49 protein-coding genes and 2 pseudogenes (2 of these 51 running past the window's edge) are annotated in these 57671 nt (G+C 38.5%); 16 read left to right on the top strand and 35 right to left on the bottom strand.

Features of this window, described 5'->3' with window-relative positions; translation table 11 throughout:
* The 5 genes from trpA to NMK36_RS24200 all read right to left on the bottom strand — a co-directional run.
* On the bottom strand, positions 1 to 737 hold the 5' portion of the coding sequence (gene trpA / locus NMK36_RS24220) for a tryptophan synthase subunit alpha (protein ID WP_254174823.1). The gene continues 67 nt to the left of window position 1, outside the view; the window shows 737 of its 804 coding nt (coding positions 1–737); the start codon lies at positions 735 to 737; the stop codon falls past the left edge of the window.
* Positions 738 to 810: 73 nt separating this feature from the next.
* A complete protein-coding gene (locus NMK36_RS24215) occupies positions 811 to 1116 on the bottom strand; it encodes a DUF3007 family protein (protein ID WP_072718106.1) in 306 nt (101 codons plus the stop codon).
* The gene (gene ndhL, locus NMK36_RS24210) at positions 1116 to 1334 is read right to left on the bottom strand and encodes an NAD(P)H-quinone oxidoreductase subunit L (RefSeq protein ID WP_156093109.1); all 219 of its coding nucleotides are present in this window, start codon (positions 1332 to 1334) and stop codon (positions 1116 to 1118) included. The genes NMK36_RS24215 and ndhL overlap by 1 nt, the downstream gene beginning before the upstream one ends.
* 231 nt (positions 1335 to 1565) lie before the next feature.
* Complete coding sequence (locus tag NMK36_RS24205) at positions 1566 to 2891, bottom strand: IS4 family transposase (protein ID WP_254173354.1); 1326 nt, start codon at positions 2889 to 2891, stop codon at positions 1566 to 1568.
* Between the two features lie 263 nt (positions 2892 to 3154).
* Positions 3155 to 3769, bottom strand: coding sequence for a YbjN domain-containing protein (locus NMK36_RS24200; RefSeq protein ID WP_254174822.1), 615 nt, complete (start codon positions 3767 to 3769; stop codon positions 3155 to 3157).
* A 257-nt stretch (positions 3770 to 4026) separates the two neighbouring features.
* Between NMK36_RS24200 and NMK36_RS24195 the strand changes: the two genes are divergently transcribed.
* Positions 4027 to 5409 (top strand): NB-ARC domain-containing protein, encoded by a 1383-nt coding sequence (locus NMK36_RS24195; protein WP_254174821.1) that lies wholly within the window; start codon positions 4027 to 4029, stop codon positions 5407 to 5409.
* A 280-nt stretch (positions 5410 to 5689) separates the two neighbouring features.
* Here the strand turns inward: NMK36_RS24195 and NMK36_RS24190 are convergent, their stop codons facing one another.
* Positions 5690 to 6751, bottom strand: coding sequence for an Mrp/NBP35 family ATP-binding protein (locus NMK36_RS24190; protein ID WP_254174820.1), 1062 nt, complete (start codon positions 6749 to 6751; stop codon positions 5690 to 5692).
* Positions 6752 to 7052: 301 nt separating this feature from the next.
* On the opposite strand from NMK36_RS24190, the gene hemF reads away from it, so the two are divergent.
* Both hemF and NMK36_RS24180 read left to right on the top strand, forming a co-directional pair.
* The gene (gene hemF / locus NMK36_RS24185; RefSeq protein ID WP_139294988.1) at positions 7053 to 8096 is read left to right on the top strand and encodes an oxygen-dependent coproporphyrinogen oxidase; all 1044 of its coding nucleotides are present in this window, start codon (positions 7053 to 7055) and stop codon (positions 8094 to 8096) included.
* Positions 8097 to 8155: 59 nt separating this feature from the next.
* Positions 8156 to 8515: pseudogene (locus tag NMK36_RS24180) on the top strand (STAS domain-containing protein); the annotation flags it as partial.
* Between the two features lie 246 nt (positions 8516 to 8761).
* Here NMK36_RS24180 and NMK36_RS24175 read toward each other — a convergent pair.
* Positions 8762 to 9388, bottom strand: a complete 627-nt coding sequence (locus NMK36_RS24175; RefSeq protein ID WP_072718110.1) for a chromophore lyase CpcT/CpeT — start codon at positions 9386 to 9388, stop codon at positions 8762 to 8764.
* A 94-nt stretch (positions 9389 to 9482) separates the two neighbouring features.
* Here NMK36_RS24175 and psb29 point away from each other — a divergent pair, with 94 nt between their 5' ends.
* A complete protein-coding gene (gene psb29, locus NMK36_RS24170; protein ID WP_072718111.1) occupies positions 9483 to 10169 on the top strand; it encodes a photosystem II biogenesis protein Psp29 in 687 nt (228 codons plus the stop codon).
* A gap of 109 nt (positions 10170 to 10278) precedes the next feature.
* On the opposite strand, the gene NMK36_RS24165 is transcribed toward psb29, so the two are convergent.
* Both NMK36_RS24165 and NMK36_RS24160 read right to left on the bottom strand, forming a co-directional pair.
* On the bottom strand, positions 10279 to 10869 hold the full coding sequence (locus NMK36_RS24165) for a late competence development ComFB family protein (protein ID WP_072718112.1): 591 nt from the start codon (positions 10867 to 10869) through the stop codon (positions 10279 to 10281).
* Positions 10870 to 11095: 226 nt separating this feature from the next.
* Complete coding sequence (locus tag NMK36_RS24160) at positions 11096 to 11965, bottom strand: M23 family metallopeptidase (protein ID WP_072718113.1); 870 nt, start codon at positions 11963 to 11965, stop codon at positions 11096 to 11098.
* A 129-nt stretch (positions 11966 to 12094) separates the two neighbouring features.
* Between NMK36_RS24160 and NMK36_RS24155 the strand changes: the two genes are divergently transcribed.
* Positions 12095 to 14404: a cation:proton antiporter domain-containing protein gene (locus NMK36_RS24155; protein WP_254174819.1), complete on the top strand. Its 2310-nt coding sequence runs from the start codon at positions 12095 to 12097 to the stop codon at positions 14402 to 14404.
* A 31-nt stretch (positions 14405 to 14435) separates the two neighbouring features.
* On the opposite strand, the gene NMK36_RS24150 is transcribed toward NMK36_RS24155, so the two are convergent.
* The 5 genes from NMK36_RS24150 to NMK36_RS24130 all read right to left on the bottom strand — a co-directional run bounded on the left by NMK36_RS24150 (position 14436) and on the right by NMK36_RS24130 (position 19231).
* A complete protein-coding gene (locus tag NMK36_RS24150) occupies positions 14436 to 14864 on the bottom strand; it encodes a hypothetical protein (protein WP_190519169.1) in 429 nt (142 codons plus the stop codon).
* A gap of 202 nt (positions 14865 to 15066) precedes the next feature.
* Positions 15067 to 16182: an ABC transporter ATP-binding protein gene (locus NMK36_RS24145; RefSeq protein WP_254174818.1), complete on the bottom strand. Its 1116-nt coding sequence runs from the start codon at positions 16180 to 16182 to the stop codon at positions 15067 to 15069.
* An 84-nt stretch (positions 16183 to 16266) separates the two neighbouring features.
* Entirely contained in the window at positions 16267 to 17346 is a 1080-nt protein-coding gene (locus NMK36_RS24140; protein WP_254174817.1) for an ABC transporter substrate-binding protein, read from the bottom strand.
* 119 nt (positions 17347 to 17465) lie between these two features.
* Positions 17466 to 18338, bottom strand: a complete 873-nt coding sequence (locus NMK36_RS24135) for an ABC transporter permease (RefSeq protein ID WP_254174816.1) — start codon at positions 18336 to 18338, stop codon at positions 17466 to 17468.
* A gap of 8 nt (positions 18339 to 18346) precedes the next feature.
* Positions 18347 to 19231 (bottom strand): ABC transporter permease, encoded by an 885-nt coding sequence (locus NMK36_RS24130; protein WP_254174815.1) that lies wholly within the window; start codon positions 19229 to 19231, stop codon positions 18347 to 18349.
* Between the two features lie 142 nt (positions 19232 to 19373).
* Here NMK36_RS24130 and NMK36_RS24125 point away from each other — a divergent pair, with 142 nt between their 5' ends.
* Positions 19374 to 20042: a sigma-70 family RNA polymerase sigma factor gene (locus tag NMK36_RS24125; RefSeq protein ID WP_190519159.1), complete on the top strand. Its 669-nt coding sequence runs from the start codon at positions 19374 to 19376 to the stop codon at positions 20040 to 20042.
* 26 nt (positions 20043 to 20068) lie between these two features.
* On the opposite strand, the gene NMK36_RS24120 is transcribed toward NMK36_RS24125, so the two are convergent.
* On the bottom strand, positions 20069 to 20590 hold the full coding sequence (locus NMK36_RS24120; RefSeq protein WP_254174814.1) for a hypothetical protein: 522 nt from the start codon (positions 20588 to 20590) through the stop codon (positions 20069 to 20071).
* A gap of 320 nt (positions 20591 to 20910) precedes the next feature.
* On the opposite strand from NMK36_RS24120, the gene NMK36_RS24115 reads away from it, so the two are divergent.
* Complete coding sequence (locus tag NMK36_RS24115) at positions 20911 to 21156, top strand: hypothetical protein (protein WP_254174813.1); 246 nt, start codon at positions 20911 to 20913, stop codon at positions 21154 to 21156.
* Positions 21157 to 21256: 100 nt separating this feature from the next.
* On the opposite strand, the gene NMK36_RS24110 is transcribed toward NMK36_RS24115, so the two are convergent.
* Positions 21257 to 21826, bottom strand: a complete 570-nt coding sequence (locus NMK36_RS24110) for a hypothetical protein (protein ID WP_254174812.1) — start codon at positions 21824 to 21826, stop codon at positions 21257 to 21259.
* 113 nt (positions 21827 to 21939) lie between these two features.
* Between NMK36_RS24110 and NMK36_RS24105 the strand changes: the two genes are divergently transcribed.
* The 3 genes from NMK36_RS24105 to NMK36_RS29040 all read left to right on the top strand — a co-directional run bounded on the left by NMK36_RS24105 (position 21940) and on the right by NMK36_RS29040 (position 23552).
* A complete protein-coding gene (locus NMK36_RS24105) occupies positions 21940 to 22530 on the top strand; it encodes a rhomboid family intramembrane serine protease (protein ID WP_254174811.1) in 591 nt (196 codons plus the stop codon).
* 113 nt (positions 22531 to 22643) lie between these two features.
* A complete protein-coding gene (locus tag NMK36_RS24100; protein WP_072718701.1) occupies positions 22644 to 23411 on the top strand; it encodes a DUF1350 family protein in 768 nt (255 codons plus the stop codon).
* 36 nt (positions 23412 to 23447) lie between these two features.
* Positions 23448 to 23552, top strand: coding sequence for a hypothetical protein (locus NMK36_RS29040; protein WP_367400317.1), 105 nt, complete (start codon positions 23448 to 23450; stop codon positions 23550 to 23552).
* Between the two features lie 92 nt (positions 23553 to 23644).
* Here NMK36_RS29040 and NMK36_RS24095 read toward each other — a convergent pair whose 3' ends face one another.
* The 4 genes from NMK36_RS24095 to NMK36_RS24080 all read right to left on the bottom strand — a co-directional run bounded on the left by NMK36_RS24095 (position 23645) and on the right by NMK36_RS24080 (position 32432).
* Entirely contained in the window at positions 23645 to 25330 is a 1686-nt protein-coding gene (locus NMK36_RS24095; RefSeq protein ID WP_254174810.1) for an alpha/beta hydrolase, read from the bottom strand.
* Between the two features lie 59 nt (positions 25331 to 25389).
* Positions 25390 to 27042 carry an alpha/beta hydrolase gene (locus NMK36_RS24090; RefSeq protein WP_072718125.1) on the bottom strand — a complete coding sequence of 551 codons (1653 nt, stop codon included), beginning with the start codon at positions 27040 to 27042 and terminating at the stop codon, positions 25390 to 25392.
* Between the two features lie 52 nt (positions 27043 to 27094).
* Positions 27095 to 28840 carry an alpha/beta hydrolase gene (locus tag NMK36_RS24085; protein WP_254174809.1) on the bottom strand — a complete coding sequence of 582 codons (1746 nt, stop codon included), beginning with the start codon at positions 28838 to 28840 and terminating at the stop codon, positions 27095 to 27097.
* A gap of 268 nt (positions 28841 to 29108) precedes the next feature.
* Positions 29109 to 32432, bottom strand: coding sequence for an ATP-binding response regulator (locus NMK36_RS24080; protein ID WP_072718126.1), 3324 nt, complete (start codon positions 32430 to 32432; stop codon positions 29109 to 29111).
* A 548-nt stretch (positions 32433 to 32980) separates the two neighbouring features.
* Here NMK36_RS24080 and NMK36_RS24075 point away from each other — a divergent pair.
* Both NMK36_RS24075 and NMK36_RS24070 read left to right on the top strand, forming a co-directional pair.
* Positions 32981 to 34657 carry an ABC transporter substrate-binding protein gene (locus NMK36_RS24075; RefSeq protein WP_072718127.1) on the top strand — a complete coding sequence of 559 codons (1677 nt, stop codon included), beginning with the start codon at positions 32981 to 32983 and terminating at the stop codon, positions 34655 to 34657.
* 68 nt (positions 34658 to 34725) lie between these two features.
* The gene (locus tag NMK36_RS24070) at positions 34726 to 35094 is read left to right on the top strand and encodes an META domain-containing protein (RefSeq protein WP_186440302.1); all 369 of its coding nucleotides are present in this window, start codon (positions 34726 to 34728) and stop codon (positions 35092 to 35094) included.
* Positions 35095 to 35160: 66 nt separating this feature from the next.
* Here the strand turns inward: NMK36_RS24070 and NMK36_RS24065 are convergent, their stop codons facing one another.
* From NMK36_RS24065 to NMK36_RS24050, 4 genes are all read right to left on the bottom strand, one after another.
* Positions 35161 to 35919 (bottom strand): Rho termination factor N-terminal domain-containing protein, encoded by a 759-nt coding sequence (locus NMK36_RS24065; RefSeq protein WP_254174808.1) that lies wholly within the window; start codon positions 35917 to 35919, stop codon positions 35161 to 35163.
* 5 nt (positions 35920 to 35924) lie between these two features.
* Entirely contained in the window at positions 35925 to 37427 is a 1503-nt protein-coding gene (locus NMK36_RS24060; RefSeq protein ID WP_072718130.1) for an AAA family ATPase, read from the bottom strand.
* 236 nt (positions 37428 to 37663) lie between these two features.
* Positions 37664 to 38710, bottom strand: coding sequence for a fatty acid desaturase (locus NMK36_RS24055; RefSeq protein ID WP_072718131.1), 1047 nt, complete (start codon positions 38708 to 38710; stop codon positions 37664 to 37666).
* A 324-nt stretch (positions 38711 to 39034) separates the two neighbouring features.
* Complete coding sequence (locus NMK36_RS24050) at positions 39035 to 39274, bottom strand: hypothetical protein (RefSeq protein WP_139294990.1); 240 nt, start codon at positions 39272 to 39274, stop codon at positions 39035 to 39037.
* 279 nt (positions 39275 to 39553) lie between these two features.
* Here NMK36_RS24050 and thrC point away from each other — a divergent pair, with 279 nt between their 5' ends.
* Positions 39554 to 40645, top strand: a complete 1092-nt coding sequence (gene thrC, locus NMK36_RS24045) for a threonine synthase (protein ID WP_254174807.1) — start codon at positions 39554 to 39556, stop codon at positions 40643 to 40645.
* Between the two features lie 52 nt (positions 40646 to 40697).
* Here the strand turns inward: thrC and NMK36_RS24040 are convergent, their stop codons facing one another.
* The 7 genes from NMK36_RS24040 to NMK36_RS24010 all read right to left on the bottom strand — a co-directional run bounded on the left by NMK36_RS24040 (position 40698) and on the right by NMK36_RS24010 (position 51175).
* Positions 40698 to 41627 (bottom strand): DUF3037 domain-containing protein, encoded by a 930-nt coding sequence (locus tag NMK36_RS24040; protein ID WP_072718133.1) that lies wholly within the window; start codon positions 41625 to 41627, stop codon positions 40698 to 40700.
* Between the two features lie 31 nt (positions 41628 to 41658).
* Positions 41659 to 42453, bottom strand: coding sequence for a HipA family kinase (locus NMK36_RS24035; RefSeq protein ID WP_254174806.1), 795 nt, complete (start codon positions 42451 to 42453; stop codon positions 41659 to 41661).
* Between the two features lie 101 nt (positions 42454 to 42554).
* Positions 42555 to 44159 carry an iron uptake porin gene (locus tag NMK36_RS24030; protein ID WP_254174805.1) on the bottom strand — a complete coding sequence of 535 codons (1605 nt, stop codon included), beginning with the start codon at positions 44157 to 44159 and terminating at the stop codon, positions 42555 to 42557.
* Positions 44160 to 44327: 168 nt separating this feature from the next.
* The gene (locus NMK36_RS24025; RefSeq protein ID WP_254174804.1) at positions 44328 to 44912 is read right to left on the bottom strand and encodes a hypothetical protein; all 585 of its coding nucleotides are present in this window, start codon (positions 44910 to 44912) and stop codon (positions 44328 to 44330) included.
* Between the two features lie 70 nt (positions 44913 to 44982).
* Positions 44983 to 48807, bottom strand: a complete 3825-nt coding sequence (locus NMK36_RS24020) for a PAS domain S-box protein (protein WP_254174803.1) — start codon at positions 48805 to 48807, stop codon at positions 44983 to 44985.
* A gap of 375 nt (positions 48808 to 49182) precedes the next feature.
* Positions 49183 to 50139 (bottom strand): glycosyltransferase family 2 protein, encoded by a 957-nt coding sequence (locus tag NMK36_RS24015; protein WP_072718137.1) that lies wholly within the window; start codon positions 50137 to 50139, stop codon positions 49183 to 49185.
* A 16-nt stretch (positions 50140 to 50155) separates the two neighbouring features.
* On the bottom strand, positions 50156 to 51175 hold the full coding sequence (locus NMK36_RS24010; protein ID WP_072718138.1) for an Npun_R2821/Npun_R2822 family protein: 1020 nt from the start codon (positions 51173 to 51175) through the stop codon (positions 50156 to 50158).
* 61 nt (positions 51176 to 51236) lie between these two features.
* Here NMK36_RS24010 and NMK36_RS24005 point away from each other — a divergent pair, with 61 nt between their 5' ends.
* The 3 genes from NMK36_RS24005 (at position 51237) to NMK36_RS23995 (ending at position 55352) form a co-directional block, all read left to right on the top strand.
* A complete protein-coding gene (locus NMK36_RS24005; protein WP_245824189.1) occupies positions 51237 to 52469 on the top strand; it encodes a glycosyltransferase family 4 protein in 1233 nt (410 codons plus the stop codon).
* 28 nt (positions 52470 to 52497) lie between these two features.
* Positions 52498 to 54165 carry a hypothetical protein gene (locus tag NMK36_RS24000; RefSeq protein ID WP_139294991.1) on the top strand — a complete coding sequence of 556 codons (1668 nt, stop codon included), beginning with the start codon at positions 52498 to 52500 and terminating at the stop codon, positions 54163 to 54165.
* 152 nt (positions 54166 to 54317) lie between these two features.
* Positions 54318 to 55352, top strand: coding sequence for a hypothetical protein (locus tag NMK36_RS23995; RefSeq protein ID WP_072718141.1), 1035 nt, complete (start codon positions 54318 to 54320; stop codon positions 55350 to 55352).
* Between the two features lie 15 nt (positions 55353 to 55367).
* Here the strand turns inward: NMK36_RS23995 and NMK36_RS23990 are convergent.
* The 4 genes and pseudogenes from NMK36_RS23990 to NMK36_RS23975 form a co-directional block, all read right to left on the bottom strand.
* Positions 55368 to 55748: pseudogene (locus NMK36_RS23990) on the bottom strand (AvaI/BsoBI family type II restriction endonuclease); the annotation flags it as partial.
* Between the two features lie 16 nt (positions 55749 to 55764).
* Complete coding sequence (locus NMK36_RS23985) at positions 55765 to 56877, bottom strand: IS630 family transposase (RefSeq protein WP_254172743.1); 1113 nt, start codon at positions 56875 to 56877, stop codon at positions 55765 to 55767.
* Between the two features lie 60 nt (positions 56878 to 56937).
* Positions 56938 to 57513 (bottom strand): type II restriction endonuclease, encoded by a 576-nt coding sequence (locus tag NMK36_RS23980; protein ID WP_254174801.1) that lies wholly within the window; start codon positions 57511 to 57513, stop codon positions 56938 to 56940.
* Positions 57510 to 57671, bottom strand: partial view of a DNA methyltransferase gene (locus NMK36_RS23975; RefSeq protein ID WP_254174800.1) — the 3' portion only. Its footprint extends 1278 nt past the window's final position; 162 of the gene's 1440 nt are visible here — the last part of the coding sequence; its start codon lies beyond the right edge, outside the window — the gene reads right to left on this strand; it ends in the stop codon at positions 57510 to 57512. Before NMK36_RS23975 ends, NMK36_RS23980 begins: the two co-directional genes overlap by 4 nt.

The raw sequence follows: 57671 nt of genomic DNA, 5'->3' as shown, positions 1-57671 counted from the left end.
GTTCCCTCAGCTAATCGTTTCACAAAAGCACTTCCAACAATCACCGCATCCGCACCCCAATCTCGCATTTGGGTGGCTTGTTCGGGTTGAGAAATGCCAAACCCAACTCCAATGGGTTTATCCGTGAGATTTCGCATTTCCTTGAGAATATCTTCAACACGGGTTTGGACTTGCGAACGCATCCCCGTTACCCCGGTCACACTGACTAAATAAATAAACCCTTGAGATTGACGGGCGATTAATTCAATTCGTTCTTTAGGGCTAGTCGGTGCCACCAGTAACGTGACTTCTATCCCTATTTGACGGGCAGGTTCTAGTAAAGTTTCGGCTTCTTCTAAGGGTAAATCCGGTACGACTAAACCCCTAGCTCCCGCTTGATAAATCTGTTCTAAAAAGGGTTTAATCCCTCGGTGCAAAATGGGATTATAATAGGTAAATAAAATAATTGGGGCTTTCAGCGTTGGGCTAACAGTTGCCACCATTTCTAATACTTGATCTAAACGAGTTCCTTTTTGTAAGGCGCGAGTTGCAGCCGCTTGAATAACAGGCCCATCTGCCAATGGATCAGAATAAGGAACCCCCAATTCAATTAAATCCGCTCCATTTTGATCCAGAACTTGTAAAGCTTTCGCCGTTGTTTCTAAGTTCGGATCACCGGCGGTAATAAACGGAATTAAAGCACAGTTTTTTTTGTCCGAAACTCGTAAAGATTCAAAGCATTGAGAAACAGAAATCATTCAAATAAACTCAAATAAACTAATTAATTATCCAATAACTTCAGATCCATTGAAGAAGAGAAAAATAAAAGACTTAACTCCTTTTCTCTTCTTCAACTTCAGCTTGAAGTTGAGCCAGTTCTTCTGGAGTCATTTCTTCCAGTCGTTTTTGTAATACCGCATCTTCATAGTTTTTAAGTTGTTGGTTATAAGTCATTTTATGAGTACCAACTCGAAATAAATAAGTTAGTAACCAAATCACTAAACCCCCCACTAAAACCGCTTGACTCCAGATTCCAGCATCGGCGCTATCAAAACCTATCCCTTGGAAGATGAGGTAAATCAATCCACCGCTCAAAAAGACAAGAATTGTAATGACAATGACATCAATTCGTCGCATTAGCTGGCAATTTTTCGGGGTTGAGGACGTAAATTGATAAAAGGAGCCAGAAGAATTAATCCAGGGAAAAAGAAGAAGACTAAAAAGTACATAAAGGCTCGTTCAAAGGAACTGGCTACATACCAACGAGCATTCATATAGGCATATAAAGCAGCCGGAAGCACTAATAAATAAGCACCAGCTAGAGCAGCATAGAGTAATAGGGTAATCAGTAGCATAATTGCAGGTTTAACAATAAACAGCAGCTAACGTTAGACAATTGTAAACTATAGCACCCACTGGAGGGAATAGGGATAGGACTATTTCATTTTCTCTAAAAACGGGTGTAACCTCTCCCGCGACCCGTCTCCAATATGACTATATTTGAGTTCAGGGGGTAATCTATTTAATTATAGTAAATTTGATTATCCTCAATCTTCCGGTGTAGGGGCGAGGCGCGCCCATTGGCGTCAACTTAAGGAGCGATCGCCCCAAACCTGCTGTGTAAGAGCATCGATTTCTCGATGTCGTTTTCGAGTGGATTTGACCAAGCCAAATAACTTCTGATGTGAGGTTAAATAGCTAATAACATCAGAAGTTTCTCCCCGTAAACTAGCTCGAGAAAAATGATATAAAGCGCGAAATACCATTTCTGTAGAAATTCGTTCTTTCGGTTGACCTAAAGCCATAGCGACATCAGTACACAACTGATTTAAGACGGCATAAAATATCCAGGTTGATAAAATTTGAATTTGGATTCCGTTGCTATCTCCCACCCAGAGATAGGCTAATCCTAATAATCTCTTCGTTAATAAAAAGGCTTGTTCAATTTGCCAGCGATTTCGGTACAACTCACAAACTTGTTGAGCCGATAATTCCTCTGGATCTAAGACATTGGTTAAATAGCGATACCAAGTTTTTCCCCATAAGACTGAGACTAATCGTACAGGCTGATGACATCGGTTAGAACGGTACAATCCCATCTGGATAATTTCATCTTGATAGTATAACCCTTGGCTTAATGTTTTTTTGACTTGATAGGCTGTTTTTTCTCTTAATCGGGTTACAAAAAATTTTTTTTGTTCTGTAAATTCATCAAACCACCCAAACTTAAAAAAACCTAAGTCAAAAATCATTAATCCCCCTTGGGGAAGTTGTTCTAACAGTTGGTCAGTAAAGATTTTATCGTTAGCTTTTGATTCTTCTGTATACCACATTTTCACCGGTCTATATGTCCAGGCTTCTACAATCACCATCATCTTTCCCCCTAACACTGTGTTACCCTTTCTCAGCACTTTTAACTTTTTAAATATTTCTTCCAGTGTCGAACCATCTGCTATCCAAATTCCTGTAAACTTTTCTGAGATCCCTTGCCATTTTTCCGGCACTCCCTTCAGATTTTCTTCGCTTTTTAATTTCTCTATCACCTGTTCAAAGATTTCTACAAATAAACTCGCTGGTAGCGTTCTTAATCTTTTTGATAACGCTTCCACACTCACTTGCATCGGTTCTATCCACAGCATTCCTTCTTCCGTTAGGATTCTTAACAGTTCTCGCAATCCAGCTATTCTTCTATAGACTAAGCCAATAACTACTGCCATCATCACTGGTAAATTTAATACTCGCGAACGCAGTTTTTTTTCCTGAATTCCTCGGCTTTCCTTTAACGGTTTAAAATTTTCGGGTGTTAGTAGTCTATACAGTTCTTTTTCTAGCACTTCTAATGGTGGCCCTGCCATTTGACTTTGATGCCTTAAATCCGCATTTCTCAAAATTCTCCCTGTTGTTTTACTCATCTGATTTCTTTCCCCCTTCCACTAACACTGACCTTGGCGATCGCCCCTTTAAACTAACACCTACAGTTGCCACGTTGCCAGGGCGACTACTCATCGCCCTCTTCAACTCCCATTAGTCGTTGCGATCGCCTTTCCTTAAGTTGACACCAATGGGCGCGCCTCGCCCCTACACCGGACATGATTATTACTCAACTTTCGATTAAGATCCTCATCTTTTTTATTGTTACCCACCCGACAAAACTTTGATCAAAATTTAATTGAGTTCATAAAAATTTATTAAATTCCCCTACCGTGTATAAAAATCTCAAAATTTGACTTTTTAAGTACAAATCACTAACCCCAGTAAACAAATCAATATCTCCTTCAAGAACTAATATATTGTTCCTATCTACATAGGCTCTAGTCCCTCTTTTTGTACGATTCCACTCATTGACTAAATTTAAACTAGACTGATTATTAGAAGGTGAAAACAAAACCTGTAATAAAATAGCTTTACAGCCTACACCTCTTGAGTTATCAGAACAGTTTTGAAGAGTAGCAAATATTTTATAAGCATCCATATCAAATCTAAGAGAAGTTGAAGACTCTCTTCTATACAAAAGATTTGTATCTTGCAAAATAGCCTCAATGTCACCCAGAGATATTGTGGTATAAATTTTTCCCGATGTTCTTTGTGATAAAATCGTAGTCTGAAAGTCAATATTAGCTTGTAAAGATCTGATATTTTGCTGATTCAAGAAAGTTATTGAAGCAGCACTCGTGGCTTGAGTTTCACCGATAATAAAGATTATCAAAAAAAATGAAGCCCCTGATTTCCATCGGATTTTCCTTAAATTGCATAAGCTATACAGCATTTTACTATTTAATTTTAATCGCATGATCATACCCTCTAGTTATCTTTTGGCAAAAGTCATAGGACTGTTATGAATATAGATACTTAGATAATAAGCATCATCAAGCATTATGCTTTTTTTTTACTACTAATCAAGTAGTAATTTGTAGGATATGTGTTAAGATTTATTCGGAGCAAAACTTAAAATGAGTAGGATTTTGTAGGAAAGAGTTGCAAACAATTGGAAAATGTGGGATAATTCTCAATCATTTGTAATATTTAAGTCAGATGGACTTTGATGAAATGCTTGCATGGGTTGACCAAGTGGTATTTGAAAAAACTGGAAAACATTTGAGTAGTGTGCAAGAAGCAATTTTAATGGGGGTGTGGGATAGCCAAAAATACAATGATATTGCTAACCAATACAACTGTACTGAACCTCATGTGAGAAAAACTGCATCGGAATTATGGCAGGTTATATCAGAGGAAGTTGGAGAAGTTGTTAATAAATCGAATCTACGCTCTACATTAGGAAGAATTCAATTAAATAACAGTAGTTATTCATTCTGGAAGGATGTTAAAATCGGAAAGATTAGTTTTTGTGGAGATTCAACAAAACCCCCAGAAGCGAAACAAAACGCCCCACCAACATCAACGGAAAATCAACAATATTCTATCCTAAAACCGCAAATTGATTTAAGAGATGCACCGGAATTAGCGATATTTGATAATCGCACGTCTGAACTTAATACTCTACAACAATTAATCCTAGAAAAACAATCTCGAATGATTGCTATTTTGGGAATAAGGGGAATGGGAAAAAGTGCGATCGCCCGTCATCTAATTGAACTAATCAAAACAGAATTTGATTATATTATTTGGCGCAGTCTTCGTAGCTTTTCCTGTTTAGAAATAATGTTAAAAGATTTGATTCAATTTTTATCAAACCAAACGGAATTAAATCTTCCTGATGATCTGGATGGTCAATTAGCAATTTTATTAGAATGTTTACGCGATCGCCGTTGTTTAATTATCTTAGATGATGTTCAGTATTTATTTAAAGACGGTCAACTGGTTGGTCATTATCAACCCGAATATCAAAACTATAGTAAATTCTTTAAACTCATCGGAGAATTAACCCATAATAGTTGTTTACTATTCAATAGTTGGGAACCGCCTTTAGAAGTCGTTACTTTGAGTGGAGAGAGTGGTTTAACTCAATTATTCCCCTTAACAGGTTTAGGAGAAAAAGCAACTGAACTATTAATAAATCAGGGATTACAGGATGAGGAAAATTACCCAGAATTAATTGATCTATTTCGAGGAAATCCGCTTTATTTAAAATTAGCTAATTATTTGATTCAGCAATTATTTGGAGGTAAAATCAATCAATATATCAGTTATAAACCTGTCTGTTTAGGAGATGAATTAAGCCAAATTTTACAACAACAGTATCAGCGATTATCGGAATTAGAAAAAGAGGCGATCGCTTTTCTGTCTTCCTACCCTCAACCTGTTCCATTATCACAATTATTAGAACAATTTTCTGATCGCCAAAATCAACTGTTTAAAGTGCTGCTTTCCTTGGAAAGACGAGGATTAATTGAAAAACAAAATTTAGATAATCAGATGGTTTTTACAGTTGATTCTCTGATGCAGAACTATATTCTATCTGGCTGTGATTAAAATATTAAAATTATCCCAAAATGTAGGGGCGGGGTTATCCCCATCTGTGTCAACTCAACGCCAAAAGCCTTGAAATCAATTTCAGGCGTAGGGGCGAGGTAACCTCACCCCTACAAACCCGTTAAAACGGGTTAAGAAAGACAAGTCTTGAGTCATCTTTAGATAACGTAGAGACCTTCCATGCAAGGTCTCTACAGCCCGAACTTGAGTTCAGGGCTAACGTGGGTTAAGTTGACACCCTTTGGGTTACCCCACCCGTACCCGTCAACAGTCAACACCCCTAAGTTAAGGCGAAAACCGAGACTTTTCCAGCGATGCGTTGGGCGATCGCAGTTAATTCTAAAGCAGCGGCGCAGTTAGGATCAGAGATGACAATGGGAATTCCTGCGTCTCCCCCTTCTCGCACGGGCATTTCTAAAGGAATAGCACCCAGTAAGGGGACATCAAGCTCGTGAGCAGTTTTTTCGCCTCCCCCAGAACCAAAAATATCGTATTTTTTATCCGGGGCATCAGGGGGGATAAAATAACTCATATTTTCCACAATACCCAAGACAGAAACGCCCAACTGTTGGAACATTTTTAACCCTTTGCGGGAGTCGAGGAGGGAGACTAATTGAGGCGTTGTTACGATCACAACCCCAGACATGGGAACCGCTTGGGCGAGGGTGAGTTGAGCATCTCCGGTTCCCGGCGGCATATCTACCAAAAGATAATCTAATTCACCCCAATTCACTTGATAGAGAAATTGACGAATAATCCCATTTAACATCGGGCCACGCCAAATCACAGGTTGGTCTTTATCGATGAGGAATGCCATCGAAACCAACTTTACCCCATGATTAAATGCAGGTTCTAGGACTTCTCCTTGGGGACTTTGCTGCACCATGACTTGAACATCAGCTAACCCTAACATGGTGGGATCATTCGGGCCATAAATATCCGCATCAATTAACCCAACTTTAGCTCCCATTTGGGCTAAGGCAACGGCGACATTAACCGCAACGGTACTTTTTCCGACGCCTCCTTTCCCACTGGAAATGGCTAGAATATTTTTAACCCCTGGAATACCTTGACGGTCAGGTAAAGCTTTTTGTTGAGGGGTTTCGGCGGTAACATCAACAACAACCGTTTCCACTCCGGGAAGTTGTTTAACGGCTTTTTGACAATCTTCAACGATAAATTCCCGTAGGGGACAAGCAGGCGTGGTCAGGACTAAGGTAAAGCTAACCTCACCCCCTTGGATTTTCAGGTTACGAATCATGTTTAATTCCACCAAACTCTTTTGGAGTTCAGGGTCTTGTACAGGTCGTAACACCTCTAAGACTGTGTTGAAATCAAGCATATTGAATCAGGTGTTTCCAGTTTAAGCGATGAATAAATGGCTATTGTCGGGAGTAGAGAGTCTATCCCACGTCTATTATTCAAGAATTCGGCAATTTAACGGCTCTTCATATTTTGATAATAAGTGTTAAAAACGCTTAAGCTAACTTCAAATTAAAGTAAAGAAGATTTACAGTCTCAGAAATTTAAGGCATCAGTAGCCATTAGCCACTTGACTCCAGGGACACAATATAGACATGATCATAACGCTTGGCGAGATTAAAACAAATGGTTCGCCAAACAAGATAGGTTAAAAAAAAATTATGACAGCTTCTCAGATATCGGAAATTACTACGCCCCAGTTGATCCCTCCGACTGACTCCAAAACCCGTGTCAGTGAGTTTATGAAACAAATCCAGGATGAAATTTGTCAAGGCTTAGAAAAACTCGATGGCCTTGGCAAATTTAGAGAGGACTCTTGGGATCGCCCAGAAGGCGGTGGCGGTCGGACTCGTGTGATTCGAGATGGGGATGTGTTTGAACAAGGGGGAGTGAATTTCTCCGAAGTTTGGGGCGAAACATTGCCTCCTTCAATTCTGACACAACGTCCAGAGGCAGCCGGACAGGGATTTTATGCCACAGGAACCTCAATGGTACTCCATCCCCGCAATCCCTATATTCCAACGGTACACCTTAATTATCGCTATTTTGAAGCGGGGCCTGTATGGTGGTTTGGGGGCGGGATTGATTTAACCCCTTATTATCCCTTTGCTGAAGATGCTCACCATTTTCATCAAACCTTAAAACAAACTTGCGATCGCCACCATGAAGAGTATTATCCTGTATTCAAACGTTGGTGTGATGAATATTTCTATTTGAAACATCGCCAAGAAACACGAGGGGTGGGGGGCATCTTTTTTGACTATCAAGATCCCCAAAGTCAACTTTATAAAGGCCCTGATCCGAAAGGAACAGCAGCCTTGTATAGTAATGAAGTGGGAACCCCAGATTCGAGAGATTGGGAATCTTTGTTCAGTTTTATTCAAGACTGTGGACAAGCTTTTCTACCTGCTTATGGGCCGATTGTAGAACGGCGGCGTTCTCATGAATACGGAGATCGAGAACGACAGTTCCAATTATATCGGCGAGGTCGATATGTGGAATTCAACTTGGTTTATGATCGAGGGACGATTTTTGGCTTACAAACCAATGGTCGTACTGAGTCCATTCTCATGTCTTTACCGCCTCTGGTACGATGGGAATATGGCTATGAGCCGGAACCGGGAACTCCAGAAGCAGAATTGTATGAGACTTTCTTAAAGCCTCAAGATTGGGCGAACTGGACTGCTCCTAACTCACAGGTCTAAGTTAAACTACTGTCAGATAAGCAACCAACGCAATATCAAAAATTCCGAGGGGACGGTCAGTGATTCATATCGATCAAAAAGAACATACGACCCAGGATGGTACAAAGGTCATTGTCTTGGCACCAACAGGACGCCTAGACATCACAACAGCTTGGCAATTCCGCCTCAAGTTGCAGGAATGTATATCTAAATTGAGTCGCCATGTCGTAGTAAATCTAGGTCAAGTGAACTTTATTGATAGTTCGGGTCTGACTTCACTGGTTGCTGGAATGCGAGATGCTGACAAAGTGAAGGGTAGCTTCCGAATTTGTAATGTTCATCCAGAAGCCAAACTGGTATTTGAGGTGACCATGATGGATTCTGTCTTTGAAATTTTTGAGACGGAAGATGAAGCCCTTGAAGGTGGGGTAAGAGAAAGTTCAGGGGGGGACAATCGCCCCCAACCCAGACAGGGCCGGGGTGGGTTAGAAACCCATAAACCCACAGAAAAATAGCAAGCTTATCCAGTAATCTTTCTATCTCTCTTGTCGCCCCCTGAAAAGAGCCAGTGGAAATCAGATCACGGCACGCTAACCCTACTCGGCTTTCTGTCAAAACAAGAGGCGTACTTCTGTACGTCTCTCAGCAGAAGCCTGATCTGAACAAATTTTCAGTTGGGATTGAGATTAAAGGTCATTAGGCAGTAAAGAAGCAAAACAAGACTGTTTTTGGAATTGAAATGGCCCTAACATCGCCCCCCACAATGGTTTTCCAGTGGTAGGGTCAATACCTTTGTCATAGCTGAAAAATTCATCCTGGGTGGCTTCAAAACCCAATTCAACTTGATAGGTTTTGTTTTGATAACTAAAGCAACAGATTTGGTCTTTTGGAGGTATGGCTTTGAATCGATAATGATTAGGGCTTAAGACTTGATAAGTAATATTTAAGGTACAACCGGGCAAAAGTTTTAAATCCTCTGGGGTAAGATGTTGCAACCGTTCTGGATCTTGTCCAGCACCTTGCACCTGAGAAATATTTTGAGGCATATAATATTGAGCCTCTAAAGGGAACTCAGGATTAAGGGAGGAGCGTAACTGAATAAACCGAGGACGATAGGGTTGATTCAGGTTAACAATATTGGCTTGTTCGGCAAATAGGATCAAGCTGGGTTCGGGAAACAGATTGAAGGGAACTGGACGATGCCAGAGGTGTAAATGGACATACCAAACGGGGTCAGCCAAGGCTTGGGCTTGATTATTAAACTCTCCCGCCATATATTCCGCTAAAGCTCTAAGTTCAGGGGATATTACCATTGGTTGTTTCCGTTGTGATTGTTTAATTTCTAGGATTCAAAATCCTGAACACAAAAAAATTAAAATAGTATTTAGTCCCTTTTAAGATTGGCTTGTGAACAACATCCGCACGGTTTCAGATACAAAGCGTACTTTTTACAGTCTACACACTCGCCCGATCAATTCCATCTATCGTCGTGTGGTCGAGGAGTTGATGGTGGAAATGCACTTGCTCTCGGTCAATGTTGACTTTAGCTATGACCCCATTTATGCGTTGGGTGTTGTAACAGCTTTTGATCGCTTTATGCAAGGGTATCAACCGTCATCCGATCAAGACTCGATTTTTAATGCGCTGATCAAAGCACAACAAGATGACCCGCAAAAATATCGGGGTGATGCTCAACACTTAACAGAATTAGCCAAAACTCTATCGGTTAAAGATTTAATTGTTAATTTAAAGGCTTCTCCTGATGAAGTTGCGGAGACTGAGTTGCTAGGATATTTCCGAACCGTCGCAACTAATCCCAAATGGAAATACAGTCGCTTGTATGCCATTGGTTTATACACCTTGTTAGAGGTTGCTGATCCCAATGGAATTCAAGACAAAGCTACAGGCGAACAAATCTTAACTCAACTGGCTGAAGCATTACACTTGCCTCAAGATAAACTGCTCAAGGATTTAGATCTCTATCGCAGCAATCTTGAAAAAGTGGCGCAAGCCCGCATCATGATTGAAGAAATGACCCAAGCGGAACGGAAGAAACGGGAACAACGAGCTAATGAAGCGGTTGGCTTAAATTGAACGCAGCCAAAAGTTCCCCATTAACATCTCTCAATCAGGAGTTATGAGAGGTTCAGGTTAATCAAAGTTGTCCATCAGCAACCCTGATTGATCTGAACCTATCCCCAACTCAATAATCCTGACCAATTTCATGAACTGAGGAGGTGTTAATCGGTTTAGAGGTCATGTTAGAGGTCGGGTCATAGTTTTGGGCATAGGTCTGTAATAGTGAACTGACTTGAGATAAGACGGCTTCCCCTGTAGATTTCCCGAGAACCGTTTGATTTTGAGCCGCACGGTTTAAGTTACGCTCAATCGCTTCTTTAACCTGATTGGCAATCAGCACTTGGAGTTCTTCTTTGGCTCTTGAGCGTTGATATTGGGCACCTTCTTCCGTTGTGGCATAGAGGGGAGGAAGACGATTTAACGCATAGGCAGCAATATCCCCCACATCTAAGCTTTGCTCACTATTTTCTTCAATTTCTGCAACCCGAGCGATCGCTTCACTCAGGACTAATTCCTCCATCACATTAATAAATTGTTTCCGGGGTAAAACGACGACTTCACCCGTTAACAAGGCTCCCATCAACCGATCCAGAGCCATATATTCTTCAATGGAAAGTTCTGAGGCGGTATTACAAATTCGTCCAACCTCTGCCTCCATTGAGGGGGTCAGATAACCATCTTGCAATGCTTGCTCAACAATCTTTTCAATACTCATAATGCTTTTACACTTCGCATCATTATGTTTAACTGCTCTTGCCTAAAATATTCCCTAAAAATAGAAATTAATATACTCAGGGAATTAGGTTGAACCGAGCCATAATCTAGGGTTTTGTTTTTTTAACATTCGCTAAGAATATCATATTCAGGCTATGGCTACTTCTTCTAGGATACCATTGGCAAGGTGATGGGAATTAACCGGATGAATCTGGGGAAATACAAATTTAATCAATGGCTGCATAACGCCAGGGAACCGGATCAACAGATTGACCCTGCACATAGAGTCCCCAATGGAGATGGGGGCCGGTAGAAGCCCCGGATGAACCCACCGCCCCAATCACTTGACCCGCTTGGACAAAATCCCCCTCTTTCACATCAATCCGGCTGAGGTGCATCAAAATACTCCCCACCCCTTGACCATGATCTAAACCAATCACATTGCCATGAATCTGAAATCCTTCTGATTCCCGTCCCACCAGGGCGACTCGTCCAGCCGCTGGGGCAATCACCGGGGAACCCATCCCCCCGGCATAATCCACCCCTCGATGATAATAGTCCTCAGCAAAATCCCCATTGTAGTAACGACGCACACCATAAATCGTGGTAATTTCACCTGAATTCGGTCGTAAAAAAGGGCCGTTCCAATATTTTTCCGGGGTGACAAGGGCTTTAAACGCATCGACGCGATCAAATTCGTGATCGGTTCCCTGGAGTTCTTCTTTATCCGGGGGTAGCCAAATCGATTGAGTCGGAAAATCGCGATCGCGCAGTTGTACCGTTACATTCTGTACCTGTGTCCCATCATTAACTTGTAGGGATTTGGTTCCCGGCTGATCTAAAGGCGTGGTGGGTAATAAAACCCGCATTCGGTTCGGGCCAATGGCAAACATGGGATAAGTTTTCCCCTGCCAAGTCACCGTGGGTTGGGTTGCTGAAGCAGCAGACTCCAAAACCACAGACAGGGTATCTCCCAACTCAGGAGAGGAGGGATTCACTCGTACCTGGGCTGCGAATCCTGGAAGGGCCAGGACGACTGCAACCGTGATTAGGCTTAACATTAACGACTTGATCCCCCTACGCACTTTCAGTCTCATCTTTACTCTCTCCAATATTGATGGATCGTCCGGTAAAATTTTAGGGCTGATGTCGGAATCTTGACAATTTTAGTATCCTTAGAATAAGTAACAGAACGTTACATTGAATCACTTAGTCTAAGATAAACCGTGCCAGAAGATTTTCGCTTAATTGTAGATTTAGTTCTTGTCCTTGCGGCGGCGACGATTGGAGGACTGTTAGCATCTTTACTCCGACAACCTGCGATTCTGGGTTATTTGATTGGGGGAATGATTGTTGGCCCTAGTGGATTAGGGGTAATTAAAGAATTAGTTCAGGTGGAAACCCTCGCTCAATTTGGAGTCGCGTTTCTTCTCTTTGCCTTAGGGGTGGAATTTTCCTTTGCGGAATTAAAGAAAGTTCAAGGAATTAGTTTAGGAGGAGGGGGGTTACAAATTGTTTTTACAATATTAATTACCGCCCTAGCTATGGGAATTTTGGGTTGGGATACTTCTCCGATTCAAGGCATCTTTTTAGGGGCAATTTTATCTTTGTCTTCAACGGCGGTTGTCCTCAAATGTTTGATGGAACGCAATGAAATGGCAACCCCGCAAGGTCAGGTGATGCTAGGAATTCTGGTGGTACAGGATTTAGCCTTGGGGTTAATGTTAGCGGTGTTACCTGCTTTAAATCAACCCCAAGGTAATGTGATTTTTGAAGCCGTAGGACGCTCACTTTTATTAATAGGATTATTTGCTTTAGGGGCTATTATTGCGGGGATTTGGATGATTCCTCGGCTGTTACGATTTTTAGCCCAAACCGAAAGCCGAGAGCTTTTTTTATTAGGGGTTGTGGCGTTATGTTTAGGGATTGCACTATTAACAGAACATTTAGGGTTTTCCATTGAAATGGGAGCCTTTGTTGCCGGGTTAATGATTTCTGAAGTGGAATATGCGGATCAAACTTTAACCTATGTGGAACCGATTCGAGATATTTTTGCAGCTTTGTTTTTTGTCGCAGTGGGAATGTTAATTGATCCGGTATTTCTGTGGCAACATTTAGAATTAATTATCGGATTAATGGTATTAATTGTAGTGGGGAAAACCTTAATTATTATTCCGATTGTTAAACTATTTGGCTATTCTTGGAGAACGTCAATTATTACGGGATTGGGATTAGCTCAAATTGGAGAATTTTCCTTTGTTTTAGCCAGTGCAGGGCAAGGATTAGGTTTAGTTTCTCGACGGATTTATTTATTAATTGTGGGAACCACAGCCCTGACATTAATTATTACCCCGTTTATTTTACAATTTGCACCTAAACTCTTAGACTGGATAGAAGAAAAATGGGATTTGTCGAGTGTTTTAGAAAAAAGTCAGAAAATTAAGGAAATTTCTGAAGAATTACCCCAACAAAACCATATTATTGTGTGTGGATATGGACGAGTCGGGAGAAATTTAGTTCGGCTATTACAAAGTCATAATTATTCGGTTGTTGTCATTGATCAATCGGAACAATCTGTACAGGAATTGAGAAATAATAACATTCCTTATTTATATGGAAATGCGGCGAGTTTGCACGTTTTAGAAACCGCCGGAGTGGATCGGGCAACCTCAATGGCGATCGCTCTTTCTGATCCAATGAGTACCCGATTATGCTTAAAACGATCCTTAGAATTTTCACCGAATTTAGATGTAATTGTTATCGCTGATCGGGATAAAGATATTGAACTTTTGTATCAATTGGGTGCGAAAGAAGTTGTACAACCTGAGTTTGAAGCGAGTTTAGAATTATCGACTCATTTATTAACAAGAATGGGTTTACCTGAAAATAAAATCAAACAGGAAATGCAAGAAATTCGTCAAGATCAGTATTCGGATTTTCGCCCTAAACAATCTCCTCAAGAAGTGGCGCGGGATTTACAGCAAGCGACTCAAGAAATGAATAGTAAATGGTATACCTTACCCCCGACTTCTCCCTTAACAGGAATGACTTTAGAAGAAAGTAATATTCGTCCGATGACGGGAATTAGTGTGATGGCAATTCGCCGTTTGACGGGGGAAGAAATTGATTATCCTGATGGTCAAACTCGTTTAGAAAAGGATGATAAATTATTAGTTGTGGGGGAAACGGCAGCGTTAGAAACGTTAGATCAATTGGCAAAAGGGGAGGTGACAATTCCCGCAGAAAGTATTTCTTGTCAATGGTTAAATATTCCTGAAAATAGCACGGTGATCGGTAAACCTTTATCTAAATTAGATTTAGCAAATCGTTTTAGGGTACAAGTTCAAGCTTTACGTCGAGAAGATAAATTTTATCGCTGGCCGAATCGAAATTTAGATTTGCAAGTCGGCGATCGCTTATTACTATGTGGTAGTTTTCATGATTTAAACCAAGCTAGACGAGAAGTAATTCCTGTTAATATTCCTCCTTTGAAAATATTAAAAGAAACCCAGGAGGATTTAACCATTAAAAATTAAGGGTGTTTACAGTTAACGATTGGCTGTTGACTTAAAACCATTGTCCTCCCCGAAAACGCCATTGGGGGAATAAAATTCTAATTAGACTTTGAGAGGTGATAAAAATAGCAATCCAAACACAACTGTAGTGAAAAATAAATAATCCTAAGTTAAATTTTGAGGGAGAAATACCCGGTAAACCGATCATTTTGATCAAGGTTACTAAAAATAACGCTTCCCCAATCCCGGCTAAGAGTTGAAAAGCTCCTGGCCAATCTCGATCCCAGCGAAATTGTTGAAGCTTGATATAGAGAATATCCCACAAAAATCCAAAACAGGTAATATATCCTAAAATCCAAAAATAAATTGATCGGGGTTGATCACCGATTTGGAGTATAAAAAAAGCTAAGGTTACTAAAACACCAATGGTTGCAAACAAAAATAGACGAGTTTGCCAACGTCCGATTAATGTTGGAGTCATGGAGATAAAAATTGAGAATTTTAGAAGAGATTATTGTAAATTTTTGTTAAAGACTGGGATTTTATATTCCTCTAATCAGTTTAGAATATTATAATATAAATTGATAGCATTGCACCCGGATTGAGCGCCCATTGTGTTAATTATGGGCGTTTTTTTATAAAAAATTGACTCTTCAGTATTGAGAATACCATTCTATTTTAATTTAATATTCAATTATCCGAATACTATTGGGCGGAAGGGCTACATTAACCTGTTGACCGATTGTAAAGCGTTGTAAATCATCTTGATGGCAATTTTGAATGCGAATCATGATGACTATTTTATCAGTTAAACGGACATTATAGCGGGTATCCGTTCCTAAATAAATTGATTCTTCAAGGATTCCTTTCCAGGTTTCAATATGGGGATCATTTGTCTGATTTTGACAAGGATTAGGATAGAGAGTTATTTTTTCAGGACGAATCACTAAATTAATAATTTGTCCTTCTATAACGGGTTGAGAGGTTGTCAGATGAAAAAGGAGTTGTTCATCGACTAAAACTGTGATTTCTTGTCCTTGAATTTGGGTAACTCGTCCCATTAAAACGTTAGTTTCTCCAATAAAATCAGCTACAAATTTAGTTTTAGGATATTCATAAATTTCCAGGGGGGTTCCGACTTGTAATAATTCTCCATGATTCATCACTCCAATGCGGTCGGACAGGGTTAATGCTTCTTCTTGATCATGGGTAACATAAACAAAAGTAATCCCTAATTGTTTCTGCATTTTTTTAAGTTCTAACTGCATTTCTTTTCGCAGTTTTAAGTCTAAAGCACCCAAAGGTTCATCAAATAATAACACTTTAGGCTGTTTAACTAATGCTCTTGCTAACGCCACCCGTTGTTGTTGTCCACCGGAAAGCTGACGGGGATAACGAGTTTGAAAATCGGTTAATTTAACTAAAGATAATGCGTCTGCGACTCGACTCTTAATTTGAGGACGAGATACATTTTCCATTTCCAGTCCAAAAGCTACATTTTCCGCGATGGTTAAATGGGGAAATAACGCATAATTTTGAAAAACAGTATTGACTGGACGATGAAAGGGAGGACGATTTTTCATCGGTTCTTGATGAATTAAAATTTCCCCAGAAGTCGGAATTTCAAATCCAGCAATCATTCTTAATGTTGTGGTTTTTCCACAGCCTGATGGCCCTAACAAGGAGAAAAATTCTCCGGTTTTGATTTCTAAATTAACTTGATTAACAGCTAAGAATTCTTTGCTATTTAATCCTTTAAATAATTTAGAAACATTCAATAATTCCACAGCAAGATTCATAGGGAAAAAGAAGAGAAGGGGAGCAGTTGTAGGGTGCGTAAGAGCTTCTCGCACGCACCAAAAGAGTCAATAATCAACCATCTTTTATTTTCCCACACCGACTTTAACTTCTGTCCAAGCTTGATCATAGAATTGGGTCGCTTCTCCGACATCTTGAAGATATTGAAGTTTATCAAAAATTTCTGAGGGGGGATAAATACCAGGATTTTTTAAGTTTTCTGCTTCAATTAATTTTTGATCAATCGCAATTTTGTTGGGGGAAGCAAAATCAATAAAGTTAGAAATTTTTGCACTATTTTCAGGTTCTAAAACAAAGTTAATAAAGGTTTCAGCAAGTTTTTTATTGGGTGCACCTTTGGGAATCACCATATTATCCATCCCAATAATACTCCCTTCTTTGGGAATTACATAACGTAAATCTGGATTTTCTGCCATGACTTGAAAAATATCACCACTATATTCCATGGTTAAACTCACTTCTCCTTGATTTAACAATTGTTGACCTGTATCGGGTACAAATGCAGCAATATTATCTTTATTTTGAATCAAGAAATCTCGCGCCTTTTGGATTTCTTCGGGGTTTTTCGTATTAGGACTATAACCTAAATACATCAAAACAGCCCCCATTGTATGACGCATATCATCTAATAAACTGACTTTTCCTTGATATTTGGGATCGACTAAGGCTGACCAACTGTTAATTTCTTCTCCTGTTTTTTTCAGATTATATCCTATTCCTAAAGTCACCCATTGATAGGGAATACTATATTTATTACCGGGGTCATAGGGAGGATTTAAAAATTTAGGTTCAATATTTTTAAGATTAGAAATATTAGCACTCTCTAATTCTTCTAACATCTGTTCATTAATCATAATTTTAACCATATAATCGGGTGGGAAGGCTACATCATAACCGGGGTTTCCCGCTTTTAATTTCGCGTAGAGGCTTTCCGCACTATCATAAGTATCATAATTAATTTTGACTTGATATTTTTGTTCAAAAGCTTTCAGAACTTCCGGGTCAATATAGGTTGACCAGTTATAAAGATTGAGTACATTTGCAGTAGTGGGACTTGGAGGGGTATTAGATTGATTTTGTGTACATCCAAAGGGCAAAAATACGCCTAAACAGAAGAGTAAAATTAAGGTTAAAATTCGTTTCATATTGGGAAAACAGATAGGGTTGTGATGTATAAACTTATAAGCAAAGATCATCTTATAATTGTAAACTGAATGGGGTTTAAAAACAAGATTTTTTAAATTTTAATTAGGATTGAGTGTTGTTAATGTTTAACACTAACTTGATCTTGTAATTTTAAAGATGAGATGACTAAGAAAAGAGATGCCAATAACATCAACGTTGAAATCGCATTAATGACTGGCGTGATGGACAATTTAATCATGCCATAAACAAATAAAGGTAAAGTTGTTGCGCCAACTCCTGTTGTAAAAAAGGTGACAACAAAATCATCTAATGATAAGGTAAAGGCTAATAATGCACCGCTTAAAATAGCCGGAAAAATTAAAGGGAAGGTAACTCTCCAAAAGGTTTTCCATTCATTAGCTCCTAAATCTAAAGCAGCTTCTTCTAAAGTGGGATCTAAGTCAGCTAAACGCGCTCTCACAGTAATAGTAATAAAGGCAATACTAAAGGTTGCATGGCTAATTATAACGGAAGGTAAGCCTAATGTTAAGCGAATTCCAGTCAGATTTTCTAAGATTCTAAAAACTAACGTAAAAAAGACCAATAAAGATACCCCTAATGTAATTTCAGGAATAATAATGGGCAACAATAATAAGGCTTCTAATAGTTTAGAACCGGGAAACCGAAAGCGTTCTAAAGCTAATGCCATCATTGTTCCTAGAATAGAGGCAATTACCGTAGAAATAATAGCAATTATTAAGCTATTTTGCAGAGAAATCCAGAGACTTTGAGTAGAAATATCGGCGGTACTTTCTGTTAAGCCACTCAATAACTTTTGATACCATTTTAAGGTAAATCCTGTCCAATTGGAATTCAACCGAGAAGCATTAAAGGAATAAATAATTAAGATTAAAATGGGTAAGTAAAGAAACGTGAGAGCAAAGGTGGCTAGTAAAGCGAGTCCTCGTCTTCCCCAAGCATGAATAAAAGTCTCAAGAGTTGCGGTTTTCATTATATTTATTAAAGAGAATTTTCCGAATTAGAACTACGAAAATAAATCATGACCGGAATTAAGACTAAAATCATTAATCCCATTGATAAGGCTGACCCAAAAGGCCAGTGACGAGCTTGTAAAAATTGATTTTGAATTAAATTACCCACCATAACTGTTTTTGCACCTCCGAGAATATCGGGGGTAATAAATGCGCCTAAAGCCGGAATAAAAACCAAAATAGACCCGGCAATAATGCCAGGATAAGTTAAGGGTAAAATAATTCTCAAAAATGTTCTAATATCGTTTGCACCTAGATCTTGGGCTGCTTCAACTAAAGAAAAGTTTAATCGTTCAATCGTTGCATAGAGGGGTAGAATCATAAAGGGTAAATAACCATAAATTAGACCTATAATAACAGCAAAGGGAGTAAACAATAAGTTTAAAGGTTCTTGAATTAAATTTAAACTTTGGAGGACGGTATTAACTACACCTTCAGAACGCAAAATAATAATCCAAGCATAGGTTCTAACTAGGAAATTTGTCCAGAAGGGAATAATCACTAAAAACAAAAGTAGATTTCGCCAACGGGGAGAAGCCGTAGCAATAAAAAAGGCTAAGGGATAACCAATGATTAAGCAAATTAAAGTTGTTAATGCTGCTAGACCGAGGGAACGTCCAAAAATATTTAGGTATAAATCATTGGCTAATCTTTGATAATTGCTCCAGGTAAATTCCCAAGTGACTCCGCCATAAGTTCCTCGTTGTAAAAAACTATAAATAAAGACAATCACCAGGGGAATAATAAAAAAAATCAGTAACCAAATTGTAGGAGGAAGTAATAAGAGCAATAAGTTTTTTGTTTTTCGGGTTTCTAGGGTTGAATGAGATGGTTTTTGCAGTAAGAAAGCCATAAATCAAAATTAAGAATATTAGAGTCAAAGGATGAGGAGGTCAGCCAAGAATAAATTAAGCTTCAAGAGTTGATTTCTGATCCAAAATCAGCTATCATGCAACGGGAAAACACTATCCAGCTAAAATTCGCTGTGAGTTGCCGTGCAAACGCTTCACTTACCTGAATCAAATCATCCCCTGGTCAAATCTCTATTTCATCACAAAGACCAGGAATTGTTAACTCTGTTTCAGAATTATCCTGATCAGGGGAAATACTTTGTTGCTATTTTCTGCCGCTATGGTTTAATTGTCTATACATTAATTCGTCATTCGGTACGATCTCCTGTACAAGCCGATTATTTATTCTCTCAAACCTGGCGACATATTTTTTATGAAATGCGTCCTTTAAATTTAAGGGAACAAGAGAATACAGACGGGGGAACCACGCTACAAAACTGGTTAATTAATGTTACCGCAGTTTGTATTAATCAAGCCGAGTTACCCCCTGTAGAATCAATTCAATATTCTTTATCCGCAGCACCCCCTCCTCTGTGGTGTTATGTGGGATTAGTATTAGATCGAATGGAACCTTTATTAAGGTTAATTCTCGTCATGGCGCAAACTTTTCATTGGAGTGAAACTCGGATTTCAGCTTACTTACAAGCCGAGGGAGAGTCTGTTTCTCCGAATGAAGTTAAAGAACTATTGAATGGAGCTTATCGCACATTAGAGGAAAATTTACCCACTGATATTCGGGAAATTTATCTTAATGAAAAGAGTTTGGCTTCTCAGTTAGAGCAAAATCCCGATCAACAAATATTAAAGCCTTAAATTGGCAGGAAAAATGCGAATCGAAATTAATTCAAAAATACACTTCCTGTTTCCGTAATATTGAGAGATCTCGTATCAATATTGAAATCATTGGTCACTCGGAATTGAACTTCTAAAACTCCAGGGGAAGTTTGCTTGGGTTGAACAAGTAATAAACCTCCATCTTGGCGGCGATAGGTTAACGTAATCGGAGGTGAACCTTGTACTTGAATGGTAGAATTTTGCACTAACCATTCTTCACGAGTTCCTCCAATCACTTGATATTGAATGGGTACATTAGCATTATTAATTAATTTAAGGGTGACAACTCCATTGACTGCACCAACTCTTGCACTGGGTAAAGGAAATTGAGGGGGAATATTATTTTTTTCAGCATTAGAAGAATTAGAATTAGAATTAGAATTAGAGGGTGTTGTGGCAGGTGCTGCTTGTGGTTGTACTGGTTTACCGGGAGGGGGGCCACCTGCTAATGTAATCGCAGATAAAGCGGTGAACCCTCCACCGATAGCGAGGAGCCAAATCATCAAGTGAGATAAAGTAATTTTCATGATTGATCATCCTTTAATAAATATTTACAAATTTTGGGATCAGTTGATTTAATCCAGTTTAAGCTAGATTAACAATTTGAGGGTGTAATTTGGTTTTTGTTTAACTTTTACAGAACATCTGCTGTTGTTCAAACCCTCACCTTTGGTATTGATGAGTTTTTACACTGAATTCAGACTTGCTCTATAATGGGTACATCATCCTGATCCGATTCACCCAAATAGGTAACAGGTTAAAACCCAATATTGTGATCATTTTAGCTATGAAATTGCTCAGAAAATTCCCAATTTTTATCTTAACCTTCAGTGTTCTGATTGTCTCTATGTTAGCAATCGTACAACCCGTTTTAAATTCACGGCATACTCATCAGTTAGTGGCTCAATTCATCCCCATCATTCGTACTAAAGTTGCCTTTGTAACACCTCAAATTTCCCCGAATCAGGATATTGAAAAAGACATCAGCCTCAATCAAATTTCTGCTACCTTAGCTTCAACCTGGACAACGACAGATCACAGCAATACTGCTATTACAGGATGCAATTGTCCTCAATGTCAATTAACCGTTTAATTTAACTCAACAAAATCACTTCTGGTGTTGACTGAAATTAAAAACAACATCAGAAGTTGATCATTTTAAGCCATTCCTCTCCCTAAATGAAACTGATGAATCAGAACTCTTTTGCTATTTTAACCCAAACTTCAATTCCTTTTTGAGTCGGTTTACCAGTAGAGGTAAATGTCCAAATACTTCGTTTTTGTTGGGGGCCATAACTAATATGAATCGGTCGATTTTTACCATAAAAATAAAGAGAATCAAAGGGAAGCCGTTTTTTTAAAATCCAATCAACTAATTGATCACTCTCTAATTCTAAAATCAGGAAATCACAAGCGGCTCCCAATCGTTTACAGTAATACTCTCCATTCTGTTTAACTTCATGGGCAATATGTTGATCAAGGTTAGGAGCAACTCGACCATTTTTTAATCCGGTTATCGGATCTTTTTTCTCCAAATAAATTCTTAAGTTGTGGGAACAAAAACCGTAAGTTAGCTTAAATCTAGCCAGACTATAATAGTCAATAACGGGATCAATAATATAATAATTTAACGCTTTTAAAGCTTGAATGGATTCTTCAGAATTAGGATAAGGATTAATGTGATCTGAATATTTTTGATAAGTATTTGTACAGGTGCAAAAATGATTTAAGCTGAGATATTTTCCTAATAGAACGTCTTTCATGGGCAATTGACTCAATTTTTGATTATCATATAATTGATAATAGCCGAATGCGAAACGACGAAAGCTGGTTTTGTAGTTAACCCAAACACCTGATCTTCCAAGCCTGAACCATTATGTCTGATCAAACCGAAACCTCACTCACCCAGGAACTCAAAAGCCATATCCTCATTTTAGGGGGAATTGTGGCGTTGCTGTGGATTATTGAAATTATTGATTTTTTTGTATTTAGAGGCACATTAAATCGCTTAGGGATTCGTCCCCATAGTTTCCAAGGGTTAGAAGGCATTTTTTTCGCCCCGTTTTTACATGGGAACTTTAATCATTTAGCAGCCAATACTTTACCTTTAATTACATTGGGTTGGTTTATCATGCTGCGGGGTGTTAAAGATTTTTTTGTAGTCACATTCATAACCATGATGGTTAGTGGTTTAGGAGTGTGGTTATTTGGTTCTCCCTATACCATTCATATTGGGGCGAGTGGCGTTATTTTTGGATATTTAGGATTTTTGTTATTAAGAGGATTTTTTGAACGCAGTTTCGTTTCCATTGCGTTATCCTTACTGGTAGGTTGGCTTTATGGAGGCTTAGTTTGGGGAATTTTACCCTTACAATATGGGATTTCTTGGCAAGGACATCTATTTGGATTTATCGGCGGGGTCTTGGCTGCACAAATGCTGGCTCAATCTCACCGAACTAAAGCATAATTTAGATTAACCCAAAATTCTCATTCATTAGGTAACATACATTTAAAACCCTCTGTACCAGAGTCAGAAGCATGGCTCCAGAGGTTAAACCAAATTATAATATAAAAGGGTTCATGGACTGGCTTTCAATTTCTGGAAATTGGGTTTTAATTCCCCCTCGTCCTCAAGCAATCGTGCATTTTTTAGGAGGGGCATTTGTGGCAACAGCACCCCATTTAACCTATCGTTGCTTATTAGAAGAATTAGCACATCAAGGTTATGCAATTGTTGCGACTCCTTTTGTAAATACCCTCGATCATACCGCCATTGCTAAAGACGTTTTATGGACATTTGAAGATGGGTTAGAAGATTTATATGATCTGCAATTCTTAAAACGGCGAGGTTTACCGATTTATGGATTAGGACATAGTATGGGATGTAAAGTACATTTGTTAATGGGTTCTTTATTTCCCATAGAAAGATCGGGGAATATTTTAATGTCATTTAATAATTATGCTGCTCGTCAATCAATTCCCTTGGTTGAACAAATTTCTCAAGTTATGGACGTGGAATTTACTCCCTCTCCTGAAGAAACAAACCGTTTAGTCGGCGATCGCTATCAAATTCGACGGAATCTTTTAATTAAATTTTCTAAAGACACCATTGATCAAACGTCTAACTTACATCAAATTTTAGATCAACGGTTTCCAGGGTTAACAACCTTGCAAAAACTCAACGGTGATCATCAAACTCCCCTAGGTCAAAATGTTAGTTGGTCAGTAGGAGAAACCTTTACCCCTTTCGATGCTGTCGGTCAATGGATTAAACAAGCGGTTTATCAAGATTTAAACCAACTCAAAAAACAAATTTTGTATTGGTTAAATCCTTTAATGTCCGTTTAAAATACAGAAGTTTAAACTCAAGCCTTATTAGGAAATATTTATGTACAGATGGAACAATGGCAAGACGCTATCGTTTGCTATCAAGAAGCGGTTAAAGCTTATCATCAAGCTACCGAATTAGCCAAAAAATTAGTGAATTAAAAGTTTCCTAATTCCCTTTATAAAACAGCCAAAGTATTACCTTTGTTTCCTTTTGAGGGAGCAGAGGTAATACTTTTCCCTATCAACCCCAATTAACGATGTTTATTAATGGCTGATTCAATATCCTCTTGGGTTAAAGAATTAACAATAGTTAAACTAAAAGGAGAAGTTTCTCCTCTCTGGATATAACCCGCATTCAAATAAGGTAAATATTCGGTTTGATTGCGAATATAACGATTAAAAAATACCAAACTAATTGCTTTCAAATAAGGAAAAGCTAATTCAGGTTCTGGGCCTATTAATTGAGGAGGAACCGGAAGAACGGATTTTTCTCCAGGTTCTAAGAAGGAAAAATGGGTTCCTCGCTCTAATAACATCAAGTATTTATTTGGACTGGTTAACCAAGAAAAGGGATAAATTTGTTCAGGTACTGCGGGAGCGATATAATCATCACTACCCCCAATCATTAAGATCGGAATTTTGATTTGACTCATCCCTTCTTGACCAAAAACAACACTTGTAATGGGATTAATGGCAATAATTGCTTTTACTCGTTCATCTTTAAGATTTTGACCTTCATTGGCAACGGAACTAGCTTGACATTGCAGTAATATCGAAATATTTAAGGTGAGTTGTCGGTTAACAGACTCTGCACACTCTTGATTAATTTTACGGGTATTAAATCCTGCACCCCCTACCGCTAAAGCCGTATAACCGCCGTAAGATTGACCTAAAACACCGACATTATTTAACAGTAAAGGACTGGGAAATTCAGAATTTTTAGCTTTTTGTTCTAAAAGATTGAGAACAGAAGTAATATCTAAGGGACGATTAATAAAGACTTCTGGGCCAGGAGGAGGAGCATTCCCGGCTAAGAAATTAGCCAACCCATTTGCACTGGTTTCTAAATGTTCAGGAACTGCAACAAAATACCCATGAGAAGCTAAATGTTCGGCTAAATATTTAAACGTAGTTCGGTCGGAACCCAAACCATGAGAAATCACAATTACCGGAGTCGGAGTAGAAACTTGAGGGATATAAATATCAACCGGAGAAGAAATATTTCGTTGAGTATGTTCATAAGTAAAGGTTTCTTTTTTCCATTGAATTGTACCCGGCTCTTTCAATTGAGTGGGTGGATTATTAATAGCAGGATTATCGGTTTGTGTTTTCGCCTGTTGGTTAATCCAATTCATGACAGATTTATCTTCATAAATAACTTGAGATAAATCTCGAATGGCTTCTACAGCAAAGTTAACATCAATTCCTAGGGTTTGACCCGGAAATTTTTGTAAAACGCCCAGTAAAGTCAAACCTCCGGGTAGTTGAGAAGCTTGATTAATTGCCGTTTTTAGAGCCGTTACACCATTTTCACCGTTATCTGTTTGGATAAAATTCCCAAAGCGAGTTAACATTGTTATACCCATGGTCGTGTTATTAAATTGTTCAATACTCCAAGGGCTGGCGGTCATCGGAGTCAATAAAAGTTGACGCAGTTTTTCAGCATCTTCAACCTTCAAAACTTTGCCATAAATTGATAAAACGGGGGAAACATCTCCTGTTTTTGCAAAAGTTTCTAAGTCTTTAACAGAAATAAAAGCCGTACCAATATTATACCGGATAGCAATTGTTTCAGCCGCAACTGCTGAACTGGTTATAGCACTCAAACCAGATATTATTCCTAATGAAAATTTTAAAAGTTGGAAGTAAAAAAAGCCAATAGTTTTCTTGTTTTGAGTGTATTGTCTATTATTCTCTTGTTTAATCGGTGATTTCATGGGGTATTAGAATAAAACGAATAACCTGATATTATCATTAAAGTTTTAATTTGGTAAAGTTATTCCGAGGTAACACCATTAATTGCATTGGTTAATTGGTTAGGTGTTAAAGATTGAATTAAACTGACCGGATAAAGGGGATCACTAATGGTTTGAGTATAAGCGGCGTTCAGATAGGGTTTGTATTGAGAATTTTGGCTAAGGTAGGTTTGAAAAAATGCTGTACTTAAAGCTTTAATATAAGAGCGAATAATTTCTGATGTCGGAATAATTATGCTTGAATTTCCTAATACTTCCGATGCGTTTTCAGAAGTAATATCATAAAAATGAGTGGCATGATTTTGCAAGACTAAATATTTATTAGAAGTGGTTAACCAAGTAAAAGCATTTAACTGTTCTAACAACGCTGGAGCTAAAAAATCTTCGGTACTTGCTGTGATGAAAACTGGAATTTTAATTCGACTTAAACCCGATTTTCCTAAAATACTACTATTCACCGGATTTAATATAAAAATAGCTTTGACTCTGGGATCTTGTAGCATATAATTTTCCGGCCGAAGTTCCAACGCTCGACACTGAAGAAATAGGGAAGGATTTAAGGGAATATTCGGTTGTTGACAGTCGGTTTTAAGCTGGGTAAAATCAAGGGTTGCTCCTGCTAATGTTAAGGCTGTATATCCTCCTAATGAATGACCAATAACCCCTACATTTTGTAAATTTAATTGCTGATTAAACTTAGTGGAATTAAGTTTTTCAAGTTGGTTGAGTAATTCAGTAATATCTCTAGGTCGATCCAGAAATTGTTCAGGTTCAAATAAGTCTTTTGCGTCTCCATTGAGTAAGGATTGAAATTGCTGATAATCACTTCCTGGATGTTGAGGAACAGCGACTACAAAACCATAGGAAGTGAGATGTTTAGCTAAATTTTCAAATCGTGAGCGATCAGAGGCTAATCCATGAGAGATAACAATCACAGGATAAGATAATGTCTGTGAATTTTGCCCCTCTGGAGAAATAGGTTTCGGAAGATAAATATCTACTTCAAAGCGACGATTATTGTGAGAATTATTGACCGTTAGGGTTTGTTTTGTAGACGTATAAAGTTTTCCTAAAATTCGCAAGTCTGGCATCTTACTAAAATTTGTAATCGTTGCTTTCTGGGCTTCTATTTCTGATAACACTGCTAACGATTGTGTGACCGCATGAGTTTGTCGAATAAATGCAAAAACTTTGGTTAATGTTTTTAAGGCGAGTTCCACATTCAAGCGAATTTCTGGACTGGGAAATTGACGCATAACTTCTAATACTGTAAACCCATTGGGTGCATTTGCGACATCAATTAAACTGGCACGAATGGCATCGGCTCCATTTTGTTCAGATTGAGTTTTAATGATGTTTCCAACATGAATTAAAAAAGCTACCAGTAAGGGTGAATTAACAAATTGTTCAATTGAAATATCGGGAGGTGTGTAACGGGTTTGCAAAAATTGTCTTAAACTTTGTTGTTGTTCAGGACTTAATAATCCTAGATAATTAGCCAAAGGTTCTTGAGGGTTAATTTTACCTTGATTAACATAATTTTCTAAAGAATCTAGGGAAATAGAAATCGTTGTTTTTCCCAAGGGGACAATAATAAATTCTGCGGCAACTGCGGGTAGAGTTGCAAACAGGATAGATACACTTGTTAATACAAAAGATACAAACCATTGCATCGTTTTCTTTTCCTTTTAGGCAACAGAGGGGTTCAATGTTTAAAATTCTAGTTTAATTATTCTGAGAATCAGATGGATTTTTAACGTGTTTTACCGCTTGAAAAAATTGGTCTAGGGAGAGAGAATGGACTAAACTCAGGGGATAAGCCGTTTCACTAATTGTTTTAGCATAGGTGGCTTTTAAATAGGGACGATAGGTTGAATCTTGATTGATATACACTTCAAAGAAAGCCAGACTAAAAGCCCGAATATAATCATTAACAGGTTCGGGAACTGGAGCTACAATTTCTTTTAAAGAGGCACTCATACTTTGATTCATTGCGGTTAAATTTAGATTAATATGGCGATCGCCTTCTGCTAAGAGTAAATATTTATCGGGTGTTGTTAACCAAGTATAGGAGCGAACTTGTTCCCAAGCCACAGGAGCGATATTATCTTTACCACTGGTTTTCCAGAATACCGGAATCTGAATTTTGCTTAAACTTTGTTGCCCAAAAATGCTACTATTAATCGGATTCATCAAAAAAATTGCTTGAACCCGTTCATCTCTCAAATTATAGTCTTTTTGAGGTATTTCTAAGGCTCGACATTGAAAAATTTGGGCGAGATTAACAGAATTAAATGCCGAGTTACAGTCTTGTTTTAAGTGATTAAAATCAATTTCTGCTCCCCCTAAAGCTAAGGCTGTATAAGCGCCAAAAGAATGCCCTGCAACGCCAACTTGTTTCAGGTTCAGTTGACCGTTAAATTCCGTTGTATTCAAGCGTTCTAATTCATCTATTAAAAACTGAATATCTAGGGGTCGGTCAATAAATTCACTCACTTTGAACCCATCGGATGCGTGACCCGATAACCAAGCTTGAAGTTGATTGGTATCACTTCCCGGATGTTGAGGGAGAGCAACGACAAATCCATAAGATGCTAAATGTTCGCCTAAATAGGCATAATTTTTTCGATTTGCAGCTAATCCATGAGAAATGATAATCACAGGAATTGCGTTAGGTTTTCCGCGTTTGACGGTATTTAAGGGTCTGGGAATATAAAGATCGACAATCAATTCTCGATGACGTTTGGAGTCTGTTAAGGTTAGGGTTTTGGAGGTAACATCAAAGTCTCCAGTTTGCTTTAAATCAGGTTTTTTACTAAAATCTGAAGCCGGGGATAAGGCTGATTCTTCTAAGGATAATTTAACAATTTCTGTAATAATAGAATTAGTTTCTTGTACCAGAATATTGACTTGTTCTCGGAGTTGAAAAATCTTGTGGATATTTAATTGAATTTCTGCTGCTGGAAATTGACGTAAAATATTGAGTAAGGTGATGCCTTCAGGATCTTGATTAGCTCTCATTAATGCTATTTTAAGCGCTTCCGACCCATTTTTAAGCGTTGATAAATTGTGCGAATCGGTTTCGGATTGAATAATATCTCCCAGTTTATTCAGAAATAATGCTCCTGTGGGGGAATTTAAAAATTGAGAAATTATTATAGGATCTAATTGATGCTGATCTAATAATACTGTTTTAAACTGATTTTGATCAGTTTGATTTAATAACAATAAAAAGCTTTTTAATTCTGGATCAATTGTTCCTGATTGAGCATAGTTTTCTAACGCTTGTACGGATACAGAAATTTTAGCTTGTCCTAGGGCTAAAGATACATTTTCGGCTGCTTGTACGGGAACAGCAGAAAAAGCCAGGGCGAAAAGTCCACCCAGTAGAGACACAATTCTTCGCCGATTTAACGATAGATTTAATGTTAAGCTAGATGGGGCTGTAATCGCCAGTTTATGTTGATTCATAATTGGGTTAATTGCCTCTAAATATCAGTTACAATGTTCTTAGAAATCCTATCTAAATGCACCCTAATCATTTCATAACCATCTTAACAGATAAGGAAGTCATTGATCAGAGCCTTATTAAAAGGTCACATCATACCCTACTCCTGAGATCTGATTCAATTTTCCCCTTTTGGTTCCTAACTCCGGTCAAAAACCCAATACCATTAAATTTGGCCCTGATTCTCACTCCTTACTTCAGTCTTTTAAGCTTTATCTTCCTGATGGATTTTCAAGGTTGTAAGTGAGTTAATAGGGTTTTCATTTCTTCTAATAGAGACTCAACTGATAGATTAAAGGGTAAGACTTTTAGGGGAAAACTAGAGCTAAAGCGTTGTAAATGAACCATCATTTCTTCCCAGGAATAATTTGGGATTTCGACGGAAGATGAAGATTTAGTTTTACGTTTTTTGTCGAGGGATTTACCTTTGACTTTAACATCAGATTGTGCTAAAATTAATACAGGAATCTTAGCTTCCATTTTTTCTAAAATCGAGAGAGCTTCAACTAAATTAGAAAAAGATTGTTGTCGAAAACAAATCAACATTAAATCTAAGCTTTTACATTGAATTTTCTGAAGAATTTCTTCCCAGCCTTTGCCCATAATGCTCCGAAATCCAGCAATTTCAATATATTGAACTAAGGCTTGCTCAATTTTAATATTAGCATTATTGGGAGCATCTAAACAATCAGAATTAACCGTTGAATGTCGAACTGAGGTGGAAGATTTAGGGTTTAATATGGCTTTTGAAGGATGATCTTTAGTGTCTACAGGATGACTTAATTGCTGTTGCGGTAAAACGGAAGAATCGACCACTAAAATACTCGGTTTCCAACTTAAACGGGTCGCAATTTGGATCACTTCTAATAAAGCAGAACCCATAGCCAGAGAAAAAGATTGAAGACTCATCCCATCATCTGAGGGACTCGCTAAACAGGGAAAAATTGATAAATTTTTAACTTGATTTGCAACTTGAGTCGTTACAGGGTCTAAAGTCACAATGGGTAAATGGGCTAAACTTTCTTGTTGACTAATTTCTGTTAACAAATATAATGGATTTTTAACAGACCCATCTCGTTCTAAAACGATAATATTAGGATGCCAAATTCGAGCAATGAGAGCAGCTTGATTAATATCATCGGCTTCTAAAATACGACACTGGGAGAACTGCGATAAAAATAAAGCAGAATGATAAATTGAGTTAGGCTTGTCTAGGGTATTTATTGGAGTTAAGTGATGTTGATCTCCTGATAAACTTAACCAGAGAATCATTAACTGTTGAGGCTCGGAAGATGAAACCTCTGGAAGCAATTCTACTAAGATTTTTTCTAATTCTGCTCCTTGAACAGGAAGACTCAAAAAGCCATCACAATGATTCGCGGTGGCTCGTTGTTTATCCCCTAATGTTGCTGTGACAATGACGGGAATTTTATGGGTTTGTACATCAGTTTTTAATAAAGTTAAAACATCCCAACCGGACAATAAAGGAATTAAAGGATTAAGTAAAATAATCCTCGGTTGGAGGCGACGGGCTTTTTCAACGGCTTCTGTTCCTGAACGAGCAATTACGACCCGATATCCTAAATGGGTGAGTTGTTCATTCAAGGTTTGAATAAAGTGGGGAACCGTTTCAACCACTAAAACTAAACGAGATTGTTGAGGAGAGGAAGAACGAGAAGACGGTAAAAATTCGGGTTCCTCTGAGGAACTATGATTCCCTAATTCCCAATTACATCGAGGGGGACTCGGCGGTAATAACAAAGTAAATTGACTGCCTTTATTGGGTTTAGAAATAAAGCTGACATCTCCCCCATGTAATCGCGCTAACCGTTGGGTTAAAACCAACCCTAATCCTGTCCCTTCAAATTTCCGGGTTAGAGGACTTTCAAGTTGTTGAAATTTCTGAAAAATCAGATGTTGTTTATCTTCAGGAATGCCAATTCCTTTATCCCAAACGGTAAAAGCAATCCAATTTTCCCAACGACTAACTTGTAGACCAAATTCGCTCCCATCGGGAGTAAATTTGAGGGCATTACATAATAAATTGACTAACATTTGTCGCAAGCGTAATTCATCAGCGACTAAGGTTTCTAAACCGGGTTTAATCTCTAAGGTAAATCGACTTTTCAGTTGTTCTAAAATTTCCGCTTGTAGTTTAATATCGGATTTATCTTGACTTTGGTATTGTTGCAAAGTCATTTCAAAAGCGCGTTCACAAACTGCCTGAATTTGTAAAGGTTCTGGGACTAATTCGAGTTGTCCCGTTTCCATACGAGTTAAATCCAAAATATCGTTCACGACTAACATTAGATGACGACCGCTTTTATGAATCAGTTGAGCATAACGCGCTTGTTTTTCGTTGAGTTCTCCTAATGCTTGATCTTTTAATAAACTCGATAGACCTAAAACCGCAGTCAGGGGAGTTTTAAGCTCATGACTAATACAGGCCATAAACTCATCTTTGAGGCGATTAAGTTGAATTAAATCAGTATTTTTTGCCGTTAGTTCTTGGGCGACTCGATGCTGTTCTGTAATATCTTGAGCTAAGACTAACCAGAGGTCATTGGCTTTATTTCCTAAACATAACGTCATCTCCCATTCCGGGTTTAAATGTTGGCGAGTAAATTGCCAAACTCGTTCTTGATTGTGGGCGATGGGACAAATACAAATATAAGTATCCGGTTGGCTACCCAATTGACACCAACTCGGCATTTGTAAGGTGGGTGAATTCGAGGTTAAAGGTTGAGAAACATTCGTTAAATGACGGCTTGGAAATCCAGAATCGATTGAGGATTCTAAGGAGGAAGTTGGGTATTTTTCAGTGGGGGAAAATGTTTCACTGGCTTCTGACCAACGGGTTACTGATTCAGCGACTTCTTGCAAAACCTCTGAACCTCGACCAATTAGGGATCGCCATGCTAAATTTTGATTAACAATGGTGCCATCATCACTTTGAATCATTAAGGGAATGGGCAGTTCATCTAAAAACTGAATTAAATGCTGAGATACGCTAAAATTTCCCGTCGCTAACACATCTAACTGTTGATGAGGTTCTGAATTGAAGTCTAAAGTAGGGGAAGGTCGAGGTTGTTGAATCTGAGTAAAGCGTTGAGAATATTGGGCTAAATATCGTAAGACTTGCAAACTATTAATTAATCCAATAAACTCTCCTCTGTGATTAATTAAAGCCGGGGATACGGTTTGAGGGAGGCTATTTTCTAGTACCGGATGGGAACTTTGATATTGTAAATATAGCCAAAAGTCTTCTAAGCTTAAATGGGAGGGAACGCCAATAATCGGTTCGAGAATAGTAGACAAAACCTCATTGAGAAAGGGTTGTTCAGGGTCGGGGGAAGTCGGGAAGGTGGTGTTGAGGAGATAGGGAAGAAACCGATGTAGGGAAATTAGACCTAAAGGATAATGTTCAGAATTGATAATCACAACTTGTTCCGAGTTCCCCTGAGAAAAAATAAACCGCAATGCTTCTAAGGGCGAATCATGGCGACAAACAGGAACCACCTGCATAAAGGTTTGGAGGTCAGCTTGGGGAGACATAAAATGTAAATCCTCCAGATGAGATAATCATCTACTTAAAGCAGACAAGTGGTAAAGTGTGCGTGTCAACTCCCTATAGGAATAAAATAAATCCCTAAACAGTCTGTTAATCGTACCTTTGATATTTCTATTGTGATAGATCAGGGTTAAGTTTGCCAAAATTTAACGATTTCCTAAACAAGCTTAAAGAAATTAAAAGTTTCTCAACCTTATCTAGGGTAACTTTAATAAAATATTGAACCCCAGCCATTTACCCCTATTTTCCCATTGGTTTCGTTGCCTAAACAGTCACAACCGTTGATCTGGGGTATACAATATTCTATCCTCTCGAACACCTATTCCCTAATATTATAACTCTATAATGGATACCTGCTAGTTTTTACGGCTGTCTAATTGGAGTTGCAATATTATTTTACATTTACAAAAAACAAGGATAAGATCAGTATTTATCCTAAAAAAAAGAAGATTAATTCTTTTCTCTAAGTTGATTAAATGGCTATCAAATGCTATAATCTGTAATTAAAATTTATTTTTAATATTTTCAGTTTATGGTGAAATCTAAAATACCCCAGTGGAATCGATTTCAAAATATACATCCGTCTTCCCGAAAATTTTTACTGCAATGGGTCAGTTTATTTTGCTTTTGTTGTCTAATTATTATTAGTTGTACTCCCCATCAAACGAGTCATCAATCTGCTTCTACTTCAGCCAATAACGGACGAATTACGATTGGAACCACCTTAAAAGCTCGAACCTTAGATCCCGCAGATGCCTATGAACTGATGTCAGGAAATATCTTGTATAATTTAGGCGATCGCCTTTATGATTATGAACTAGGAACCAATCAACTGGTTCCTAAGTTAGCCACCGCTTTACCGACGGTGAGTTCCGATGGATTAACCTATACGATTCCCCTGCGAGAAGGCGTTACCTTTCATGATGGAACTGCCTTTAATGCCGCAGCCATGGAATTTTCAATCAAACGATTTATTCAAAATGCAGGTTCTCCCTCTTCCTTATTATCTGATGCCATTGATACCGTTCAAGCAACGGGAGACTATGAATTAACCATTAAACTCAAACAACCTTTTTCTGCCTTTCCTTCCCTTTTAGCCTTTTCAGGAATTACAGCCGTTTCTCCTCAATTTTATGAAATTGGAGAAGGTAAATTTAAACCCAATGAATTTGTTGGAACGGGGCCTTATAAATTAAAATCTTCAGAAATTGATGTCATTCGCTTAGATGCCTTTGAAAACTATTGGGGAGAAAAACCTGCCAATAGCGGAATTGATATTCAACGATTTTCGAGCGCCTCTAATTTATTTAATGCCTTTCGCAGTGGTGCTGTTGATATTGCCTATTTATCCTTAAATGCCGACCAAATTTCGAGCTTAAAACAAGAAGCAGAAAAAGGCAATTGGCAAATGATAGCAGCCAATGGCAATAACATTAGTTATCTGATGATGAACGTTAAATCAGAGCCTTTAAATCGTAAAGAAGTCAGACAAGCCATCGCTGCTTTAATTAATCGTTCCGTGCTTAATGAACGGGTATTACAAAATCAAGGAGAACTACTATATAGTTTAATTCCCACCACCTTTACCGATTATCAACCTAGCTTTAATTTACAATACGGTGATGGCAATATTGAAAAAGCGAAACAACTCTTAACTCAAGCCGGATATACCCCAGAAAATCCAGCAATTGTTGAACTTTGGTATGCGTCTAATTCCTCTAATAAAGGGTTTTTAGGATTAACGTTAAAAGCCTTAGCAGACCGAGATTTAGGCGGGTTACTCGATTTACAACTCAATAGTGTAGAATCAACCACAGCCTTTAAATATTTAGAGGAGGGAATTTATCCAACTTTTGTTTTAGATTGGTATGCCGATTTCCTTGATGCCGATAACTATATTCAACCGTTTTTAGACTGTAGTAAAGGTTCAGCAGAAACCGGATGCGAAAAAGGAGCGAGTCAATATCAGGGTTCTTTTTATTATAGCGATCGCATGAATCAATTGATCGCCCAAGAACGTCAAGAACAAAATCCCCAAACTCGCAAAGCGATTTTTGATGAAATTCAAAAACTCCTAGCTGAAGATGTTCCCTATGTACCCCTTTGGCAAGATAAAACCTTTATTTTTGCTAAAAATGGTCTTGAAAACATCCGTTTACAACTCACTCAACAAGTCCCCTTCTGGACAATTAAAAACTCAAATTCCTAACGATGAAAAAACGACTTCTATCCCTATCCATTGCCACTCTATCCCTTTTATCAATAATCAATCTAGCTATGGCTTCTGACTCCTTAGTAGGAACTAATTGGAAATTACTCTCCTGGGGAACTGAAAAATCCCCCCAAACCCCGTTAAAAGAAACGGAAATCAGCTTACAATTCCAAGAGGATCAAATTAGTGGTTCATCCGGTTGTAACCGTTATTTCGCATCCTACACCCTGAAGGATGATCAATTAAAATTTGGTGTAGCTGGGAGAACTCAAATGGCTTGTCCTGAAGAAATTATGAAGCAAGAAGATCAATTTCTCTCGGCTTTACAATCCTCAAAAACATTTACCCTTAATTCTGAAGGTCAACTGCAAATTACCTATAAAACCGATCAAGAATCTGGGGTAATGATATTTACACCCAATCAACCTGAATAACCCGTAGTGAGTCCTTCAGGACTCAAATATAGAGAGTCCTAAAGGACTCACTACTTTTTATGGAAATTAATGTTGAGATATAATAGCGATTAGTTCAGGTTTATTCATCTTTGAATATCCTTTTATCTTTCGTTTTCTCGCAATTTCTTTGAGTTTAAGCACAGTCATATCACTATATTTTGGATCTCTATGAGTAGACTTGACAGTTAATTTTTCAACTAACTGAGTCAACTTATCAACAATAGCCGTTAAATGATTAACAGTATTTTCAAGCTGTTGTAATCGATTGTTAATTTGTGTATTTTCAGAAGATATCATTTGAGATAAGGTTTTAAATTTAGCCTGAGTTTCTTCGTGATCTCGTTTATGTAATTCCATCCATTTCGACAGCTGTTGTGTTAATTGTACTTCTAATAGTTGTTCATCTTGTCTGATAATGTCTGGAGTTATAGCTTGAATAGAACCACCGCCAAGCAATTGTTCCAATTCGGTTTTCATGGTTATTGCTTGTTCATCTGTTAAATCAAAAACCCAAACCCAAAGACGCTCAATTTCTAATTCTTGAGCGACAATACACCAATCTGCACCATAAACAATTTCATATTCTTTTTCTTCATCATAAGCTTGGGTTCGTCGCACCACTAAAGACACTAAATTACTTTCATGTTCCCTCAATGTTCGTGCTAAAAGTTCTCGTCTTTCCAATAGAATATCTATTGTTTCTGCATTCGGTATTGCAATTTGAAACGTATAGATTTGACCATGAGTAAGGGGTTGAATTCCTAAATAAGAACCAATTTGAACCCGACGATCTGATAAACTCATCGATTTTAATTCCCAATTTTAGAAACTTTAACTAAGTGTTGAGCCAAGTCCAGATAACGTTCACTTGCTTTTTGTGCAGTTTCCTTTTCTTGAAACGTTAGTTGATCATCAAATTCAGAAGAAAAAATCGGGTATCCTTTATCAGGACAGTTAGAAACAATATTCAGCCGAGGAACCCAAGTATGTTCTGGAAATAAATCAATGGTATCTTGTTCTCCGACTTTATCTAATATCTCAAAAATACGACTTCTCATCGACAGATTAAAACTAGAAGAACGTTGATCATACATACTCACAACAATTCCTAAAATTGGTAACGCTTCCTCTTTATATTCTCCGATTTTACGAGCTTGTTCAATCACATATTCTAAGGCTCTAACCGGATAAGGAGATAATTGTGTGGGGATTAAAATGCCTGAAGAAGCCATTAAAGAAATCCCATTAACTTTACTAAAAGACGGAGGCGGATCAATTAAAACAAAATCATAATGATGATTTTTAAGCTTTTTAGCTAAAACTCTATCAATATCAACAATTCTCACTAAATCCGGTTCCATATTACTTAATCGAATATGGGAGGGAACTAAATGTAACTTCAGATTTCCCCATTGTTTTTCAATCACTGTATCCTCTAGTTTGACTCTCGGATCAATTAATAAATGGGTAATATCTTTTTTTCCTTGATTTTCAATATCCTCTAAGGGGTCAATTCCTAAACCTGTTGTTAAGTTAGCTTGAGCATCGATATCAATTAAAAGCACGTTATAACCTAAATGATTTAAGGCGGCTCCTAAATTAATTGTCATCGTGGTTTTACCCACTCCACCCTTATTATTAAAAACAGTAATGATCATCGATTTATTCTCCTGATTAGAATTAGTAATAAATTTGGATTCTGGCTGCTCCAAATTCTCTCCTGATAATTTAGGAGGTTCGGAATTAGGCTTTTTACGCCGATTAAATAATCCTAACATAGTGGGATTTTGGAATGAATTGGCAATCGCCCTTAAAAACCGAGTATGAACTTTTTGTTGACTTTTATGTAACGCTTGACTAAATTTTAATCCTATTTTTTTACCCAATAATTTACGCACGAGTTGAAAATCTTGAATCAGTTGGGATTGAGAATAGGTTAAAATTGTATGAATATCTCCACTATAATTATAGAGAATTCTAAATTCATAGCCATTGGTTAATAATCCCAAAATAGCTCCTGACTTTCTCATATAATCATGAATTTGCCAACTCGAATAAACAATTTTTTTCTGAGGTGCTTTAACTTCAATGATTAAATAGGGGGGATGAGGTGCAACGGCATCATGGGGGTGAACACAAAAATCAACTCTAACTTTATGAATAACAATTTGTTCCTGCCAGTCCTTGTCATTATAGCCTAAATTTTTCAATAGAGGGATAATAATATTTTGCTCAATATCCGATTCATTACTGGTCGGTGTAATTGATGTAAACCCCTGAGCAAGAGAAAGCGTTGAATGGGTTAATGACATGAAGTGAACAGATGCACTTTTTTCTGATAATACCTATCTAATTTACAAAAAACATCCGTTAAATTACTGATTTTAGTAAATTTAATATAACCGATGATTCTTCTCTAATACGGATTAATGATCAAAATCGTAGTGAGTCCTTCAGGACTCTAATAGAGGCGTGAACGCCTCACGACTAAAAAACCCTCTGCCATGAGCGCGAGGGTGTAAGACATTAATTAAGATGGGAATTTTAATTAATTCTGGTATTCCTTAAAGGAAAGATACGCATTCTCAGCATCATATAAATGGCATTGATCCACAATATGAGTCATTAAAGACCAGGAAAAATCAGACTCAGGATAGAGATATTCACCCCAATTATCTTGGATAATTTGATAAGCTTTCCGTAAATTGTAGGAAGGAATAGCCGTGGAAATGTGGTGAGGAACGTGAACATTAATATCGTGACAGAAGAACTCAACCCAAGCCGGATAATTACAGTGAACAGTTCCCGATAATTGAGCTAAAGCTTCATCCCAATCTTGGGGTTCTTTAAACTGAATATCGGGAGCCGTGTGGTGAACGAGAGTGAAGGTACTCATCCAGAAATGGTAAACGAGCCAAGGCATTAACCAGAATTTGACAAAACCCCAAACTCCGATTGTATAAATTAATGTGGGGAATGCGATCGCAGCACATCCTATCACAAATAAAGAAGAAAATTTAACGTCTTCTCGTTCTTTTCCTTCAAATCTGCGCCAATCAAAGTGAAGAATTGCCCAATGCAAAATTGAGGCTAACCACCACAGCCGTCCCCGTGTTAATTTATAAGCAACTTTTACCACTTGGGGCGACGCTTCATAATTTTCGATTGTCCAGGGTTCCCAAGCGTTATCTTCAGTCAGTTTATTGGTATGTTTGTGATGATGATTATGCCCTAAACGCCAACTGTGGAAGGGATAAATTAAGGGAAGAAATGTTAAATGTCCGACTACATCATTCACCCAACGACGGTTAGAAAAAGAACGATGTCCGCAGTCATGACCAATAACGAAAAAACCCGTTAAGGCTGTCCCAGTAAAAATCCAAGCAATGGGGAGTAAAAACCAGGGAGAATAAGCAATAGCCAAATAGCCAACAACAACTAGAACAACACTACTCAAAACAGTCAGCCAAGCTTTTTTGGGATCTTTGAGGAAGACTTCACGAGGTAGAGTCTTTATAATGTCTTTTAAACGTAGATTTGATGTGGAATTAGCAGAAGATGCTAGGGTTTGAGGTTGAACAGATGATAATGTCATAGAGTCTTATAAACGTTTAAATCCCTCAGCACTAAGGGCTAGGGTAAAGCTAAAAGAGCGTGATTTTTTGTCCCCATTGGGCGATGGATAGCTCGATAAATTCCTCAATTTGCCATGAAAAACTTCGCCTGCACTGGAACGGCAGGTAATTCCATCCCTAGAGACTATGGATTAAAATCCTATCAATGGGAATTTAATCCGTTTAAGCTCGACTCCAATAGCAACTTTCTCTCAATAGAGTCCGCCAAAAACTGAGGCGTTTAGCAGTCTTTGCCAAACCCAGCTTGGGATGATCAGCCTGGGGAGTTGAACTTAGGTGCCCCCTCAGCGAGCCTGTGCGGCTGAGGTTGTTTCTTGGCGCTGTTGCTTGATGGTTTGCAATTCCAAGAGCAAGGTTTCAACTTCAGCGTGCAGGTGCAAAAACTTGACTTGCTGGTCAGCGCTGTACAGGTTTTTCATAGCATCAATCGCCAAAGGCTTAGAAAGGACACAACCGGAAGTCCGGTTTTGTGAAGGGGTCTCTAAGGTTTGAGAACGAGATGCAGTCGATGAACGATTGGACATCAGCAGTTGATTTGACATCTAAAAAATGTTTAGCTCAACAAATCTTAACTATATCCTACCCTGAGCGTTTACTTCTATTGAAAAAAACATCAAAATTGATTGGTTTTTTCACGGAATGTAAACGAGAAGGTAAACTAAATAAGGAATACACCCAACGGCTGATCCTGTCAACTGATGTAGTTTATGGATTTAAACCGTTAAGTGGGTTCTTGGTATCATAAATCTGTTAATTTGTCAATCCTTAACCGGATTATTTTTCATTTATTAATTACTACCGAGATGACGTTGACTTTGCCTACAACCCAGTCCTCTTTAAAGTGCTGGCCCGGTCTGATTGAAGCCTACCGCAACTATTTACCTGTTTCTGAAGCAACACCTGTTATTACCCTACAAGAAGGCAACACGCCCTTGATTCCTGTCCCCACCATTGCTGAGAAAATTGGCAAACAGGTGCAGGTCTATGTGAAATATGACGGACTCAACCCCACAGGCAGCTTCAAAGACCGGGGCATGACGATGGCGATTTCCAAAGCCAAAGAGGAAGGCAGCAAAGCCGTTATCTGTGCCAGTACCGGAAATACTTCGGCGGCGGCGGCGGCCTATGCCCGTCGGGCCGGAATGAAAGCCTTTGTGTTGATTCCTGATGGCTATGTGGCGTTAGGGAAATTAGCCCAAGCCTTATTATATGGGGCGGAAGTTTTAGCAATTAAGGGGAATTTTGACCGCGCGTTGAATATTGTCCGGGAGATGGCTGAACATTACCCGATTACCTTAGTCAATTCCGTCAATCCCTATCGTTTAGAAGGTCAAAAAACCGCCGCTTTTGAGGTGGTAGATGCCTTGGGAGATGCCCCCGACTGGTTATGTATTCCAGTGGGAAATGCCGGGAATATTAGTGCCTATTGGATGGGATTTTGTCAATATCATTCTGTTGGGAAATGTTCTCGTTTACCCCAAATGATGGGATTTCAAGCGGCGGGTGCCGCACCGTTAGTATTGGGTCATCCCGTAGAAAACCCGGAAACCTTAGCCACAGCCATTCGGATTGGAAATCCGGCGAGTTGGGATATTGCGGTGGCGGCGAAAGATGCCAGTAAAGGCAGTTTTAGCGGCGTCACCGATGCAGAAATTCTGGATGCTTACCGATTATTAGCGTCTGGGGAAGGGATTTTCTGTGAACCTGCGAGTGCTGCGTCCGTAGCGGGATTATTGAAAGTGAAAGATCAGGTTCCAGAGGGGATTAAAATTGTTTGTGTGTTAACCGGAAATGGATTAAAAGATCCTGATACAGCTATTACTCACAGCAACAATAAATTCAAAGCTGGAATTGAACCGGAAATGGAAGCGGTGGCAAAAGTAATGGGATTTTAATTGATTATTTGTAGAGGCGTTGAATGCAACGTCTCTACTAAGTTATTTACAGTTAAGTTTGATGAACCGATTCAAGAATTTTTTGTTTAATTGGGTTCAATTTCTGTTCTATCCAGTCTGGTACTTGATCTTCTTGTAAAACATCTGCTCCTAAATCTAAGTAATTTGCTGTCGATTGCTCATAGATGTTTTGTCGCTCTAAATAATCGGGAGAATCTTCTTTTGGAGGAAGTGTAATCACAGCTATGGGTAAATCTTGATTGCACTTCTTAACATTTTCAATAGACCAAGAAAGTGCTTGTAAAGAATTTTCTGGTGGATTGATTTCAAATGACAAACCCTGCGCTAATAGATAAGGATTCCCATTCGCAACGGCCACATCAAATTTAAACTTTTCTCGCTTTCCATAAAGTTCATATTTTTGTTTTATTAAAGTTTTAAATTGCTCCTGATTTTCCTGACCTAGCCAGTTTTTGAAAGCTTCTTTGACACTAGAAGTTGCAACTCTAGCAGCCTGTTGTCGATCGCGGAGTTTAGATTTATAAAGTGATGGAATTGAGGAATTTATAGCAATATCTTTATAGCTTTTATCTCTATTAATGAGGGAATTATGAGGATCAACAAGGAAATCTTCAACAATATCGTGGAGTAGTTTATCTACATCAGCTAGAGAAGGATGGGGTTCTGTAAACTGAATACTATTTCTCCACCCTCGCACAATTTCTGTTAATCGCTCGTGTTTAGGAATTTCACTTTCTTCATCTCCTGGAAACATTAACCCACGAGATGCTGTTTCTTTCATTCTTGCAGCAAAGTTTGTTAGAAAGTCAATATTTTCCATCCCGAAATTACGAACACGCTCCCAGTTTGATAAAAACTGTACACGAACTTCCTGATCCGAGAAAGCCACAACACCAATATTAATCCGTTCATTCGCAATCGGATTAGGAACATATTGAATAATACTGTATCTGCTAACCATAGGCTTTGGTGTTATGTCTTGCTTGGATGGGTTAGAGAAGATTAACTAACTGTTGTTGCCTCTTAACTAAGTATTCCACCATCGTAACTCGTTCTTCCATTTTAAGCCCCCATTGCTTAGGAGGTGCTGCAACGGCTTGAATAATCATATCTTCAGAAACTTGATCAAGTTGTTCTAAAGCATTTATGATTTCTGGGGACTCGCGGCTTAAAGAACAGAGTCTGCTTAAACGAGTATCTAACTCAGCAGCCGGAGCTTGACTGAGAGTTTCCTGAGTCCAGTTTGGCCCGCCAGGGAAAAAATGGCCATGATCGACAGAATAAACTCGATTAGGATACTGTTTTTCAAAGAGAAACTGATGATCCTTAGCCAAAACCCAACCATACAATACACACAAACTCGCAAACCGAGGAATATTTTCTGCTGGGTGAGTGCGAAACTTAGTTAAATCCCTGTCATCCTCACAATTTTGGATAAAAAGAGTAGCGTGTGCTGTCCCTGCTGTAAGGTAATTATATCGAGGCTCGCATTCCAAAAGATCAGGAGAAATTTCAACAATTCTAGGACGACCAACTGGTGCACCTAAAGCCATTCCTAGTCGTGCAATAATTTGATCATTGACAATCTGACGACCTGCCTGTTGGCCTTTAATAATATAAGTTTGTTTATCAATACATCGAACAGAGACAGGACAGGCTGAGGTCTTCCAACCCCAACCATCATTAAATCTTTCAACAAGCAGAGGTTCTTCTGGGTGAGTGATAGCAGATTCTAAAGCATCTCTCCATTGTTCTTGTTGTTGCTGGTGGGTTGGTTTACTATTCACAAATTAACCTTAGAAAGTCAGGTTATCTCAACTAGCTTAATATAGGCAGGAACAGACAAACAAGAGCATTCTACCTATCAACAGCACATTTTAATCAGGATTTAAAATGTAAATGTTGTTCTAACAATACCAATAACCGCATCATCATTATTATTATTTTGGGCAGGTGCTGTTAACCAAATTAACCCAGGAGTGATGGCAATATAATCATTTAATCGATATTTATAAAACGCTTCAATATGAAAAGGTACATCGTTAGCCGGAGGAGGATTATCACTGCGATAGGGTTCTGCACCAATGACTAAACCCCCTAAATTGCCTTCTTTACCAATATCAGGAAAAGCCAAGCCAACGGCATAATACCAAATATCAGCATTCCCATTTCCCGGAGAATTTTTAGCTTGGGTATAACCTAAATAGGCATTCATAGCAAAATGGGGACTAAATTGATAAAACCCTTCTAATCCATAGGAATTGGTGATCATGTGGGGAAAGGGTTTGTTAGCTTCCAAGGTTCCAACTAAGGGAAACGTAGTCCCAAAATCAAAAATTGCACCCCTATTTTTGTAGGCATTCACATAGGTTAAACCGATACCAAATTTAGGTTTTGGACTCCAACGAATTTGGGTTAAAGCGGTATATTCACCATTGAATAAACCTTCTCCGTTTCCAGCATTGCGAGCATTACTCGCCAAATAAGCTAAACTGAAAATCCATTGGGGATTAAGTTGGTAATTAGCCGCCATTCCTGCGCCTCCCCCAATTCGATAAATAGGACTTGATGAGGCAAATTCTGATAACGCCCGACTTCCACTGGTTCCACTGTCCAGAAACGGACTCAGGGTAGGGGCGAGATCGAATAATACACCACCAGTGGCGATCGCATTAACGGAGAGTCGGGAATTAACGGGAAAGGAATAAGCAAGACGACCATTGCGAATCTCATCATTGGGATAAGTGAGATTAACGGTGGTTAACCCCTCTGCGGAACCGCCGGGTAAAGCTAATTGAGGAGCATTTCCCCCAAACATCCGAAAATAGAGGGTATCTTGACCCGTAAAACTGGTTCTAAAGTTCAGTCGCACTCGATGTTGAACCACTGGAATATTATTACCATCTACTAATCCACTAAACCCATTAGAGAAGGTCGTAATGGCTTCCCCAGTGAGTTTTGTTGTGGTGGAAAATTGATTGGCTTCAACTTCTGCTATACGAGCTTCTAAGACAGTTAAGTGACCGTTTAAAACGCTAAGTTCAGCCGCAAATTGTTCTTGTAGTTTTTGCAGAAGGGTTAAATCTTCCAACGAGATCAAATGTCCTGTATTCGCTGCGATTACCTCATTAATCCGAGATAAACAGGCATTCAATCCGGCAGCAAATTCAAATCGAGTTAAGACGCGATCGCCTTGATAACGATTATCCTCATATCCAGTAATACAGCCATAGCGTTCCACCAAAGATTGCAAAGCTTGAAAGGCCCAATCCCCCGGATTCACATCCGATAAATAAGAAACTGAGGTAACATTAAATACCCCATCATTCGTCTCCGTATTATTGTCAAGATCAGCAAGTTCGATTTGTTCCTGAATGCTTTTAGTCGCATCTATTGGGGGTTCCGGTGCTGCTAAAACTGTTAAATAGCCATTCAGTCCCATCGCCAAACTCATCGACCCTATCACCACTTTCTCAAAAAATCTATATCCCATTTTTGTTGACTATTGACTGTTAACAGGTGTGGAACACGCATCTTGCCTGTTCAGTGGGGTTTCAGGTTTCACCAAAGGAGTGTCTATTATCTCTCCTCTTCCCCCTGTCTCCCTGTCTCCCTGTCCCCCTGTCCCCTTGTCCCCCTGTCTCCCTGTCTCCCTGTCCCCTTATCCCTCCTCAATGGGGGGTAATTGAGGTAAGGGTTGTTGAGTTTCAGGAAGTTGAGGAATAGAAGACGAATACTCGGGCTGATTTGCTATTAACGTCGGTAACACAGTGGTTGTAGATTGAGGTTGATTTTGGGCTTTGGTGAGTAAATCAACCGTATCGCCTAAAGCCGTTGTTAAGCTGTTGCGAGTATCCAGGTGGGCAGCTTTTTCAGCTTCTAAGGCTTCCATCAATTGATGAATTTGTTCACGAGAGCGATCGCGTTCTAACATTGCTTCAATTAATTTAGCTTTCACCTCATCCAAGGTTTTTAACTGATCCATTTCTTGGCGAACTGCGACCCGCACCTGTAACTCATTCGGAAGCGGAGATAAACGTTGCCATCGTTCTAATTCTCCCCGCAGTTCCCCCACCTGTTCTAAATACCGTTGGGCTTCTTGGCGTCGTTGTTGGGCTTCGATATTGTAGCGTTGTCGCCATTGGTCAGAACTTTCGATCGCCGCATTCAGATCCCGTTGGGTTTGTGCCAACTGTTGTTTCAAGCGTTTAATTTCGTCTAGCCACTGTCGAACATCCTGGGTCATAGAACTTAGGGAAATCACAAATCGAGCAACTTATTATCTTAAGATTTTATCGAATTGCGGGTAAAGTCTGTTAAATCTGATTCAAATACTCGTCAATATACACTTTCAGGGTTTCTAAATTCTGTTCAATTTTCGTGATCAGTTGCGAACACAGAGAAAGGTTCTGCTGTTGTGTCGCATTTTCCAATTGATAAGCCAGTTGAGAAATAATTGTTGCTCCCACATTAGCGCTAGAACCCTTGAGGCGATGAGCATATTGTCGGAGACTCGCAAAATCTTGATCTGTAAGGGCTATTTCAATCTGACTAAAATCTTGATGGGTGCGATCTAAATAAACCGCTAATAATTTTTTCTGAAAGTCTTTTTTTCCGCCAGAAATTGTTCGCAAACGTTCGACATTCAAAGGCGTTTGATCCGCAGAACTAGAAGGAATTTTTGCCTTCGTTAATCCTGAAGTTCCTAAAATTTGGGGTTGGTGACTTTTAGAATGAATGACCTGAGCCCATTTCATTAAAACCGCTTCTAAATCTTCGGGTTCAACGGGTTTACTCAGATAATCATCCATGCCAGCCGCGAGACATTTTTCTCGATCCGCAGGTAAAGCATGGGCGGTCAGCGCAATAATAATCGTATGACGACGATCATGTTCTTGTAATCTTAATTGTCGAGTTGTTGCATACCCATCTAAGAGGGGCATTTGACAATCCATAAACACCACATCATAGGTTTTCTGGCTCAAAATTTCCAAAGCTTCCTGCCCATTATTAGCTAAATCTGCTTCATATCCTAATAAACTCAATTGATTTAAAATCACCTGTTGATTAATGGGATGATCCTCGGCTAAAAGAATCCGTAAGGGGGTTTTGGGTTGGGTATCTTTTCCCTGACGATAGGCGGAAGCGTCTTGACGTTGTTGTTGTAAACTAGATGAAATTTGATTCGCCATTGCAGTCAATAACGCATCAAATAAACGAGACGCTCTGACGGGTTTAATTAAATAACTCGCAATTCCTTGCTGTAACATTTGTTCAGCGAGATCTCGTTGATTCATCATGGTCATTAAGACTAATTTAGTTTGGGATAAATTGCGATCGCGACGAATCACGTCCGCCACATTTTCCCCATTTCCCCGTAATAATTGTTGATCAAAAATTGCCGCATGGTAAGGTTCCCCTTGAGTCGCTGCTTGGCGCAATAAAGTTAATGCTGATTCTCCATTCATGGCTTCATCTAACTGCATTCCCCAGGATTGAGTTAAATAGCGAATGGCTTGACGAATGGTAGCGCTACTATCAACAGCTAATAGCTTTAAATTCATTAAACTCGGTGGAACTAATCGATTTCTTGTCGCTTCTCCCGTCAAGAATTGAGCCGTAAACCAAAATGTTGAGCCTTGACCTAACTGACTTTCAACCCCAATTTCACCCCCCATTAAATTTACTAATTGCTTAGAAATTACTAATCCTAATCCGGTTCCCCCATATTGACGAGTGGTGGAAGCATCCAATTGAGAAAAACATTGAAAAAGTTTTTCCTGACCTTCAGTAGAAATCCCAATTCCAGTATCGGAAACTTCAAACCGTAATAACGTCATTTTAGAGGTACTCGAAAGTTGCTTGACCCGCACCACAACTTCTCCCTGGGAGGTGAATTTTATGCCATTTCCTAATAAATTTAATAAGACTTGACGCACGCGACCCGGATCTCCGCGTAACGGGCGGGGGACTTCCAAATCAACAATAATCGCAAGTTGTAACCCTTTTTCTTCCGCTTGAGTGGCGACTAAATCAATCACGGTTTCTAAACAATTTTCTAAATCAAAATCTAAGCTTTCCAGCTTCATTTCTCCGGCTTCTAATTTAGAAAAATCCAGAATATCATTAATAATCGCTAATAAATGTTCCGCACTCATACGGACACTTTGAACAAAATCCTGTTGTTTAGGAGTTAATTCTGTTTTTAATAATAATCCCGCCATTCCCATAACTCCATTCATCGGAGTACGGATTTCATGACTCATATTTGCTAAAAATTGAGACTTAATTCTGGCATTTTCTAAAGCCGCTTCCCGTGCTTCTACTAACTCATCAATTCGATCCGCCGCAATCACAGCACCACCGATTTGTTCATTCGGTTCATACCAAGGATGAATCGCCCAGCGAATAATACCTTTTGTGCCATCGGCATCATAAAACACATCTTCAGCACTTGAAATAATCTCCCCTTTTAAAACCTGTTTAAACGCTTTTTTCCAGGTATCTGGCATTTTAGGAAAAGCTTCTGGGTAGGGAGATTTAAGGGGGGAAGACTGTTGTTTTAATCCAACCAAACCAAAATCAGAAAGCCATTTATCGCTATAGGCAATGTAACCCATTTCTCGATCAAACATTGCCATTGCAACGGGAGCATGGGTAATAATTTGTCGCAATTGTTGACGTTCTCGTTCAATGGCATCTTCTATTTGTTTTCGTTCGGTAATATTTCGACCTGTTCCATACATTAATCCACTACTAGCAACCCGAACACAATTCCAAGCAATCCATTTATAGCTATTATCTTTACATCGTAATCGGGTTTCAAAAGAAACAATCAAAGCTTCTTGGGTATTTTCATCACTAATAGTTTGTTCAACAAAACTTAAATCATCGGGATGAACCAGGGATAGAAAGGAGGTTTGTAGCAATTCTTGAGGAGTAAAACCAAGAATTTTTTCCGCAGAAGGACTGACCCGCTTTAATTTTCGATCTCGGTTGGCAATCATTAAGAAATCAACGGATAATTCAAAAAAGCGATCGCGTTCTAATTCTAATTCTTTCCGAGATGTAATATCTTCAATTACCGTAATCCCATAGCGTTTTTCTTCCCCTTGCCAGTAGGGAGATCGATCTAACCATGACCCTAAAGAAACCGTTAAATTAATCCAAACAATTGAACCATTTTTCCGAAGATAGCGTTTTTCAATTGAATAACTAGGAATTTCTTGATCAATGAGCTTTTGAAACAAATATAATTCAGCCTCAGCATCATCAGAATGGGTAATATCAAATAACTTACATCTTAATAGCTCATCACGGGAATAGCCAACAATATCACAGAATTTTTGATTAACTTTTAGCCATTTTCCAGACAGAGAAATATGGCCAATTCCGACAGCAGCTTGTTCAAATGTATCTCGAAATAAACGTTCTTGGGCATGGGTTTTAGCAATTTGCATAGCTAATTTTTGATCTAATTTCTGCATTAAATAAATGGCAAATCCTGAGCCAATTATACCCATCCCTGTGACAACAAACATGGAAATCCAGATCAATTTTGTTTGCTGATTTTGTAGACTTCTGCCAAGTTCGAGTAGACGTTCTTCTTCACTAATAAATTGATTAATATCTTGACGAGTAATCTGCATTTGTATCCCCGTCTTTTTTAATAGATTTTGTAAAAACAGCGACTGGTTCGGCGATGGATTAGGAGATTGAGTCGTATTTAAGTAAAGTTTTAAGAGTTCTTGGGATTGATTAATAGCAGTTTCAATCTTTTGAATTTGAGCGGTTTGATTGGACTTCTCGGCAACTAAATCTTTAAGTTTTTTGATAGAGGATGGTAAATTTTTTAAGGTTTCTTGGTAAATGTTTAAATAATGCTTTTGACGAGTTAACGCATAATCTTTAACCCCCATTTCGGCGGTTAAAACTTGAGTCAATAACTCTTGAGCTTGATTACGCACAAGATAACTATGGCGGACTCCATTTCTCGCCTCTTGGCTTTGGTACTGAAAGATCGCAACAATCACCAAACCAATGGTTAAACTTGATATGGGAATTCCAATAATTAGACTGGCGCGATAACGCTGAATAAACTTCAGCCACTTAGGTAAGGAATTAGTAAAATCTGTGTTCATATTTTATAGCAGGGAACAGGGAACAGGGAGAAAAGGAGTTTAAAGTTCTGGCGCTGATTCTATGTTATCCCTAATGTTTCGATATGATTCCTATGACCATTCCCATAAATCCATCAACGAATAATGCTCTCTACAAAAACACCGCTCAGAAGCGAGAGCGGTGCATAGGGGGTGTTATGGGTGTTATCTACTCAAAACAATAACAGATGGGAACTCGGCTTGGAGTACAAGTATGTGCTGGTTTGCAAATTGTCACAAGTCCTAGGTTGTCTGTCGTCGCGTAAATATAGGGATGTAACTTATGTCTTCTTCATTAAAACCCTAGAAAAGATTTAAGAAATCATTCAAGGGTTAACCGGGTCAAAATCCGATCTCCTAAACACCATTATTTTTTAATTGTCGCAACTGTTTAAAGGTATATTGTCTTAGCTTCATCGGTAAAACTGATAAAATCAATGCCATTCCCGCTTTAAGATGGGAGTGGGATTTTCCCCGCCAAACCAATTTTTGTCCGGTTAGAGTTTCTCCCACTTCAATTAACCGTAATCCTAATAATAATTGTGTTTCAATTAAACGGTATTGACGAATTGATTCGCAAGTTGCAGAATCAAATTTAAAGTTATTTAAATAATTTAATTTATCCCGTAAATAGGGAATAGCTCGCTTGATTGCTTTTTGTTCCTCATAAACCCGATATTCCATTAATCGTTTTGGTAAATAATATCCTAATTTTCCTGCTAAAGCTAACCGGACAAATAAATCATTATCTTCACAGTTCTGTAAATTAGGACGCATGAAATCTACATCTAATAACGCTTGACGACGAAATAAGGTCGCTCCTATCTGAAAACTTTGTTGAATAAAAACGACTTCTAATAAATTCTGAACAATTCCTTCTGTTAAGTTGGTTCTTCCCCAGTGTTGAGAGTTTTGTTGAGTTGAGGCTTCATCTCGCTGAGTATTGATATCAATAATCCAGTGATCGGTTCCGACAAAATCTATTTCAGGATTTTGGTCTAAAATTTTAGTTGTTTTTTCTAAAAATTCAGGAGTCAGGCGATCATCATCATCAAATTTAATAAAATATTCCCCCGTTGCCACTTCAAAACCTGATCGCATATTATTACTTTTCCCGATATTTTTAGGATGACGAATATAATGAATCCGAGGATCGGAATATTGCGTTATTAATTCGGGCGTTCTGTCAATTGATCCATCATCACAAACGATTAATTCCCAATCGGAATAGGTTTGTTGTTGAACACTTTCAATGGCTATTGGTAATAGGTGACAGCGATTAAAAGTTGGGATACAAACGATAACTTTTGTCATAAGTTGCTCATGGGTACTACTGATATATTTTTTGGAGTTTTTGCATGGCTTTTTTAATCTTGCGATTGGTTTTTTGCAACAAACTCGGCGGTTTCAAAACTTGAGGTTTTAGTTCAGGTTGCTTGAGAAAACGATAGTGTAAAAATATATCTTGATAACGGATCTTAACATCTTCCCCTTGGCATAATCTGGCAAAATCAGCCGAAGAATAATTCATATAATGAATTCGATGAATGGGTTTCAATCCATCTTGATTATAAAGAATATTATTAATATTGACAAAAGCATCCGCATCGGCACAATTTCCGGTGACTTCTTGCCCATTAGGGCTTCTAGTAAAGTTAAAAAGTTTGAAGTTTCTTGCAAAGGTGATGTAGATTGATAACGCAGCACTCGACCACCAAAATTTAGGTTGTAACCATTCGATTTCTCCTTGATCAATGGCTCGTTTTTTTAAATCTTCTAACTGCTCAACGCTAAATACACCTTTTTGAGAAGCAAAAAAACTATCACAGTGTAATCGAGGACGGATTTCAGGTTCTGTGAGTCCGGTTTTCTGTTCAATGATTGATAAATCAAGTGGGGTAACTTCTCTGGGTTTTTGATGTTCCCAATCATCTAAAATAAAATCGTACTCGTTGAGTTTTTCAAAGACATCATCTACGGATTTCATCGCTAAACTATCCGCATCAAAAAATACAAATTGATCAAATTTTCCATTAAAAGATGCCCATTTTCTCTGAAGAGGACTTTTATATCGGGCTGGACGGAGTTGTCTTAAATCCTTGGCTCTGGAGTAAGATTCCCAAACTTGATTAGCAAAATCATCCCATGCTTCTAGTACAATTGTATTGTCAAATAAAGTTACATTTTCTCTGAGACTGATTTCCTGTTTGACTCGTTCAAGACGATGATCGTAAGGAATCACGCAAACTGGAATATCAGGACTAATATTAACCTCAATACTATTGAGTAAAGCAACTAACTGGTCAAAAACCACATCATTTGCTAAAGTGTAAATGCCAAGAGACTGCATTTATTAACTCCTCGTGTTTCTCAAGCTCTTAACAATTTAAACTAAGGTTTCAGTAAATTCTATGATGCCAGATGATTCTCTAAATATTTTAATGATTTCTTCAACATTCCCCTATCCCCCCAGTCGAGGCGGAACCGAGATTAGAACGTTTAACTTGCTGAAATATCTACATTCTCACCACAATATTACCTTAGTCACCCAACGACATCCAGGGGTGAGTAATCAGGATGTTGAAGAATTGCGTCAATGGGTCAGTCAACTCATGGTTTTTCCCCTTCCTCCAGAGCCTGGTTCTTCAGGAGTGGGTAAAGTGGGACGGTTTTTAAATTCCTTAATAAAAAGTACGCCTCCCAATGTTCTCTATCGTTACTCCAAAGAGATACAAACTTGGATTGATCAAGGGGTTCAACAAGGCAAATTTGATGTCATTACTTGTGAACATAGTGTTAATGAAATTTATATTCGACCGTCCTATTTAAACCAAGTTCATACCGTTGTTAATATTCATAGTTCCTTGGTCGGTTGGACTCGTAATCATTTAGAAATGGGGGCTTCTCCCAATCCTCAACGCGATCGCATTTACTTAAATTTACTCTTAGAACGGTATGAAAAACGCTATGCTGCGAAATTTCATGATTTAGTCGTGACCACCGACGATGATGAAAAACAGTTTCAGGAGTTTAACCCTCAAGGTCAAATTCATGTGATTGCTAATGGCGTTGATTTAGAATTATTTCCCATGCGATCGCAAGATCCCAATAATCATAACCTCGTCTTTGTGGGTGCGATGGATGCTTCCCATAATATCGATGCGGCTCGATTTTTTAGCTTAGAGGTTTTACCCGTTTTACAAAAACGCTATCCTGATACAACCTTTACCATTGTAGGAGCAAGACCTGTACCAGAGGTTCAACAATTAGCCAATTATCCTGGTGTAATTGTCACTGGAGGCGTTCCGAAGGTGGTGGATTATTTACATCAAGCAACGGTTTGTGTAACCCCCTTACGCAGTGGATATGGGATTAAAAATAAAACTTTAGAAGCAATGGCCGCAGGAGTTCCGGTGGTCGCCAGTGACCGAGGCTTAGAAGGATTAGCCGTTGATGGGCCGAATGATCCCCATCGAGCCTTACGCGCTAACTCCGTTACTGAATATGTGGAAGCCATTAGTCGATTGTTTGAACATCCTAACCTCCGACACCAATTGTCGCAAAATGGGCGATTATTAATTGAAACTGAATATACTTGGGAACGAGCCGGAGAACTTTATGAACAAGTATTGCTCCGCCGTTAGTATAACCCCATCTTACTTCTGAATCTTCATGATGAATCCTTTAGAGACAGGTCATCAACCCTCTGCGCGAAAAAAGAGTCAACCCCTAAAACCCCAGGCTAAACCGGGGAAACCCCAGGCTCCATCAGGGTTACAGCGTCGTCAAATTCGACGTTCTCAACAAGCTGTTTTGGCTTCTGGGAAAAAATCATCACCCAACGCCTTAAAACCGTTGGTCAAGCGGGGAGGTCAACCGTTATGGATATTGTGGAAAAAATGGATCGCGGATGGGGTTGCCTTTACCTTATTGTTAGGAGGCTCAACTTTAATTGGCGGATGTGCTTGGTTTAGTTATCAACTGATTGTTAATCCTGATGTAGGAATTTGGCTGAATCAATTTTTACCCGCTTGGACACAAATTCCTCTGCAACGCCGGGACTCAATTCAAACCTTAGAAGAAATTAGTCAAACGCTGAAAAAAGAGGGGTTAATTGCGGGCAAATCTTTTGCCTTACCTCAACTGAATTCCCCTAACTCCGTAGCCAAAAATCAAGCTGCTTTATTGCCTCTTCCCTCGGCATTTGTTGCTTCAAAAACCTGGGTTCAAGAGTCACCCGATCTATTAATTCCAGTGTTAAAAACTCGCAAATCTAGTGTGACTCATCCTTGTGAAGGAGTGTGTCAGGAAATTGTGCAATTGCGACTTTATCAAGCGGTGCAAATGCCTTATCAACGACCGGGTACCACTTCCTATTATCGCTTAACTCAACAACTCGATACTCAAGGCCCAGCCGAATCTTTTGTAATTGCATCCTTAATTGGAACTGAATCTAATCAACAAGGTTCTAATAAGCCACTTCCCTTAACTCGATTAACTCCATTTAAAGGCAAAATTCCTCAAATGGGACTTTGGTTTAATCTCAATAGTGAGCGAGTCATGGGGGACAAAATTGTTCCCTACGGACAGATTATTCATTACAATCCCAATCACCATCATTTGAGTATGATGTTGGAGTGGAAAAGTGCCGCCGGACAGCAACCGATCTGGCAGGAAGTTACGGGAGGAAAAGACCCGGAATTATTAATTGAACAAACCATCGGCTTAGAACCTCAGTTTAGTATTTATCAAGTTCAACCCTTTAAATTTATTCCAAATCCGATTCAATTAACGGCTATTTCTTTAGATGAAGTCTTCTTAGATAATTATAATTATCGACAAGCTTTACGATTAGCTAGAAGTGGGTTATGGTCGCCGGCATTAGATTTAATTAAACCCTTGAAAAAAAATATTGTTTCTGGAAATCAATCTTCTTTAAAATGGTCATCCGCCGTTCAAGGGCAGTTAGATTTAATTGAATTTCATGCTAAAATTACAAAGGCGCAAGCCATTGCAGCCTGGGCTAGTCCTAGTCAACAAGTTTTAGCAAGTTTAATTGATGGACGCTGGAGTGAGGCGTTAGAAGTGTTAAAAAATAGTCCAGGAAATCAACAAGAAATCGCTAATTTATTAAGATCTAATGGAGGACGGATTAAAAATCGTCTTAATGCAGCTTTATTAGAACAACCCGATCAACTGGATTTAAAAACCTGGGGTGCTTTAATGATTGCGGCGGAAGAGGGAAGAAATGAAGCGATCACTTGGTTAGATGAACAACCGGAAACTAATCAAAAAGACCGCCAAGAGATTTTAGAATTACTATTAAAATCAATCGAATAAATTTATCGGGTAGGGTGTATAAATATAGGGCACACACGGCTTAATTCCTATCTCATAAAACTGGATTTGACGTTTGATCCTTGATCGATAACGTCAGAGGTTGCCTAATTGTGCAATAATGATCCGGCAGTCTCCCACTAAGTGTGCGTCCGATGGCCGACAGTCCCCAAACCCCCGATGAACTTGTCCAGGTTTTAGCTGAATTTCAGGATCTGCATTTTGAACTTCCTGATCCAGAAGCGGAAATTCCTGAATTGGATTTTGAACACCAAATTGATGTCGCTTGGAAAGTTTGCGATCGCTTCGATTTGCAAACCGAAATTTGGCGAGGTAGAATTTTAAGAGTAGTTCGTGATCGCGAGAAAAAAGGTGGCGAGGGACGAGGTACAGGGTTTTTAAATTGGTTAAAAGAACGGGAAATTAGCAAAAGTCAAGCCTACGCTTTAATTGAATTAGCAAATAGTGCGGATACTTTATTACTTCAAGGTCATCTTAACCCGGATGCGATTAATAATTTTAGTAAACGAGCTTTCGTAGAAACTGCAAAAGCACCCGCAGAAGTTCAACAAATGGTTAGTGATGCAGCGTGTAAAGGCGATCGCATTACTCGTCGTGAAGTCCGACAATTAAATGATGAATGGACGGCGATGAGTTCTGATTTAATTCCTGATGAAATTCGGGAAAAAGCAACGGAGGGTTCCATGCCGCCTCGGTATCTTGCGCCATTAGTTCGAGAAATGGAAAAATTACCCGAAGCACACATTACAGAATTGCAACGGGAAATGGTAGAAAATCCTGATGTTGATACGATTAAACAGTTAACATCGGAAGCAAAAAATTTATCGAAATATTTAGATGCTGCGGCTCAAGTTCAAGCGTTAAATCAGTCTTCGGTGGATATGGAAATGGCTTTAGAAGAAGCGTTGCGAGTGGGATGTTTAAATACGGCTTCTGATTTAGTTAAACAAGCCACTGTTCTCGAACAAACGATGGTTAAATTGTATAGTAGTTGGAAACGAGTGGGCAGTTTAGCGGATCGATTATATGTGGATACGGGAGCAAGTACCCCCCATTTGCGATCGCTGTTAGGCTGTTTAGAACAGTTAGCAGGTCAAATTATTGAAGTGCAATTAGGGGATGGTAGTGAAGGTAGAATTCGCTTACAAATTCTATCGGATAATGATTAAAATAGACTTTTGATCCTACAGATGGCATATCCATCGACAGATAGAAACCATTTGTTGATCATTAGTCAGATTGGCTGCATTTTCTAATAGTTCATTTTCAAGTTGATGCCAAATTTCTCTAGCCATATTTCTTTCAATAGCAGCACCAATAAAAAAGGTATGGGGTTTAAGTTCTATTTTTGAGAATGCAGTGATAATTCGCTGTAACGCTGTTCGTGCTGTTTTCCAATGTTCATCTGCACCTGCTGGATCAATTCCGCCTTTGAGTTCTCCTAATGCAATATAACTGGAGGGTAATTGTTCTTTTTGAGTCAGTTCTTCTGGAGTACAATTCAAGATGCACAAATCTACATTATTACCTACTAAATTAACTTTTCGATTAAACATTAAAGTGCGGTAAGCTGTTGTGTATTTAAACTGTGATTATAGCATTACCTTTGTTTTTAAGTTTACGTCCCCATTTAATAGATAACTGTCCTTCATTTAAAAGCTGATGTAATAAACACTCTAGCTCATCAACTGATTTAAAGAGTCGATGAGCTATATATTCTTTAGCTGAATGCCAGACTAATTCAATTAAATTATAATCTGGACTATATGCTGGAAGAAATTCTAAATAGACATTCGGCATTTCTGCTTTAATTTTTTCTAGGTACTCTTCTTTTTTGTGAAAACTTGCATTGTCAAGAATAATCAGGATCTTAGCTCCTTTTTCTACAAATTCTTCTGCTTGATTTCCCGCTAATACCCATTCATAAATTAGCTCTTGATAAAAACTTTTTAACACTTGATAAAAATTATCTGCATTTCCTTTATCCAGAAATTCTACAAATCTTTTTTTATCCGAGTACCTCAATCCTCCCATCACATTAACTCTTCCTTTCCTCCTGTCTCCTCTAATCTGTTTCCTCTTCCCTTTTTTACACCAATTCTTTCTTTTTATCACTCTTAAATTAAATCCACTTTCATCCCAAAACCATACCTGTAATTGTTCTGGACTTTCTTTTGCTATTTTCAAATATTCTTCTATTTTATCTTTAAATAATTTTCTTTTTTCTGGATCTCTTTTCTCTTCTAAGCTATACTTTGCCCACAAATAAACATACTTTTTTTCCTTTAATATCTTTCTCACTTGTGAACTACTTAATTTGATTCCTGTGATTTGTTCTAAATAAGTTGCCAATCTTTCTCCTGTCCATCTCCCAAATTCATATCCTAATTCTTCCGGTTCTTTTTCTACTGTTTCTAATAATATCTCTATATATTTGTCTGTGGCTTTTCTATAATTTCCTTTCATTCTTTCATCTTTTAGGCTTTCTAATTTGTCAGGGTCTCCATGTACACACCAATAACATACTTTGTTTAATGAGCAGCCCAAAAACTTGGCAATTTCACTTTGCTTTTTACCATCATTTAGCAATAATAAAATCAAGATTCTTTCTCGGATTTGTCCATTTTCTTCCTCTTTCAATCTTTTCTGTAGTTTCTCTACTTGCTTTTCATTTAAATGATTTTTAGCAGGCATCTTTTGATTGATTTTTCTAAACTTGGTTTTTCATTATACCCTATTTAGATGCTTAACAGCTTATTCGAGTTCATGTTTCCAACTTAAACCTTTTAAATATAACTCGATATCAGAGTCATCTTCTAGCATTTGTATCCATTGATTTGTTGCAGAATGTAACCATCGATAAGATTTTCCTGAAATTCTTAATATAGAAATCAAGGTACGAATTAGTTTTCGTTGTGCTAGAATTCCGCCAGCATTCCGCATTGCACCACCTAATGTATCTCCTCGTGTTAGTAAAAATCTAAAAACTAACTCTTCTATAAAATTTGCTCCTGCGGGTTCTAAAAAGTTTTTAATTAATCCTTGAATGGCATCGATTTTATCTTGAATTTCTAAATATTTAATAGATTTATCCGAGAGTCCTGCTGCTGTTAGTAAAGCAGGTTGTATATCTATAATTGCTAAAAGATCCGTCGGTATTGTAGCCTGAGAAGCAAATAGCTTGAGGGTTCTTGCTTGTTCAATAAAAGGAGTTGCTCTCCGGTTTTTTTCCAAAGCTAAAGCAACAAAGCCTGATCGAGTTGCTTGATACTCTGTAATCAGATCCTCACTCCTCGTTAAATGTTGAAGATAGGTTTTTTGGGTTGTCATTTGCTTTTTCTCCAAATATAGATACACTTTCTTAAAGCGTCTCTCCCATGTAACCCCATTTGCTGACTACTGTTTCCTTTTGCATTAGGTAAGACTAAAATATTTTCAATATAAAATCCTAAATCTTCTGCAATTTTAGAGAGAATTAAATCCACAGA

Origin of the sequence: Planktothrix pseudagardhii, from assembly GCF_904830925.1 — a bacterium.
Taxonomy (GTDB): Bacteria; Cyanobacteriota; Cyanobacteriia; order Cyanobacteriales; family Microcoleaceae; genus Planktothrix; species Planktothrix tepida.
This window is presented reverse-complemented; position numbering and strand designations above follow the sequence as displayed.

Excerpts from the sequence above, each read along its gene's own strand:
- NMK36_RS24135 (WP_254174816.1), bottom strand. The coding sequence starts at position 18,338 with ATGAAAACCGCAACTCTTGAGACTTTTATTCATGCTTGGGGAAGACGA.
- NMK36_RS24055 (WP_072718131.1), bottom strand. The coding sequence starts at position 38,710 with ATGACATTATCATCTGTTCAACCTCAAACCCTAGCATCTTCTGCTAAT.
- NMK36_RS24105 (WP_254174811.1), top strand. The coding sequence starts at position 21,940 with ATGTCTGATCAAACCGAAACCTCACTCACCCAGGAACTCAAAAGCCAT.
- NMK36_RS24200 (WP_254174822.1), bottom strand. The coding sequence starts at position 3,769 with ATGCGATTAAAATTAAATAGTAAAATGCTGTATAGCTTATGCAATTTA.
- NMK36_RS24030 (WP_254174805.1), bottom strand. The coding sequence starts at position 44,159 with ATGGGATATAGATTTTTTGAGAAAGTGGTGATAGGGTCGATGAGTTTG.
- NMK36_RS24095 (WP_254174810.1), bottom strand. The coding sequence starts at position 25,330 with ATGAAATCACCGATTAAACAAGAGAATAATAGACAATACACTCAAAAC.
- NMK36_RS24080 (WP_072718126.1), bottom strand. The coding sequence starts at position 32,432 with ATGTCTCCCCAAGCTGACCTCCAAACCTTTATGCAGGTGGTTCCTGTT.
- NMK36_RS24115 (WP_254174813.1), top strand. The coding sequence starts at position 20,911 with ATGTTAGCAATCGTACAACCCGTTTTAAATTCACGGCATACTCATCAG.
- NMK36_RS24130 (WP_254174815.1), bottom strand. The coding sequence starts at position 19,231 with ATGGCTTTCTTACTGCAAAAACCATCTCATTCAACCCTAGAAACCCGA.
- ndhL (WP_156093109.1), bottom strand. The coding sequence starts at position 1,334 with ATGCTACTGATTACCCTATTACTCTATGCTGCTCTAGCTGGTGCTTAT.
- NMK36_RS24140 (WP_254174817.1), bottom strand. The coding sequence starts at position 17,346 with ATGAAACGAATTTTAACCTTAATTTTACTCTTCTGTTTAGGCGTATTT.
- NMK36_RS24010 (WP_072718138.1), bottom strand. The coding sequence starts at position 51,175 with ATGCAGTCTCTTGGCATTTACACTTTAGCAAATGATGTGGTTTTTGAC.
- NMK36_RS23985 (WP_254172743.1), bottom strand. The coding sequence starts at position 56,877 with ATGCCTGCTAAAAATCATTTAAATGAAAAGCAAGTAGAGAAACTACAG.
- NMK36_RS24040 (WP_072718133.1), bottom strand. The coding sequence starts at position 41,627 with ATGGTTAGCAGATACAGTATTATTCAATATGTTCCTAATCCGATTGCG.
- NMK36_RS24050 (WP_139294990.1), bottom strand. The coding sequence starts at position 39,274 with ATGTCCAATCGTTCATCGACTGCATCTCGTTCTCAAACCTTAGAGACC.
- NMK36_RS24065 (WP_254174808.1), bottom strand. The coding sequence starts at position 35,919 with ATGAGTTTATCAGATCGTCGGGTTCAAATTGGTTCTTATTTAGGAATT.
- NMK36_RS24060 (WP_072718130.1), bottom strand. The coding sequence starts at position 37,427 with ATGTCATTAACCCATTCAACGCTTTCTCTTGCTCAGGGGTTTACATCA.
- NMK36_RS24090 (WP_072718125.1), bottom strand. The coding sequence starts at position 27,042 with ATGCAATGGTTTGTATCTTTTGTATTAACAAGTGTATCTATCCTGTTT.
- NMK36_RS24110 (WP_254174812.1), bottom strand. The coding sequence starts at position 21,826 with ATGAAAGACGTTCTATTAGGAAAATATCTCAGCTTAAATCATTTTTGC.
- NMK36_RS24150 (WP_190519169.1), bottom strand. The coding sequence starts at position 14,864 with ATGACTCCAACATTAATCGGACGTTGGCAAACTCGTCTATTTTTGTTT.
- NMK36_RS24175 (WP_072718110.1), bottom strand. The coding sequence starts at position 9,388 with ATGGTAATATCCCCTGAACTTAGAGCTTTAGCGGAATATATGGCGGGA.
- NMK36_RS24190 (WP_254174820.1), bottom strand. The coding sequence starts at position 6,751 with ATGCTTGATTTCAACACAGTCTTAGAGGTGTTACGACCTGTACAAGAC.
- NMK36_RS24025 (WP_254174804.1), bottom strand. The coding sequence starts at position 44,912 with ATGACCCAGGATGTTCGACAGTGGCTAGACGAAATTAAACGCTTGAAA.
- NMK36_RS24005 (WP_245824189.1), top strand. The coding sequence starts at position 51,237 with ATGATGCCAGATGATTCTCTAAATATTTTAATGATTTCTTCAACATTC.
- NMK36_RS23980 (WP_254174801.1), bottom strand. The coding sequence starts at position 57,513 with ATGACAACCCAAAAAACCTATCTTCAACATTTAACGAGGAGTGAGGAT.
- NMK36_RS24195 (WP_254174821.1), top strand. The coding sequence starts at position 4,027 with ATGCTTGCATGGGTTGACCAAGTGGTATTTGAAAAAACTGGAAAACAT.
- NMK36_RS24205 (WP_254173354.1), bottom strand. The coding sequence starts at position 2,891 with ATGAGTAAAACAACAGGGAGAATTTTGAGAAATGCGGATTTAAGGCAT.
- thrC (WP_254174807.1), top strand. The coding sequence starts at position 39,554 with ATGACGTTGACTTTGCCTACAACCCAGTCCTCTTTAAAGTGCTGGCCC.
- NMK36_RS24215 (WP_072718106.1), bottom strand. The coding sequence starts at position 1,116 with ATGCGACGAATTGATGTCATTGTCATTACAATTCTTGTCTTTTTGAGC.
- NMK36_RS24085 (WP_254174809.1), bottom strand. The coding sequence starts at position 28,840 with ATGAATCAACATAAACTGGCGATTACAGCCCCATCTAGCTTAACATTA.
- NMK36_RS24165 (WP_072718112.1), bottom strand. The coding sequence starts at position 10,869 with ATGAGTATTGAAAAGATTGTTGAGCAAGCATTGCAAGATGGTTATCTG.
- NMK36_RS24145 (WP_254174818.1), bottom strand. The coding sequence starts at position 16,182 with ATGAATCTTGCTGTGGAATTATTGAATGTTTCTAAATTATTTAAAGGA.
- NMK36_RS23995 (WP_072718141.1), top strand. The coding sequence starts at position 54,318 with ATGGCCGACAGTCCCCAAACCCCCGATGAACTTGTCCAGGTTTTAGCT.
- NMK36_RS24120 (WP_254174814.1), bottom strand. The coding sequence starts at position 20,590 with ATGAAAATTACTTTATCTCACTTGATGATTTGGCTCCTCGCTATCGGT.
- NMK36_RS24000 (WP_139294991.1), top strand. The coding sequence starts at position 52,498 with ATGATGAATCCTTTAGAGACAGGTCATCAACCCTCTGCGCGAAAAAAG.
- hemF (WP_139294988.1), top strand. The coding sequence starts at position 7,053 with ATGACAGCTTCTCAGATATCGGAAATTACTACGCCCCAGTTGATCCCT.
- NMK36_RS24015 (WP_072718137.1), bottom strand. The coding sequence starts at position 50,139 with ATGACAAAAGTTATCGTTTGTATCCCAACTTTTAATCGCTGTCACCTA.
- NMK36_RS24160 (WP_072718113.1), bottom strand. The coding sequence starts at position 11,965 with ATGAGACTGAAAGTGCGTAGGGGGATCAAGTCGTTAATGTTAAGCCTA.
- NMK36_RS24070 (WP_186440302.1), top strand. The coding sequence starts at position 34,726 with ATGGCTTCTGACTCCTTAGTAGGAACTAATTGGAAATTACTCTCCTGG.
- NMK36_RS24020 (WP_254174803.1), bottom strand. The coding sequence starts at position 48,807 with ATGAACACAGATTTTACTAATTCCTTACCTAAGTGGCTGAAGTTTATT.
- NMK36_RS24075 (WP_072718127.1), top strand. The coding sequence starts at position 32,981 with ATGGTGAAATCTAAAATACCCCAGTGGAATCGATTTCAAAATATACAT.
- NMK36_RS24100 (WP_072718701.1), top strand. The coding sequence starts at position 22,644 with ATGGACTGGCTTTCAATTTCTGGAAATTGGGTTTTAATTCCCCCTCGT.